This is a genomic window from Serratia sp. Ser99, from assembly GCF_024519545.1.
Lineage (GTDB): Bacteria > Pseudomonadota > Gammaproteobacteria > Enterobacterales > Enterobacteriaceae > Serratia > Serratia liquefaciens.
Genome location: NZ_JALJRT010000002.1, coordinates 57,672 through 115,342, shown reverse-complemented (window position 1 = coordinate 115,342; position 57,671 = coordinate 57,672). Strand labels below are relative to the sequence as shown.

53 protein-coding genes (2 of these 53 cut by a window edge) are annotated in these 57,671 nt (G+C 55.6%); 24 read left to right on the top strand and 29 right to left on the bottom strand.

Annotated elements, in window-relative coordinates; all coding sequences use genetic code 11:
- Both NR114_RS04680 and NR114_RS04675 read right to left on the bottom strand, forming a co-directional pair.
- Positions 1–1,267, bottom strand: the 5' portion of a protein-coding gene (locus tag NR114_RS04680; protein ID WP_256813675.1) for an ABC transporter substrate-binding protein. The gene continues 368 nt to the left of window position 1, outside the view; only the first 1,267 of its 1,635 coding nucleotides appear in the window; its start codon is at positions 1,265–1,267; the stop codon falls past the left edge of the window.
- 158 nt (positions 1,268–1,425) lie between these two features.
- A complete protein-coding gene (locus tag NR114_RS04675; protein ID WP_020827090.1) occupies positions 1,426–1,776 on the bottom strand; it encodes a hypothetical protein in 351 nt (116 codons plus the stop codon).
- 207 nt (positions 1,777–1,983) lie between these two features.
- Between NR114_RS04675 and mpaA the strand changes: the two genes are divergently transcribed.
- The gene (mpaA, locus tag NR114_RS04670; RefSeq protein WP_020827091.1) at positions 1,984–2,691 is read left to right on the top strand and encodes a murein tripeptide amidase MpaA; all 708 of its coding nucleotides are present in this window, start codon (positions 1,984–1,986) and stop codon (positions 2,689–2,691) included.
- Between the two features lie 5 nt (positions 2,692–2,696).
- Here mpaA and ycjG read toward each other — a convergent pair whose 3' ends face one another.
- The gene (ycjG, locus tag NR114_RS04665; protein ID WP_149573180.1) at positions 2,697–3,668 is read right to left on the bottom strand and encodes an L-Ala-D/L-Glu epimerase; all 972 of its coding nucleotides are present in this window, start codon (positions 3,666–3,668) and stop codon (positions 2,697–2,699) included.
- 224 nt (positions 3,669–3,892) lie between these two features.
- Here ycjG and tpx point away from each other — a divergent pair, with 224 nt between their 5' ends.
- Complete coding sequence (tpx, locus tag NR114_RS04660; protein WP_020827093.1) at positions 3,893–4,396, top strand: thiol peroxidase; 504 nt, start codon at positions 3,893–3,895, stop codon at positions 4,394–4,396.
- Between the two features lie 72 nt (positions 4,397–4,468).
- On the opposite strand, the gene tyrR is transcribed toward tpx, so the two are convergent.
- The 7 genes from tyrR to pspA all read right to left on the bottom strand — a co-directional run bounded on the left by tyrR (position 4,469) and on the right by pspA (position 10,579).
- Positions 4,469–6,040: a transcriptional regulator TyrR gene (tyrR, locus tag NR114_RS04655; RefSeq protein WP_020827094.1), complete on the bottom strand. Its 1,572-nt coding sequence runs from the start codon at positions 6,038–6,040 to the stop codon at positions 4,469–4,471.
- 328 nt (positions 6,041–6,368) lie between these two features.
- Positions 6,369–7,430 carry a YcjF family protein gene (locus NR114_RS04650; RefSeq protein WP_115058718.1) on the bottom strand — a complete coding sequence of 354 codons (1,062 nt, stop codon included), beginning with the start codon at positions 7,428–7,430 and terminating at the stop codon, positions 6,369–6,371.
- Positions 7,427–8,824, bottom strand: a complete 1,398-nt coding sequence (locus tag NR114_RS04645) for a YcjX family protein (protein ID WP_020827096.1) — start codon at positions 8,822–8,824, stop codon at positions 7,427–7,429. The genes NR114_RS04650 and NR114_RS04645 overlap by 4 nt, the downstream gene beginning before the upstream one ends.
- On the bottom strand, positions 8,805–9,071 hold the full coding sequence (gene pspD, locus NR114_RS04640; protein ID WP_071844552.1) for a phage shock protein PspD: 267 nt from the start codon (positions 9,069–9,071) through the stop codon (positions 8,805–8,807). Before pspD ends, NR114_RS04645 begins: the two co-directional genes overlap by 20 nt.
- 96 nt (positions 9,072–9,167) lie before the next feature.
- Positions 9,168–9,527 (bottom strand): envelope stress response membrane protein PspC, encoded by a 360-nt coding sequence (gene pspC / locus NR114_RS04635; RefSeq protein ID WP_020827098.1) that lies wholly within the window; start codon positions 9,525–9,527, stop codon positions 9,168–9,170.
- On the bottom strand, positions 9,527–9,754 hold the full coding sequence (gene pspB / locus NR114_RS04630; protein ID WP_012145351.1) for an envelope stress response membrane protein PspB: 228 nt from the start codon (positions 9,752–9,754) through the stop codon (positions 9,527–9,529). Before pspB ends, pspC begins: the two co-directional genes overlap by 1 nt.
- Before the next feature lie 159 nt (positions 9,755–9,913).
- Positions 9,914–10,579, bottom strand: coding sequence for a phage shock protein PspA (gene pspA / locus NR114_RS04625; protein WP_256813663.1), 666 nt, complete (start codon positions 10,577–10,579; stop codon positions 9,914–9,916).
- A gap of 184 nt (positions 10,580–10,763) precedes the next feature.
- Between pspA and pspF the strand changes: the two genes are divergently transcribed.
- The gene (pspF, locus tag NR114_RS04620) at positions 10,764–11,771 is read left to right on the top strand and encodes a phage shock protein operon transcriptional activator (protein WP_256813662.1); all 1,008 of its coding nucleotides are present in this window, start codon (positions 10,764–10,766) and stop codon (positions 11,769–11,771) included.
- A gap of 193 nt (positions 11,772–11,964) precedes the next feature.
- On the opposite strand, the gene zigA is transcribed toward pspF, so the two are convergent.
- From zigA to folE2, 3 genes are read right to left on the bottom strand one after another with little or no spacing between them, the layout of a single operon-like run.
- Positions 11,965–13,152 (bottom strand): zinc metallochaperone GTPase ZigA, encoded by a 1,188-nt coding sequence (gene zigA, locus NR114_RS04615; protein WP_046373411.1) that lies wholly within the window; start codon positions 13,150–13,152, stop codon positions 11,965–11,967.
- A 12-nt stretch (positions 13,153–13,164) separates the two neighbouring features.
- Positions 13,165–13,725, bottom strand: a complete 561-nt coding sequence (locus NR114_RS04610; RefSeq protein WP_046373410.1) for a carbonate dehydratase — start codon at positions 13,723–13,725, stop codon at positions 13,165–13,167.
- On the bottom strand, positions 13,715–14,644 hold the full coding sequence (folE2, locus tag NR114_RS04605; protein ID WP_256813660.1) for a GTP cyclohydrolase FolE2: 930 nt from the start codon (positions 14,642–14,644) through the stop codon (positions 13,715–13,717). Before folE2 ends, NR114_RS04610 begins: the two co-directional genes overlap by 11 nt.
- Positions 14,645–14,849: 205 nt before the next feature.
- On the opposite strand from folE2, the gene sapA reads away from it, so the two are divergent.
- The 6 genes from sapA to NR114_RS04575 all read left to right on the top strand — a co-directional run bounded on the left by sapA (position 14,850) and on the right by NR114_RS04575 (position 21,920).
- Positions 14,850–16,502 carry an ABC transporter substrate-binding protein SapA gene (sapA, locus tag NR114_RS04600; RefSeq protein ID WP_020827104.1) on the top strand — a complete coding sequence of 551 codons (1,653 nt, stop codon included), beginning with the start codon at positions 14,850–14,852 and terminating at the stop codon, positions 16,500–16,502.
- On the top strand, positions 16,499–17,464 hold the full coding sequence (sapB, locus tag NR114_RS04595; RefSeq protein WP_020827105.1) for a putrescine export ABC transporter permease SapB: 966 nt from the start codon (positions 16,499–16,501) through the stop codon (positions 17,462–17,464). The genes sapA and sapB overlap by 4 nt, the downstream gene beginning before the upstream one ends.
- Positions 17,451–18,341 carry a putrescine export ABC transporter permease SapC gene (gene sapC, locus NR114_RS04590; RefSeq protein ID WP_020827106.1) on the top strand — a complete coding sequence of 297 codons (891 nt, stop codon included), beginning with the start codon at positions 17,451–17,453 and terminating at the stop codon, positions 18,339–18,341. The genes sapB and sapC overlap by 14 nt, the downstream gene beginning before the upstream one ends.
- On the top strand, positions 18,341–19,333 hold the full coding sequence (gene sapD, locus NR114_RS04585) for a putrescine export ABC transporter ATP-binding protein SapD (RefSeq protein ID WP_020827107.1): 993 nt from the start codon (positions 18,341–18,343) through the stop codon (positions 19,331–19,333). Before sapC ends, sapD begins: the two co-directional genes overlap by 1 nt.
- 1 nt (position 19,334) lies before the next feature.
- Positions 19,335–20,147, top strand: a complete 813-nt coding sequence (sapF, locus tag NR114_RS04580) for a putrescine export ABC transporter ATP-binding protein SapF (protein WP_020827108.1) — start codon at positions 19,335–19,337, stop codon at positions 20,145–20,147.
- 585 nt (positions 20,148–20,732) lie between these two features.
- On the top strand, positions 20,733–21,920 hold the full coding sequence (locus NR114_RS04575) for a peroxidase-related enzyme (RefSeq protein WP_046373406.1): 1,188 nt from the start codon (positions 20,733–20,735) through the stop codon (positions 21,918–21,920).
- A 3-nt stretch (positions 21,921–21,923) separates the two neighbouring features.
- On the opposite strand, the gene NR114_RS04570 is transcribed toward NR114_RS04575, so the two are convergent.
- Positions 21,924–22,820, bottom strand: coding sequence for a LysR family transcriptional regulator (locus tag NR114_RS04570; RefSeq protein WP_234529178.1), 897 nt, complete (start codon positions 22,818–22,820; stop codon positions 21,924–21,926).
- A gap of 81 nt (positions 22,821–22,901) precedes the next feature.
- Positions 22,902–24,071, bottom strand: coding sequence for a serine-type D-Ala-D-Ala carboxypeptidase DacD (dacD, locus tag NR114_RS04565; protein WP_197821012.1), 1,170 nt, complete (start codon positions 24,069–24,071; stop codon positions 22,902–22,904).
- 280 nt (positions 24,072–24,351) lie between these two features.
- Here dacD and NR114_RS04560 point away from each other — a divergent pair, with 280 nt between their 5' ends.
- Positions 24,352–26,658 (top strand): FdhF/YdeP family oxidoreductase, encoded by a 2,307-nt coding sequence (locus NR114_RS04560; protein ID WP_234529177.1) that lies wholly within the window; start codon positions 24,352–24,354, stop codon positions 26,656–26,658.
- A gap of 15 nt (positions 26,659–26,673) precedes the next feature.
- On the opposite strand, the gene NR114_RS04555 is transcribed toward NR114_RS04560, so the two are convergent.
- Entirely contained in the window at positions 26,674–27,528 is an 855-nt protein-coding gene (locus NR114_RS04555) for a LysR family transcriptional regulator (protein ID WP_234529176.1), read from the bottom strand.
- A 99-nt stretch (positions 27,529–27,627) separates the two neighbouring features.
- Here NR114_RS04555 and gloA point away from each other — a divergent pair, with 99 nt between their 5' ends.
- The 3 genes from gloA to NR114_RS04540 all read left to right on the top strand — a co-directional run bounded on the left by gloA (position 27,628) and on the right by NR114_RS04540 (position 32,560).
- Positions 27,628–28,155 carry a lactoylglutathione lyase gene (gene gloA / locus NR114_RS04550; protein ID WP_234529175.1) on the top strand — a complete coding sequence of 176 codons (528 nt, stop codon included), beginning with the start codon at positions 27,628–27,630 and terminating at the stop codon, positions 28,153–28,155.
- A gap of 184 nt (positions 28,156–28,339) precedes the next feature.
- The gene (locus NR114_RS04545) at positions 28,340–30,274 is read left to right on the top strand and encodes an exoribonuclease II (RefSeq protein WP_129940686.1); all 1,935 of its coding nucleotides are present in this window, start codon (positions 28,340–28,342) and stop codon (positions 30,272–30,274) included.
- 228 nt (positions 30,275–30,502) lie between these two features.
- Positions 30,503–32,560 carry a carbon starvation CstA family protein gene (locus NR114_RS04540; RefSeq protein WP_046373400.1) on the top strand — a complete coding sequence of 686 codons (2,058 nt, stop codon included), beginning with the start codon at positions 30,503–30,505 and terminating at the stop codon, positions 32,558–32,560.
- Between the two features lie 200 nt (positions 32,561–32,760).
- Here the strand turns inward: NR114_RS04540 and fsa are convergent, their stop codons facing one another.
- Positions 32,761–33,426: a fructose-6-phosphate aldolase gene (gene fsa / locus NR114_RS04535; RefSeq protein WP_234530045.1), complete on the bottom strand. Its 666-nt coding sequence runs from the start codon at positions 33,424–33,426 to the stop codon at positions 32,761–32,763.
- A gap of 147 nt (positions 33,427–33,573) precedes the next feature.
- On the opposite strand from fsa, the gene NR114_RS04530 reads away from it, so the two are divergent.
- Genes NR114_RS04530 through NR114_RS04520 form a run of 3 tightly spaced genes read left to right on the top strand, consistent with a single transcriptional unit; the run spans position 33,574 to position 37,705 of the window.
- Positions 33,574–34,473: a glycyl-radical enzyme activating protein gene (locus NR114_RS04530; RefSeq protein WP_197821015.1), complete on the top strand. Its 900-nt coding sequence runs from the start codon at positions 33,574–33,576 to the stop codon at positions 34,471–34,473.
- 4 nt (positions 34,474–34,477) lie between these two features.
- Entirely contained in the window at positions 34,478–36,910 is a 2,433-nt protein-coding gene (locus NR114_RS04525) for a formate C-acetyltransferase/glycerol dehydratase family glycyl radical enzyme (protein ID WP_234530047.1), read from the top strand.
- A gap of 48 nt (positions 36,911–36,958) precedes the next feature.
- Positions 36,959–37,705, top strand: coding sequence for a DNA-binding transcriptional regulator YciT (locus tag NR114_RS04520; protein ID WP_048758675.1), 747 nt, complete (start codon positions 36,959–36,961; stop codon positions 37,703–37,705).
- Between the two features lie 50 nt (positions 37,706–37,755).
- On the opposite strand, the gene araD is transcribed toward NR114_RS04520, so the two are convergent.
- Positions 37,756–38,451, bottom strand: a complete 696-nt coding sequence (araD, locus tag NR114_RS04515; RefSeq protein ID WP_048758672.1) for an L-ribulose-5-phosphate 4-epimerase — start codon at positions 38,449–38,451, stop codon at positions 37,756–37,758.
- A 352-nt stretch (positions 38,452–38,803) separates the two neighbouring features.
- On the opposite strand from araD, the gene osmB reads away from it, so the two are divergent.
- Positions 38,804–39,022, top strand: coding sequence for an osmotically-inducible lipoprotein OsmB (gene osmB, locus NR114_RS04510; protein ID WP_004945176.1), 219 nt, complete (start codon positions 38,804–38,806; stop codon positions 39,020–39,022).
- 207 nt (positions 39,023–39,229) lie between these two features.
- Here osmB and yciH read toward each other — a convergent pair whose 3' ends face one another.
- A complete protein-coding gene (gene yciH, locus NR114_RS04505) occupies positions 39,230–39,556 on the bottom strand; it encodes a stress response translation initiation inhibitor YciH (protein ID WP_256813651.1) in 327 nt (108 codons plus the stop codon).
- A 10-nt stretch (positions 39,557–39,566) separates the two neighbouring features.
- Positions 39,567–40,295, bottom strand: coding sequence for an orotidine-5'-phosphate decarboxylase (gene pyrF / locus NR114_RS04500; protein ID WP_174574318.1), 729 nt, complete (start codon positions 40,293–40,295; stop codon positions 39,567–39,569).
- A gap of 328 nt (positions 40,296–40,623) precedes the next feature.
- On the opposite strand from pyrF, the gene NR114_RS04495 reads away from it, so the two are divergent.
- Positions 40,624–40,884, top strand: coding sequence for a YdgH/BhsA/McbA-like domain containing protein (locus tag NR114_RS04495; protein ID WP_048758666.1), 261 nt, complete (start codon positions 40,624–40,626; stop codon positions 40,882–40,884).
- 170 nt (positions 40,885–41,054) lie between these two features.
- Entirely contained in the window at positions 41,055–41,351 is a 297-nt protein-coding gene (locus NR114_RS04490) for an Arc family DNA-binding protein (RefSeq protein WP_115058706.1), read from the top strand.
- 57 nt (positions 41,352–41,408) lie between these two features.
- Here the strand turns inward: NR114_RS04490 and lapB are convergent, their stop codons facing one another.
- From lapB to pgpB, 3 genes are all read right to left on the bottom strand, one after another.
- On the bottom strand, positions 41,409–42,578 hold the full coding sequence (gene lapB / locus NR114_RS04485) for a lipopolysaccharide assembly protein LapB (protein ID WP_020827126.1): 1,170 nt from the start codon (positions 42,576–42,578) through the stop codon (positions 41,409–41,411).
- A gap of 6 nt (positions 42,579–42,584) precedes the next feature.
- Positions 42,585–42,887: a LapA family protein gene (locus NR114_RS04480; RefSeq protein WP_020827127.1), complete on the bottom strand. Its 303-nt coding sequence runs from the start codon at positions 42,885–42,887 to the stop codon at positions 42,585–42,587.
- 285 nt (positions 42,888–43,172) lie between these two features.
- On the bottom strand, positions 43,173–43,943 hold the full coding sequence (pgpB, locus tag NR114_RS04475) for a phosphatidylglycerophosphatase B (RefSeq protein WP_020827128.1): 771 nt from the start codon (positions 43,941–43,943) through the stop codon (positions 43,173–43,175).
- A 278-nt stretch (positions 43,944–44,221) separates the two neighbouring features.
- On the opposite strand from pgpB, the gene ribA reads away from it, so the two are divergent.
- Complete coding sequence (gene ribA, locus NR114_RS04470) at positions 44,222–44,815, top strand: GTP cyclohydrolase II (protein ID WP_041415420.1); 594 nt, start codon at positions 44,222–44,224, stop codon at positions 44,813–44,815.
- Positions 44,816–44,863: 48 nt separating this feature from the next.
- Here the strand turns inward: ribA and acnA are convergent, their stop codons facing one another.
- Complete coding sequence (gene acnA, locus NR114_RS04465; protein ID WP_256813649.1) at positions 44,864–47,536, bottom strand: aconitate hydratase AcnA; 2,673 nt, start codon at positions 47,534–47,536, stop codon at positions 44,864–44,866.
- A gap of 346 nt (positions 47,537–47,882) precedes the next feature.
- On the opposite strand from acnA, the gene NR114_RS04460 reads away from it, so the two are divergent.
- On the top strand, positions 47,883–48,485 hold the full coding sequence (locus NR114_RS04460; protein ID WP_256813648.1) for a hypothetical protein: 603 nt from the start codon (positions 47,883–47,885) through the stop codon (positions 48,483–48,485).
- A 106-nt stretch (positions 48,486–48,591) separates the two neighbouring features.
- Here the strand turns inward: NR114_RS04460 and cysB are convergent, their stop codons facing one another.
- Both cysB and topA read right to left on the bottom strand, forming a co-directional pair.
- Positions 48,592–49,566 carry an HTH-type transcriptional regulator CysB gene (gene cysB, locus NR114_RS04455; RefSeq protein WP_020827132.1) on the bottom strand — a complete coding sequence of 325 codons (975 nt, stop codon included), beginning with the start codon at positions 49,564–49,566 and terminating at the stop codon, positions 48,592–48,594.
- A gap of 360 nt (positions 49,567–49,926) precedes the next feature.
- A complete protein-coding gene (topA, locus tag NR114_RS04450; RefSeq protein ID WP_020827133.1) occupies positions 49,927–52,524 on the bottom strand; it encodes a type I DNA topoisomerase in 2,598 nt (865 codons plus the stop codon).
- 426 nt (positions 52,525–52,950) lie between these two features.
- On the opposite strand from topA, the gene NR114_RS04445 reads away from it, so the two are divergent.
- Entirely contained in the window at positions 52,951–53,202 is a 252-nt protein-coding gene (locus tag NR114_RS04445) for a YciN family protein (protein WP_129982764.1), read from the top strand.
- 48 nt (positions 53,203–53,250) lie between these two features.
- Here the strand turns inward: NR114_RS04445 and sohB are convergent, their stop codons facing one another.
- The gene (sohB, locus tag NR114_RS04440) at positions 53,251–54,297 is read right to left on the bottom strand and encodes a protease SohB (RefSeq protein ID WP_020827135.1); all 1,047 of its coding nucleotides are present in this window, start codon (positions 54,295–54,297) and stop codon (positions 53,251–53,253) included.
- 357 nt (positions 54,298–54,654) lie between these two features.
- Here sohB and NR114_RS04435 point away from each other — a divergent pair, with 357 nt between their 5' ends.
- Positions 54,655–55,416, top strand: coding sequence for a YciK family oxidoreductase (locus NR114_RS04435; protein WP_256813646.1), 762 nt, complete (start codon positions 54,655–54,657; stop codon positions 55,414–55,416).
- 13 nt (positions 55,417–55,429) lie between these two features.
- On the top strand, positions 55,430–56,020 hold the full coding sequence (gene cobO, locus NR114_RS04430) for a cob(I)yrinic acid a,c-diamide adenosyltransferase (RefSeq protein WP_128864672.1): 591 nt from the start codon (positions 55,430–55,432) through the stop codon (positions 56,018–56,020).
- A gap of 44 nt (positions 56,021–56,064) precedes the next feature.
- On the opposite strand, the gene rluB is transcribed toward cobO, so the two are convergent.
- Positions 56,065–56,961, bottom strand: a complete 897-nt coding sequence (rluB, locus tag NR114_RS04425) for a 23S rRNA pseudouridine(2605) synthase RluB (RefSeq protein ID WP_020827138.1) — start codon at positions 56,959–56,961, stop codon at positions 56,065–56,067.
- Positions 56,962–57,190: 229 nt separating this feature from the next.
- Positions 57,191–57,671 carry the 3' portion of an alpha/beta fold hydrolase gene (locus NR114_RS04420; protein WP_256813645.1) on the bottom strand. It continues 317 nt past the right edge of the window, so only the last 481 of its 798 coding nucleotides appear in the window; its start codon lies beyond the right edge, outside the window — the gene reads right to left on this strand; it ends in the stop codon at positions 57,191–57,193.

Sequence of the window (57,671 nt, the reverse complement as noted above, 5' to 3'; positions counted from 1 at the left end):
CCTGATTCTGCAACTTAACGTCGATCCCAAGGGTTTTCTTCCACATTGAGGCCACGGCGATGGCTATTTTCTGGTGGCTTTCTGAAGTGTTATACAACAGCGTCAGCTTCAAAGGGTTATTAGGGCCATAACCGGCCGCCTGCATCAGCGCCTTGGCCTGGGCATCCAGTTCGGCCTGCGGCTGCTGTTGCAACAGACTCACTTCCGGTTTAAACCCTGCGGTCACATCCGGCGTAAAGTGATAAGCCGGTTTCTCACCGGTGCCTAACACTTTTTCGGCGATAATTTTGCGATCGATCGCGTAAGACAGCGCCTTGCGCACCCGCACATCGTTGGTCGGCGCCCGTTGGGTGTTGAAAGCATAATAATAGGTGCCGAGTTGGTCCGGGGTATACACCTGATCCGGGATGTCTTTCAGCAGTTTTTGGTACATGTTTTTAGGGAAGGATTCGGTGATATCGATATCGCCGGCCAGGTAGCGTTTAGTGGCGTTAGACTCCTGGTTGATTGGCACAAAGGTCACTTTGGTCAAAACGGTATGCGCATGATCCCAATAGTGTTCGTTGGGCGTCAGCACCAGTTTCTCGTTGACCACCCGCTCCTGTAGCTTATACGCACCGTTGCCCACCAGATTGCCGACTTTGGTCCAGTCATTGCCAAATTTCTCCACCACCGCCTTGTTCGCCGGGAACAGGCTGAAGTTGGCCGTCAGGCTGACAAAATAGGGTACCGGCTTATTCAACTGTACTTTTAAGGTGTAATCATCCAGCGCCGTTACGCCCAGCTTGTCCGCTGGCAATTTACCGGTAATGATCTCATCGGCATTCTGGATACCTGCCAGTTGAGCAAACCAGGCAAAGGGAGACAGACTTTTTGGTTCGACCAGGCGTTGCCAGCTATAGACAAAGTCTTTTGCCGTGACAGGGTCACCGTTAGACCAGCGTGCGTCCTTACGCAGTGTGAAAATATAGGTTTGGTTATCCGTGGTTTGCCAACGGGTGGCAACGCCAGGGATCACTTTGCCGTTGGCATCATGATTCACCAAACCTTCAAACAGATCGCGCGCCAATTGTGCTTCCGGCAGCCCGACCGCTTTGATCGGATCGAGGGAAGCAGGCTCATCTTTGATATGGCGAACAATTTCCTGCTTTTCCGCCAGAGTGGTACCCGGGGGAACCTGCGCCGCCATTGCGCTGCTCAATCCTGCGCCGATCGCTACCGCACACAGCGCCAAACGAAAACCCTGTTGAATTATTTTTCTCGTCATTCTGATTCATCCCCGTTAACCATCTGAATTTTTTATCTTATAGCACAAGATTAGTCTCACCTAGAGTTCCAGGCGGACAAGATGTAAAAACTGGGGGCCAGGCAATAAAAAATGCCCGTACGACGAAGTCGACACGGGCATTTTGATCTCGACGAGGATTATTCGTAAAGATGGATGCTGTTGATACGGTAGCTGAATTCTTCGCCCTCTTCTTCATCGAAGATAGTGAAGAAGCCTTTCTCCACCAGCGGCTTGGCATGGATATCGGTCTTTTGCATCTGACGTGACTCGGCATCATCATAGCCATAGTCCAGATAGAAGCTGTTTTTTTGATAGTCGACGTGCAGGGTAAACGGATAGTTGGACTCATCGCCGCGCCCGTCGTCGTTTTTCACCACGCCGAACCATTCACCCTGGCGGATTTGGTTTTCCTCGTCCACGCCGCACAGCAGCGTGATGGTATCTTTTTCATTTTCGCTATAGCTGGCAATAATTCTGGCTACTGGCATGTTAAATCCCCTGTTTGGTTATTGGGTTAGCTTTGCCGATAGTATAACAACAGCGAATTGACCGGCGGGGTTTTATTGTTACCTACGCTAACGCACAGTTCACATAACGCGCGATAGCTGAACAATAGCTCTGGGAAAGTGCAGCTAAAGCGTAATACACTGAATAAAATGATAATCACTCTCGACCTTTAAATCAGGGAACGCATCATGATCCAGCATCGACCGCGCAGTGAACGTGGCCAATTGGCCGTTGCAGGAGAGAATTACGGCAGTTCGCTGCTGGGCGCACCGCTGCTCTATTTCCCGGCGGCCATCAGTAGCCCAGATACCGGGCTGATCATCGCCGGTACGCACGGCGACGAAGGTGCCGCTATTGTCACGCTGTCCTGTGCGCTGCGCAGCATCGCCCCCAATCAGTTGCGTCACCATGTGGTGCTGGCCGTCAACCCAGACGGCTGCCAACTGGGGCTGCGCGCCAATGCCAACGGGGTCGACCTGAACCGCAATTTCCCGGCGGCCAACTGGCGCTCTGGCGACACGGTTTATCGCTGGAACAGCGCGGCGGAGGCGCGAGACGTTAAGCTTTCGACCGGTGGCCGTCCGGGTTCCGAGCCGGAGACCCAGGCGCTGTGCCACCTGATCCATCGGCTGAAACCTCGCTGGGTAGTCTCCTTCCATGAACCCTTGGCCTGTATTGAAGACCCTGCCAGCTCTCAGCTTGGCGTCTGGCTTTCGCACAAATTTGCCCTGCCGCTGGTCACCAGCGTCGGTTACGAGACGCCGGGATCGTTCGGCAGTTGGTGCGCCGATCTGTCGCTGCCCTGCATTACCGCAGAGTTCCCACCAATCTCTGCCGATGCCGCCAGCGAAAGCTACCTCGATGCCATGGTGGAATTACTGACCTACCCGGACTGAGTCGGTTACGGGGCGAGGTTGATCGCCCCACATTCGAAATCCAGACCCGGTTCAACGTCCTTCGCCAGCCAGGTTGGCCCGTCCAAATCGACAAATCGCGCCCCCGGAGCCAAGGGTAACGCCGCGCCTATCGCTCTAGAAGTGCAGAGCATGCAGCCCAGCATGATGGCGAACCCTTGCTCTCGCGCCAATGCCGCCAACGCCAACCCTTCCGTCAGACCGCCGGTCTTGTCCAGCTTGATATTGACCATCTGATAGCGTCCGGCCAACCGCGGTAGATCGCTACGCGTGTGGCAGCTCTCATCGGCGCAAATCGGTAACGGGTGGATAAAGTTTTCCAGCGCGCTGTCGTCCTTCGCCGGCAGAGGTTGCTCCAGCATCGCCACGTCCAGATCCGCCAACAGCTGACAACGTGCCGCCAACCCCTCCGCCTGCCAGGACTCATTGGCGTCGACGATCAAGGTGGCCGTCGGCACTGCCGCACGGATCGCCACCAGCCGTTCACTGATCAGGTGGTTATCCAGCTTGATTTTCAACAGACTGGCCCCTTGTTGCTCAAGCTCACGCGCGGCGAACGCCATCGCCTCCGGCGAGCCGATGCTGACGGTTTGCGCCATCACAATGCGTTCCGGCTCTACGACTGCGCTGCGTTGCCACAGGCTCTGGCCGTTCAGGCGACATTCCAGATCCCACAGTGCAGAATCCACCGCATTACGCGCTGCACCTGCCGGCATTAGCCGCTGCAGTTGCTCCCGCGTCACGCCCTGTTCCACAGCCGTTGCCACTTCAGCCAGCTGCGCCATCACCGAGGCTTCACTTTCGCCGTAACGCGCATATGGCGTACATTCGCCGCTGGCACGCACGCCCTGCTGTTCAATTTCGACCACCACGACTTTGGCTTCGGTACGGCTACCGCGAGCTATCACAAAGGCAGTATGCAGCGGCCAGGCTTCTGGGTAAAAACGCATGCTTCTCATAACGGCTCCTGAGGCGAAAATTGCGCATAAACAAGGGCGACCAGAAGGATAAATTCTGGACACAACCTAATATATACAACTATTTAGCAAACTTTATATATCCAACCCGCAATTGTTGACATAAACTGATGCCAGGGTGTGAACCTAATGTTAAGCGCGGCGTAAAGTCCCTTTTCATTAGGCTCATGCCCTTTGTATAAACACCTGTAAAAGGAATCAAGCTAATGACTCAGACAGTACATTTTCAAGGCAACCCGGTTAGCGTTGCAGGCCATCTGCCACAGTCCGGCGAACAAGCCAAAGCCTTCTCTCTGGTTGCCAAAGACCTGTCAGATGTGGCGCTGAGCAGCTTCGCGGGTCAACGCAAAGTTCTGAACATTTTCCCAAGCATCGATACCGGCGTTTGTGCGACTTCAGTGCGTAAATTCAACCAGTTGGCCAGCGGCCTGGATAACACCGTCGTGTTGTGCATTTCATCCGACCTGCCGTTCGCACAGTCACGTTTCTGTGGCGCGGAAGGCCTGAGCAACGTGGTGACCCTGTCCACTCTGCGCGGTGCAGAATTCAAACAAGCCTACGGCGTTGAAATCGCCGAGGGCCCACTGGCCGGTCTGACTGCTCGTGCGGTCGTGGTGCTGGATGGCCAGGATAACGTGTTGTACAGCGAGCTGGTGAATGAAATCACCAACGAACCAGACTATGACGCGGCGCTGGCTGCCTTGAAGTAATGTCATAAGGCCCGCGAATGCCGGGCTCTGATAGCCAAGTATTAAAATGGGCGCCTAAGGCGCCCATTCTTTTTACTCTTCGCTTTCCCCAGCCGGCTTGCGGCTGCTAAGACCATACTCGCGCAGCTTGTTGGCGATCGCGGTATGTGAAACCCCCAGGCGTTTCGCCAGCTTTCGCGTGCTTGGATAGGTGCGGTACAACCGCGTCAACACCGAGCGTTCAAAACGCTTGCTGATGTCGTCAAGCGAGCCGTCCAACACTTCATCCCCCAATGACATTTCAACTTCAAATTCCGGCAGAACGATATCTTGTGGACGAAGTTCGAAACCTTCCGTTTGCGTCAGCGCGCGATAGATGGCGTTCTTCAACTGCCGCACGTTGCCCGGCCAGCCGTATTTGCTGAGGAAGCTGCCCAGATCGTTGGACAATTTCGGCCGCGCAACGCCCTGCTCATCGGCAAAGCGCGCCACGAACAGTTCGGTCAGCGGCATGATGTCCTGCGGACGCTCACGCAGCGGCGGAAGGGTAATGGTCAGTACGTTAAGGCGATAATACAAGTCCTCACGGAACTCACCGCGTTGCACCAGTTCGGTCAGGTTTTTCTGCGTCGCGCAGATCACGCGTACATCGACATGCACTTCATGTTCTTCGCCAACCCGGCGGAAAGTGCCGTCGTTAATAAAGCGCAGCAGTTTGGTCTGCATGCGCGGCGACATTTCACCGATTTCATCGAGCAATACCGAACCGCCGTGTGCCTGCTCGAAGAAGCCCTTCTTGCCTTCCAGCGCATTGGGGTAAGCGCCCGGCGCATGGCCGAACAGCTCGCTTTCCGCTACGTCGTCCGGCAAAGCGGCACAGTTTAGCGCCAGGAACGGCTGCTTGCCGCGCGGACTGCGCAGGTGACAGGCCCGGGCTAGGATATCTTTACCGGTACCGGTATCCCCGACAATCAACAGTGGCGCATCCAACATCGCCAGCTTGCGCGCCTGATCCAGCACCTGGCGCATTTTCGGACTGGCGGCGACGATGTGATCAAATTCGGTATCGTCGTTCACCGACAAGTTCTGTAGCTGACGACCCATGCGCGCCGTGGACTTCAGCATCACAACCGCGCCGACGGTGTCTTTCTGCTGGTTTTCGTCTTCCAGATAGATGGGGGTGATATCCATCAGGAAATCCTGACTGCGGATCACCACCCGCTCAGATTGCGGAGTCGCCTGTTCGCTCTCCAGCCAGCGGCTGAAGTTATAACCGCCAATCAACGCAGTGGCGGTCTGATTGCGGATTTTGTCTTCGCTGAAACCGAACAGCGCCTGAGCCGCCGGGTTAGCCAGCTCGACCTTGCCCTTCATATCTATCGAGAAGACCGGTTCCGGCATCGACTCCAGCAACGCCCGCAGGGCGCGGTGCTCACGCTCGGACGGCATGAAATTCACGGTGCGTACGTCGGTCACGCCGGCGATGCGGCGGATCTCTGCCATCAAGGCACGGAAGGTGTCAAAATCCAGCTGGGAAAAATTGAGGTAAATGCGGCCGATGGGATCGATTTCGATGCCACGTAAATCTATGCTGCGCAATACCAAAAGATCGAGTAACTCTCGAGTCAGACCGATTCGGTCTTCGCAAAAAACTTCCAAACGCATCAGTATTGGCCTTATCTCTGCAGGTGCGGGGATGACTGGCAATGATGATACTCTCTCACCCCGAACGGTAGAAGCAATCTGTCAGCAAAAGTTGACAGAACTCTGATTTATCGCTGTTGTTGATGTTTTTAAACGCAAGTGAATAACACCATCGGCGTCATTTTAGCTGATCGGCAGAGAGTTATCACAACCGTCAATAAATTTGCAGATAAATATAATGTATTTGCAGGGGGATCGTCTTTCGTCAAGTGAAGGTTACGTATTGGCTTTGCACGGCGTGACAGAGGCAGAAAGGAAGCACGGCGCCCAAATGGACGCCGTGAGGAGATTATTTGGCTTTGCTGTCGCCTTTCTTCATGGTTTCTTTCAGTTGGCCGACCAATTGGCTGCGGAAATCACCCAGTTTGGGTTTCTCACCTTCCAGCCAAGGCAGTGGACGGCACAGCTCCATCGCCTTGATGCCTAGCCGCGCGGTCAGCAAACCGGCACCGATCCCCTGTGCTGCACGGGCAGACAAACGAGCCGCCAGATCTTGCGACATCCAGTCCATCCCCACTTCGCGCACCAGTTCGGACGCACCGGCAAAGGCAATGTTCAACAGCACCAGGCGGAATAGCCGCAGACGACTAAAGTAGCCCAGTTCGATGCCATACAGCGCCGCGATGCGGTTGATAAGGCGAATATTGCGCCAGGCGATAAACGCCATATCCACCAGCGCCAGCGGACTGACGGCAATCATTAACGTGGATTCCGCGGCCGAACGGCTGATTTCACGCCGAGCCTGGTTGTCCAGCACCGGCTGCACCAGTTTGGCGTACAGCGCCACCACTTCACGGTCGTTTTGGGTTTCATGCAGCGAGGCCTGCCAGCGCTGCAACGCCGGATGCCCTTGATCCAGACCGGCCTGACGCGCCAACTTCTCGCAGAACTCCCGCCCTTTGCCCAAACCGTGGCTGTGCAGTAGTTCTCGAGCCACATCTCGCTCTTCGGCACGCTGACGCAGACGGTATAACCGGCGCCATTCGGTCACCACCGACCCCACCCCGGCAAAAACGATCAAGCCACCCGCTACGCCACCGCCCATGGCAATCCAATCCTGCTGCACCCAGGCGGTATGTACCCACTGTACGCCCTGCGCCACTACGCTGACGCCAAACAGCGCCAGCCCGGCAGTGACCATTTTGCGCCACAGGCTGCGTTTGGGTTTCAGGGCCGCATTGACGATGCCTTCGGCGCGCCCCTCTTCGTCTTCCTGCTGCAGCTCCGGCGCCGCCGGGAAAAAGCTTTCCGCCTGCTGTTCGTCGAAAGCGACGTTAGCACGCAGCACGGGCTCCTGCGGCGGTTGCAGCGGTTGTTCAAAATCGATACGCGGTTTTATCGGCTCGCTCATCGCAATTTATCTCCCAGTAGAAACTCCATCACCGCGTCCAGGCGAATATGTGGCAACGGGCTGTCCACGCTCATGGCGCGTGGACGAAACTCATCGAAATGGAAGCCCTGGTTTTGCCAAAAAGCCGGTCCAGGCAGGCGCGCCGGCACTTCGCCGGGGAAAACCGTCAGCGGCGCTCCGTCGTTTAGACGATTGCCTTTTAACGCCGGGATGCGCTGCCCCTGATGATCAACGATACCGCTCTCGGTAGCCTGTACCGAGGCCAGCCCAACGCAGTCCATGCTGATGCCTTCAAACGCAGCGTTCTGCCACGCTTCCTGCACCAACTGCTGCAGCAGCGACACCAGATTGGCGTGCTGATCGGCGGTAATATGGTCGGCTTTGGTGGCGGCGAACATCAGCTTGTCGATGGTCGGCGAAAACAACCGGCGAAACAGCGTGCGCTTGCCATAGTGGAAACTCTGCATCAACTGGGTCAGCGCCAGGCGCATGTCGTTAAACGCCTGCGGGCCGCTATTGAGCGGCTGCAAGCAGTCCACCAACACTATTTGGCGGTCGAAACGGACAAAATGCTCTTTATAAAAGTTTTTGACGATCGACTGGCAGTAATAATTGAAACGCGCACGCAGCATGCCGATATTGCTGTGTTTATCCGCCTGCGCCAGCTTCGACTCACCCTGAGCATCCACATTCGGCCACGGGAAAAACTGCAACGCCGGCGCACCGGCCAGATCCCCCGGCAGGACAAAGCGCCCCGGCTGAATAAAGTGCAGCCCTTCACTTTTGCAACGCAGGAGATAGTCGGTGTAGGCCTGGGCGATAGCCGCCAGTTTGTTTTCATCTGCCGGAGCCAGCGGATCGCAGCTTTTGCACAGCGCCAGCCAAGGCTTGGCCCACTCGGCGCGATCGCCCTGCAGCAGGCCGGCCATTTGCCGCGACCAGGCCAGATAGTCCTGTTCCAGCATCGGCAGGTCCAGCAACCACTCGCCGGGATAATCGACGATTTCCAGGTACAGGGTCGACGTGTCTTTGAAATGACGCAGCAGTGAATCGTTGGAGCGGTAACGCAGCGCCAGGCGAATTTCGCTGACGCCACGCGTCGGGGTCGGCCAGCTCGGCGGTGTGCCATACAGCTGCGCCAACCCTTCATCATAGGTAAAACGTTGAATGCCGAGATCGCGCTGCGGAATGCGCTTCACGCCCAGCAGGCGCTCTTCACGCACCGGCGAGAACAGCGGCATGCGCGCACCGCTGTGAACGTGCAGCAATTGGTTGACGAAAGCGGTGATAAAGGCGGTTTTGCCGCTACGGCTCAGACCGGTCACCGCCAGGCGCAGATGGCGATCCATTCCGCGGTTGACCAGCGACGTTAACTCATTTTGCAGTCGTTTCATTGTTCTCCTTGGCATAACGCCCAAATACCTTGTTCAGGCCTTTGCGGAACAAAGGTTCCAGCACCAGCGCCAATACAAAGCGAATCGGTTTGCGACCCACGGTCCGCAGCAGCCAGCCGGCCGCCCCTGCCGGGCCGTAATTTAGTAACGCTATGATGATGACTTTAGACACTGTCTTCAACATTGCACCTGCTCCTCGTTTAAATCCACCGGTTTTAGCGGCGCTTGCGGCATAGGTTTTGTTCATTATCAATGCCCTCCGGCACAGTTCGGGTCAATAAAGGATGATGACGGGTGCAAAGCCTGACCTGCGCACGGCGCAGGCCATAGCATGCGGGGCGGGTTACAGCTTGCGGAAACGGCTCTGTACGCCGAAAGTGTCCGACGTGACGTAACGCTCAACCTGTCGCAGCTGTTGCTCGCCGCTGCCCAGTTGATATTCAAGTTGGTCGAGCAACTGACGCGGCGTTTTTTGCTGTTCGCCGTCAAAACGGCTGGCCGGCGCTTCATCCAACACGAACACCAGCGCGAAATAAGCAATCAGGGTGAAGAAAAACAGCCCGAAGAACATCGATAACACCACGATCACCCGGATCAGGCGTACCGGCACGTCGAAATAATGGGCCAGACCGGCGCAGACGCCCTTCACCATCCCTTCTTCAGGTACGCGATAAAGCTTTTTACTGCCCAGAGTGTTGTTCATCAAGACTGTCTCCAGTTCGGGTGTTCTGCATCGAGGATCTCTTCCAGCGCCTGAATGCGTTCACGCATACGCTTGGCATCTTCCGCCAGCTGTGCCAGACGTTGCATTTCCTGATGGCTCAGTTGAATGCCGTTTTGTTGCCGATTGCTGTAATGCAGCCAAAGCCAAATCGGTGCGACAAACAACACAAAGATTGTCAACGGAATGGCAAGTAATAGAGCACTCATTTCTTTTCCTTCTTAATGCGTCTTTGGTGGGCGGCCACCCTACCGTGGCCGCCCAGGTTATTGACAAAGGGGGATAAAAGCGTGGTTTTTCCCCCTTTGTGTTATCAGCCGAAAATCAATAAATTGATTTTCCTGATTTATTTTCAAAACCTTATTACCTTACTCGGAACGATTCATTTTCGCTTTCAGCGCCGCCAACTGCTCGCTGATGGCGTCGTCGGCTTTCAGCTCGGCAAACTCTTGATCCAGAGACTTCTTTTTACCGATGCTGACGCTTTCCGCTTCGGCTTCCATGTGGTCAATGCGACGTTCGAACTGCTCGAAACGCGCCATTGCCTCATCGAGTTTGCCGCTGTCGAGCTGACGACGCACTTCACGGGAAGACGACGCCGCCTGATGACGCAATGTCAGTGCTTGTTGGCGTGCGCGTGTTTCGGTCAGTTTGTTTTCCAACTCGCCGATTTCGCTTTTCATGCGGGCCAGGGTTTCTTCTAAGGTCGAGACTTCATGAGTCAGCGTAGAGATCAGGTCGGCCACTTTTTGTTTTTCGATCAGCGCCGCACGGGCCAGATCTTCTTTATCTTTACGCAGCGCCAGTTCGGCTTTGTCCTGCCAGTCGCTCAGTTGGTTTTCACCCTGCTCGATACGGCGTAACAGCTGCTTTTTCTCCGCCAGCGCACGCGCTGAGGTAGAACGGACTTCGACCAGCGTGTCTTCCATCTCTTGGATCATCAACCGCACCAGTTTTTGCGGATCTTCTGCCTTATCCAGCAGCGTATTGATGTTGGCGTTCACGATGTCGGCAAAACGAGAAAAAATACCCATAATTCACTTCCTCTTGGTTCTGATGGCGTCTGAAGCGCCGCGTTAAATCATACAGATTGCCCAAAGACTTAATCAAAACCCGTGCCAACTTTTATTTCGTTGAATAATAAAGACTATTTATTTTTGACTCTCTGAACGCATCCTGTAGAGTGATTATTTTCACCAAACATTGGCGAATTTCATCATGAGCGAACAGTTAGAAAACCTGCTGGGCGAAGCAAACGCCTTTGTCGAAGTATTAGAGCAAGTCTCGCAACTGGCAAAGTTGAACAAGCCGGTGTTGGTTATTGGTGAGCGCGGAACCGGTAAGGAGTTGATCGCCCACCGTTTACATTACCTCTCCAACCGTTGGCAAGGGCCATTTATCTCGCTTAACTGCGCGGCGCTGAATGAGAACCTGCTGGATTCGGAACTGTTCGGCCACGAGACCGGCGCTTTTACCGGTGCGCAGAAGCGCCACCTGGGTCGCTTTGAACGTGCCGACGGCGGCACTTTGTTTCTCGATGAACTGGCGACCGCGCCGATGCTGGTACAGGAAAAATTGCTGCGGGTGATTGAATACGGCCATCTGGAACGCGTCGGCGGTAGCCAACCGCTGCAGGTCGATATCCGGCTGGTGTGTGCCACCAACGACGACTTGCCCGCGCTGGCGGCGGCAGGAAAATTCCGCGCCGACCTGCTGGACCGCCTGGCGTTCGACGTGGTGCAGTTGCCGCCGCTGCGCCGGCGCCAGCAAGACATCATGTTGCTGGCCGAACACTTTGCGATCCAGATGTGTCGTGAGCTGTCGTTGCCGCTGTTTCCTGGCTTTACCGAGCGCGCCAGAGATGCCCTGCTCGGCTATCACTGGCCAGGTAACGTACGCGAATTGAAAAACGTGGTGGAGCGTTCGGTCTACCGCCACGGCACCAGTGCGGAAGCGCTGGATAACATCGTCATCAACCCGTTCGCCCAGCGGGAAAGTGTGCCATTGCCTGTAGAGGCCGAAGCGCATGATGGCCTGCCGGTACTGCCGCTGGATTTAAAAGCCTGGCAATTGGCGCAGGAGAAGTCTCTGATCGAAGCGGCACTGCAACAGGGAAGGTTTAACCAACGTAAAGCGGCGGAGTTGCTGGGGCTGACCTATCACCAGCTACGCGGCATGCTGAAAAAACATACGTTACTGCAAAATGGCGAGGCGGACGACGAATAGCGGGCAAAAAAAAAGCCAGCACCCGAGCTGGCTTAAAAAACACTGGAAGCAATGTGAGCAATGTCGTGCCTTCCACATCAGAACCACAGGGAGTGGCCTTCCGTGAACTGCCAAGCGATGATAATAGTTATCAGTATCATCTGTAAAGCACTTTGTTGAGAATTTTTCTCATTACCACACTGTCATTGTGCAATTACCACTCAGGGAAGGGGTCGGCCATCTCGTGCCAGTAATCCACCCCGGCGGCCATTTCCTCATCGTTTAGCAGGCAAGCGTCCAGCAAACGCGTTATTTTGGCCTGCTGCAAATGCTGGCCGATGAACACCAACTCCTGGCGCATGTCACCGAAGGGCTCCACCCATTTCTCCATAATCTGCGCCCTCGTCTCTTCATCTTCCGGCCATCTATCTTGCGCTATGGCGCGCCAGAAGGTGCCTGCCAACCCATAATGAGCAATCCCTCCCGCCTGGCTCCACTGCCCGGCCTGACGCGGGCGCGTCGCCAGCCAAAAGAACCCTTTGGAACGCAGTAGCTTGCCACCACCCCAGTCACCGTTGATCACCCGGTAGAATTTGTCCGGCGCAAAGGGACGGCGCGCCTGATAAACAAAGCTGCTGATCCCGTAGTTTTCAGTTTCGGGCAGGTGCTCGCCGCGTAGCTCCTTCAACCAGCCCGGCGCCTGCTGCGCTTTGTCGAAGCTGAAACTGTTGGTGTTCAATACCGCCTCCAGCGGCAATTTGCCTGGCGATATGGGCAGAATACGGGCATCCGGATTCAAACTGGCCAGCAGCGCCATCACTTCTCCCTGCTGTTCTGGCGTCAGCAGGTCGGTTTTGCTTACCAGCATCACGTCACAGAACTCAATCTGTTCGATCAACAGATCCGCAACGCTGCGCAGATCGTCCTCGCCCAAGCTTTGACCGGCCTCCTGCAGCGTCTGCGCCTGCTGGTACTGCTGGATAAAATTAACCCCGTCCACCACGGTGACCAAGGTATCCAGCCGCGCAAATTGCGATAGGCTTTCCCCCTGTTCGTCCTCAAAGGTAAAGGTTTCCGCCACCGGCAAAGGTTCGGAAATGCCGCTGGATTCGATCAGCAGGTAATCGAAGCGCCCGGCCTGCGCCAGTTCGCGTACCGAAATCAGCAGGTCTTCGCGCAGCGTGCAGCAGATGCAGCCATTGCTCATCTCCACCAATTTTTCCTGCTGGCGATCGAGCTGGACTTCGTTCTCGACCAGCGCAGCGTCGATGTTGACTTCGCTCATGTCGTTGACGATAACCGCCACGCGCATGCCCCGACGATTGTTCAAAATATGGTTCAATACCGTCGTTTTACCGGCGCCGAGAAAGCCGGAAAGCACGGTTACGGGTAATGGATTCATGGGATTCCTCACTCAAAACTCATTGCGTAATGCCTGGTAACCGCGCACCAGTTCAACGTTGGTGGCGGCGACTTCTTCAGAAAATTGCAGTGCGCCGCGATCGACCTGCCGGTAAAGCGACAGATCGCTGTCGGCGCCGACGCGCTCGGTTGACGGGATATACAGGTTCTGCGGCAACGTCACGCCATCCACCACCGCGTTGTAGCGCACCACGCAGCCGGAACCGATGTGACAGTTGAACAACACGCTGTTGAAACCGATAAACACCCGGTCTTCGATGCAGCACGGCCCATGGACAATGGCGCGATGGGCGATGGAGCTGAAGCGGCCGATGGTAACCGCCGCGCCGCTTTTCGAGTGGATCACCACGCCATCCTGAATATTGGAATGAGAGCCGATCACGATCGGTTCCATATCTCCGGCCGCATTGAGTTCGTCGGCACGGATCACCGCGTACGGCCCAACGTAGACAAAATCCTCGATAATCACCCGGCCGCAGATTATCGCGGTAGGATCGATATAGGCCTGCGGTGAGACCTGCGGCAGGTGTCCACTGGGGTTTTTACGCAGCATCCTGCTCCTCCCGCCAGCTCAACTCCGCCACGGCATTGTGGGCATGCAGGCTTTCCTGATGTTCGACCCGCAGTGAAAAGGCGCGGTGGCTGCACTGGCTGCGCAGCATTCGGTACAGGCGGCGAGCGGCATCTTCGCAGAACATCAGGTTCTGGCCGTTAGCCAGGGCAAACGCCTGCTCGTCACTGCGTTTCACCAGCGTCTGCAACGGCGTGCCCAGCGCGTGTTCGATGCGATCTATCAGGTTGACCACCGGCAATGCCGTTTCGCGCTCATTGAGCGTCACCGTCACCCAGGCCCAGCTACGCTGACTGTGAGGCGTCCCCGGCATGCCGTGATCGCCCAGCCAGTCGATGACCTGCTGCTGGTCGACCTTTTGCGCCGAATGTTCGAAATCAAACTGAAACTGCTGCTGCGCCAGTTGACGACTGAGCGCCGCCGAACTCGGACAAGTGGACGAATAGGGCACGCCCACCGTCAGCGTCAGGGTGAGTGTGCTTGCCAGCGAGGCACTAATTTCCAGCGGGTAGGCTTTCCAGCCCCGGTGTGGCGAAAGCAGCGCCGGACGCGACAACAGCAGCTCACCGCTGATGTGCAGGCTGGCGCGGTCGCTGTTTTCCGGCTGCGATGCCAAAAAAGCGTGCAGTTGATCGGCAATGCGTTGCGGCGTCAGTTCGCCCTGGGTTAACTCATCCAGCGCCAGATACAGCCGCGACATGTGTATACCCCGCGCACCTTGGCTGCCGGCGCGCAAATTGATCCCGGCGTTGACCCTTGCCATCAACGGCTTTCCAGCCAACTCCAGCGGCAACGCTATCCCTTGCATCCCGACCCAATCGAGCCCGACATCACTCATTGCGCCCTGCCAGGCCTGCGCGTCCGGCAGCGGCTGGCGTGGTGGAAGTGCAACCTTGTTCATACATCCCCTTGCTGTTATCAGTACATTGCCAGGGAACGGTAACATGATTTTGTTATGTTATAACATATCAATTGTAACTTTTTTGTCTGAAGTGCCGAATTGTTCAATCAAGTAGCAGAAAACTCAGCCATTTTGCTCAATGGATTGGGCTGTTCGCCAGAGTGCGATACACTAATGCTATTGCTTATTAACCCATGAAGCCTCTATGCGTGGTTTACCCCTTTGGATATTGTCACTGAGCTGCCTTGCCGGCAGCGCTCTGGCCTCCACACCCCCTGCGCCCACCGCGGCATCGCCATTGCCGGACATCCGCCAAAGCGGCTTTGTCTATTGCGTCAGCGGCATACTGAACACCTTCAACCCGCAGATGGCCAGCAGCGGCCTGACGGTCGATACCCTGGCCGCACAGCTTTATGACCGCTTGCTGGACGTCGATCCGTACACCTACCGGCTGATCCCCGAATTGGCGCAAAGCTGGGAAGTGCTGGATAACGGGGCCACTTACCGGTTTCACCTGCGCAAAGACGTGCCGTTCCAGACTACCGACTGGTTCAAACCAACCCGCAAGTTGAATGCCGACGACGTGGTCTTCAGCTTCGAGCGCGTGTTTAACCAGAAGCACCCCTACCATGACGTCAACGGCGGCGAGTACCCGTATTTCGACAGTTTGCAATTTGGCGACTCGGTGCAAAGCGTGAAGAAGCTGGATGAGTACACGGTGGAAATCCGCCTGCAAGCGCCGGACGCCTCATTCTTGTGGCACATCGCCACCCACTATGCGCCGGTATTGTCGGCAGAATACGCAGACGATCTGACGCGTGAAGGCCGTCAGGAGATGATTGACCGCGAACCGGTCGGTACCGGGCCGTTCATGCTCAATGAATATCGCTCAGGACAATATATCCGCCTGGCGCGCAACGATGTTTACTGGAAAGGTAAACCGCGTATGCCGCAGGTGGTGATCGATCTGGGCGCCGGCGGTACCGGACGGCTATCGAAATTGCTGACCGGTGAGTGTGACGTGCTGGCCTATCCTGCCGCCAGCCAGCTTTCAATTCTGCGCGATGACCCGCGCCTGCGGCTGACGCTGCGCCCAGGCATGAACATCGCCTATCTGGCGTTTAACACCCGCAAACCGCCGCTGAACGATTTGAACGTCCGTCAGGCGATTTCGCTGGCGATCAACAACCAGCGTCTGATGCAGTCGATTTACTATGGCACCGCGGAAACCGCCGCCTCCATCTTGCCGCGCGCCTCCTGGGCCTACGACAATGAAGCGCACGTTACCGAATTCAATCCGGCCAAATCGCGCGAAATGCTCAAGCAAGCGGGTATTGAGTCGCTGAACCTGCGCCTGTGGGTACCGACCGCCTCGCAATCCTACAACCCAAGTCCGTTAAAAACCGCCGAGCTGATCCAGGCCGACTTGGCTCAGGTCGGCATTAACGTGACCATAGTGCCGGTCGAAGGCCGTTTCCAGGAGGCGCGGCTGATGGAGATGAATCACGATCTGACCCTCACCGGCTGGGCCACCGACAGTAACGACCCGGACAGCTTCTTCCGGCCGCTGCTGAGCTGCGCGGCAATCCGTTCGCAAACCAACTATGCTCACTGGTGTGACCCGGCGTTTGACGAAGTGCTGCAAAATGCCCTGCTGTCACAACAGCTGGCGCAGCGCATCGAAAACTATCAGAAGGCACAGAAAATTCTTGAACAGCAGTTGCCGGTGTTGCCGCTGGCGTCTTCATTGCGCCTGCAGGCCTATCGTTACGACATCAAAGGACTGGTACTGAGCCCATTCGGCAATGCGTCCTTTGCCGGGGTGTACCGTGAGTCTGCGGAGGGGCCGAAAAAGTGATTATCTTTACCTTACGCCGTTTCTTGCTGCTGCTGATCACCTTGTTCTTCCTGACATTGGTCAGCTTTAGCCTCAGCTATTTCACACCGCGGGCGCCGCTGAACGGCGCTGCCCTGCTGGATGCCTACCAGTTTTACTTTGTCAGCCTGCTGCACTGGGATTTTGGCGTCTCCAGCATTAATGGCCAGGCAATCAGCGAACAGCTGCGCGAAGTGTTTCCTGCCACTATGGAGCTGTGCCTGCTCGCCTTCACTCTGGCGCTGTTTATCGGCATTCCTCTGGGCATTATTGCCGGCGTGATGCGAGGCAAATGGCAGGACACCGCCATCAGCACCTTTGCGCTGTTGGGCTTTTCGATGCCGGTTTTCTGGCTGGCACTGCTGCTGATGCTGTTTTTCTCGCTGCACCTTGGCTGGCTGCCGGTCTCCGGACGTTTCGATCTGCTGTATCAGGTCAAGCCCATCACCGGCTTTGCCCTGATTGACGCCTGGCTGTCCGATTCACCCTACCGCACGGAAATGATCGGCAGCGCGCTGCGCCATATGATTTTGCCGATTACCGCACTGGCGGTAGCGCCCACCACCGAGGTGGTGCGTTTGATGCGTATCAGCACCGACGACGTGCTCAATCAGAACTACATCAAAGCCGCCGCAACCCGCGGCTTATCCCGTTTCACCATTATCCGCCGCCACGTGCTGCACAATGCGTTGCCGCCTATCGTGCCCAAGCTGGGGTTGCAGTTTTCCACCATGCTGACGCTGGCGATGATCACCGAAATGGTGTTCAGTTGGCCGGGCCTCGGGCGTTGGATGATCAATGCCATTCGCCAGCAGGATTATGCGGCGATCTCCGCGGGCGTTATGGTGGTCGGCACGCTGGTGATCACCATTAACGTCCTGGCCGATATTTTAGGCGCTGCCACCAACCCACTGAAACATAAGGAATGGTATGCCCTTAGATAACGTATACCGCGAAAAGAAAATGCCGAGCCCGCTGCTGTATACCTGGCGGATTTTTTACGGCGATGCGCTGGCGATGATCGGCTTCTACGGCGTGATAGCGCTGCTGCTGCTTTCCGTGTTCGGCAGCCTGCTGGCCCCTTATGCGCTCGATCAACAGTTCCTGGGTTATCAACTGTTGCCGCCTTCCTGGTCACGTTACGGCAACGTTTCCTTCTTCCTGGGCACCGACGATCTTGGCCGCGACATTCTCAGCCGCCTGCTGACCGGCACCGCCGCCACCTTCGGTTCCGCATTGCTGGTTACCGTTGCCGCCGCCTTTGTCGGGGTGATCCTCGGGGTGTTTGCCGGGGTAACCCGCGGCCTGCGCTCGGCGGTGCTCAATCATATTCTCGACACCCTGCTCTCCATCCCTTCGCTGCTGCTGGCGATCGTGGTGGTGGCGTTCCTTGGGCCAAAACTCGAGCACGCTATGCTGGCCGTCTGGCTGGCGCTGTTGCCTCGCATGGTGCGCACTATCTACAGCGCAGTGCATGACGAGTTGGAAAAAGAATATGTGGTGGCGGTGCGTCTCGATGGCGCGTCAACCTTGCAAATACTGTGGTACGCCGTGATGCCCAACATTGTGGCGGTGCTGGTGACGGAGTTCACCCGAGCGCTGTCGATGGCGATCCTGGACATTGCCGCCCTCGGCTTCCTCGATCTTGGCGCACAGCTGCCGTCTCCTGAATGGGGCGCCATGCTCGGCGATTCGCTGGAGCTGGTGTATGTCGCCCCCTGGACGGTGATGCTGCCCGGCGCGGCAATCCTGGTCAGCGTGTTGCTGGTTAACCTGTTGGGCGACGGTATGCGCCGCGCAATCAATACGGGGGTGGAATAATGCCATTACTTGATATCCGCAACCTGACGATTGAATTTATGACCGCCGAAGGCCCGGTAAAGGCAGTCGATCGCGTCAGCATGACCCTGAGTGAGGGGGAAGTCCGCGGCCTGGTGGGCGAGTCCGGTTCCGGCAAAAGCCTGATCGCCAAAGCGATCTGTGGCGTCACCAAAGACAACTGGCGCGTCACCGCCGACCGTTTCCGTTTCGATGATATCGACCTGTTGCAGCTAACACCGCGTGAACGACGCAAGCTGGTCGGGCATAACGTGTCGATGATTTTCCAGGAGCCACAATCCTGTCTGGATCCTTCCGAAAGCATCGGCCGTCAACTGGTGCAGGCCATTCCGGGTTGGACCTACAAAGGCCGCTGGTGGCAGCGCTTTAACTGGCGCAAACGCCGCGCCATAGAGCTGCTGCACCGCGTGGGCATCAAGGATCACAAAGACATCATGGGCAGCTTTCCTTATGAGCTGACCGACGGTGAGTGCCAGAAAGTGATGATCGCCATCGCCCTGGCCAATCAGCCGCGCCTGCTGATCGCCGATGAACCGACCAACGCCATGGAACCGACCACTCAGGCGCAGATTTTCCGTCTGCTGGCGCGTTTGAACCAAAACAACAACACCACCATTTTGCTGATCAGCCACGATCTGCAAATGATGAGCAAATGGGCCGATCGGGTCAACGTGTTGTACTGCGGGCAGACGGTAGAAAGCGCTCAGTGCGAAGACCTGCTGGCCGCACCGCACCACCCTTACACTCAGGCGCTGATCCGCGCAATGCCGGACTTTGGCCGCGCATTGCCGCATAAAAGCCGCCTCAATACCCTGCCGGGAGCCATTCCGTCGCTGGAGCATTTGCCGATAGGTTGTCGGCTGGGGCCGCGCTGCCCCTATGCGCAGAAGAAATGCATTGAGACACCTCGCCTGCGTCCGGTGAAAAACCACCTGTTCGCCTGTCACTTCCCGCTGAACATGGAGGAGCAATAACATGGAAACGCTGTTGGAAGTGCGCAATCTGAGCAAAACCTACCGCTACCGCACCGGGCTGTTTCGCCGCCAGCATGTGGAAGCGGTCAAATCGGTCAGCTTTACCCTGCGTGAACGGCAAACGCTGGCGATCATCGGTGAAAACGGCTCTGGCAAGTCCACCCTGGCCAAGATGCTGTCCGGCATGGTCGAGCCCTCAGCCGGAGAACTGCTGATTGACGACCATCGGCTTAACTATGGCGATTATCGTTACCGCAGCCAGCGTATCCGCATGATATTTCAGGATCCGAGCACTTCGCTCAATCCTCGTCAGCGTATCGGCCAGCTGTTGGACGCCCCGCTGCGGCTCAATACCGAAATGGCCGCCCCTGAACGTGAGCAACAAATCAACCGAACCCTGCGTCAGGTGGGGATGCTGCCGGATCACGCCAATTATTACCCGCATATGCTGGCGTCCGGCCAGAAACAGCGGGTGGCTTTGGCCCGCGCCTTGATCCTGCAACCGAAGGTGATCGTAGCCGATGAGGCGCTGGCCTCGCTGGATATGTCGATGCGTTCGCAAATCATCAATCTGATGCTGGAACTGCAGGAGAAACACGGCATTTCCTACATTTATGTGACTCAACACCTGGGCATGATGAAACACATCAGCGATCAGGTGATGGTGATGCATGAAGGGGAAATCGTCGAACGCGGCAGTACGGCCGAGGTATTGGCTTCACCGCTGCATGAGCTGACCAAACGCCTGATTGCCAGCCACTTTGGCGAGGCGCTTACCGCAGACGCCTGGCGACGTGACGGCGGCAGATTCTGATCGTCAAATCATACAGAGAACCCGCCTTAAAGCGGGTTCAGACTGCAGATATCCGTGAAAGGCTAAACCTGTAGGGGTCGAACATGTTCGACCCGATTTAACTCATTGATTATGCCATTGGGCGCAGCTTGCAGCGCCCCTACAGAAAAACAACAGAGCACTTCGTCAACGGTCTCAACCCGCTTTAAAGCGGGTTTTTTATCGCCCGGATTCAGTGAGCGCTTAGCCAAAAACCGCAAATACAAATTACAATCTTGCTATATATCATTATATTTTATTCCATTCAGTTATTGATTAGTCCTTAACATTATTTTATCTCGCCAATCGAATCGGTGAGGATATCCCCTACGTTGAGCTTATTAAACGACAGGATATCGCACTGATGAACAGCCATCGCAATCGCCGACTCTCGCAGTTTCTACTCGCTTTAGCCGCAGGTTTCTCTGTTTATGGTCACGCGCTGTGTTGTGATGACCAAGGCTGATCCTGTCATTCCGTGTCCCTCTGCGGGCATGTTGCCATTTTGTCTTGCCGCCGTTGCCTGCTGCACCGGGGGCTGTTGCTCATGATTAAGGATCATCCCCTATGGAACTACTACGTCGACAACATAATGCCCAGTGGTATCACGAAACCCAAAGCAGCGTGCGCGGTGAGCAGCCGTTGGAGCCGCAGGCGGCCGGCATCCGCGATCGATTTTTGCTGGGGCTGGGCGCTTTTGCCGACGAAGCGCTGAACACCGCGCTGACTGCACGCGCCGGGGTATTTAACGCCTCCCTGGCCGGATATCACGTGCTGTTTCCCGATCGGGTCGAATTGTCACGCACAGTGACATTGTCACCTTATGATCGCCTCAGCACCGCATTAACCGTGGCACAGGTGACCGGCGTTCAGTCTCTTTGTAGCCACTACGCCGCCCGCCTCGCCCCCTTGTACAGCCCCGACGCCTCACGTGAAAGTAATATCCGCCTGGCCCAAATCACCCAGTATGCCCGCCAGCTCGCCAGTCAACCGACGTTGATTTGCAGCAAGGCGTTGCAGCAGCTGAGCGACGTCGGGTTAAGCCCGTCGGATATCGTGACCTTTTCGCAGATTATCGGTTTTGTTAGCTACCAGGCACGCGTGGTCGCCGGCGTGGCTGCCTTGGCCGGGCGGCCAACGGGAGTGGTGCCCGGTTTCCCGAACATCGCTGACGCCGAAGGCATTGTGTTCACCGAGGAAGAACTGGCATGGCAAGCGCGTCTTCCCGTGGTGGTGCCGGAAGAGGCCCGTGCCGAACAGCTCGACGTGCTGGATCAAAGCCATCCCGACGCTCGCAGCGAATCCTATTATCTGTTGCTGGCCCACGATGCGCCCGCGCTGCGTGAACGCAATGGCGTGTTCAACAGTATCAATGCCGACGGTTATGGCCTGTCGGCGCGGCTCAAAGCGCTGGCGACGCTGGCAGTTTCCCGCATTAACGGCAGCCGCTACTGCGCAGCGACCGTCGCACAGGATATTCAACAGGAAGAACTGGTCGGCGCCCTGTTCAATAGCATTGAACAGGGGCTGGAGAGTACCAATGACCCGGTTAACCAGGCTGTGATCCGCGTAGCAACCGACCTGACCCGCACGCCTGAAAAGTTCACGCCGCGCAGCGTGCAGCCGCTGTTTATCAGTGGGTTGAATCAGGCTCAGGCGCTGGACGTGATCCTCACCGGCGCGCTGTATGCCTGGGAGAACCGCCTGCGTCAAACGCTCGGCGACACCCAACTTCTCAGTGAAAACCTGGCGTAATCGCTAGCGCAGCAACCAACCTCGCGCGGCATCAAAGAAATGCTGCGCCAACGGCGATGCGCGTCCCGGCTCGGCGACCACGACCGCAGCATGACGTGACATCGCCGCAATCGCTATCGGTCGGTGTTGCAACTCCGGCATCATTGCCGGTAACAGGTTGCCATGCGGGAAAAGCCCACAGCCCAGACCGACGAAAATGCCCTGCAACAGTTGGAATATTGAGGTGGTTTCCATTCGAACGTGCAGCGTCAGTCCGGCGTCACGGAAGTTTTGATCAAGATAACGGCGGAAGTAACGCGTAGGCTCAGCCAGGCACAGCGGCAGCGTGGCTACATCCTCCAGCGTCAGGGGGGTATCTCCTACCAAATCAGGAAAATGCTGCGGGTGGAAAACCAGCTCGACCCCGGCGTCCGCCAATGGCTGGGACTGAAAGTGCAGCTCTTGCAGCGTGGAAAGCTCGAAGAAACCAATCCCGACATCTACGGTATGTGCCGTCAACGCCTCCAGCAACTGATCGGCACTCAGCACCGCTACCCGATAATCCAACTGAGGGTAACGCTCACTGACGTCCTTTAACATTTGCGCCAGCGAGATGCTGCATTGCGGTACCACACCGATGCGCAACGTGCCGTTAAGCCCGTGTTTAAGCGACTCGACCTCCAGCTTCAGCCCCTGATAAACCGACACGATCTCACGCGCCCACGACAGCACCCGCTCGCCTTCGGCAGTAAAACCTTCGAAGTTGTTACCGCGGTTGATTAAGGATACGCCCAGCTCTTTTTCCAAATTTTTCAGCCGCATAGACAATGTCGGCTGACTGACAAAGCTGGCCTCTGCCGCACGGCCGAAGTGGCGCTCGCGTTCGAGATTACACAGGTAGATCAGTTGCTTAATATCCATAAAACGGCTCAATAAGTCATGACTGACCTGAGTATACCATCGCTGTAGGGTTTCGGGCGCAGCTGGCTACGCCCGGAGGGGTCAAATCTTCAGTTTTACGTAGTCCATCAATCGTGAGAACGCGCCGCCTTGCTGGACCGGTTGCAATGCCACCAGCGGCAAGGTTTTGAGCAGCTTGCCGTTATCGCTGATACGGATTTCGCCAATCGTCTGCCCTTGGGTCAACGGGGCATCCAGGCGCGGAACGCTGACCACATACTGCGCCTTCAGTTTGTCGGCTTCACTTTTCGGCAGGCTGAGATATTCCTCTTTTGCACTGCCCACCGCGACCTCATGACGGTCGCCATACCACACTTTTTCCTGCCCCAGATTTTGCCCGGCGCTGAACAGATGCACGGTGGTGAAATCACGCAGGCCCCAGGTCAGCAATTTGCGCGCCTGCTCTTCACGCCCTTTCGAACTTTTACCGCCCATCACCACCGCAATCAGCCGCCGGTCTCCTTCGGTAGCAGAGGCAATAATGTTAAAGCCGGCCGAGGCGGTATGGCCGGTTTTCAACCCGTCGACGTGCAGGTTTTTATCCCACAGCAGCCCATTGCGATTTTGCTGGGTGATGCCGTTCCAGGTCAGCGATTTCTCGCTGTACATGTGATACTCCGCCGGTTCGCTCATGATGATAGCGCGTGAAATCACTGCCAAATCGCCCGCCGTAGTGAATTGCCCCGGCGCATCCAGCCCATGCACGGTTTCGAAATGGGTATTCTGCAGGCCAAGCTGGGCACTCTTTTCATTCATCAACTTAACGAATGCCGCCTGGCTACCTGCCACATAATCCGCCATCGCGACACAGGCATCGTTGCCCGAATCAATGATGATACCGCGGCTGAGATCGCGAACCGTGACCCTGTCACCTGGCTTTAAGAACATCAATGATGATCCCTTAAACACCGGGTTGCCCTGCGCCCAGGCGTCATTGCCCACCGTCACCACGTCATCCAGGCCAATTTTGTGCTGATCGAGCGCGTGATCAATCACCAATCCGGTCATCAGCTTCGTCAGGCTGGCTGGGTTGCGGCGCTGATCTGCGTTCGCCTGCGCCAAAACCTGTCCGGTGGTGTAATCCATCAATACGTAAGAGGCGGCGTCTATCGCCGGCGGTGTGTTTTGCGGAATACTGGAGGGAACATCTGCTGCCTGTACCGCCAGCGGCACTAACATGCCGGCGATCATCACCCATACTGAACGCTTCAATCACTGTTCCTCAGGCCCTGCGGGCTAAATAAAATGCCAATATAATCCGTGATATAGACTGCATTAATTATCGGGAAAGCGGAATCGTTACTCTTTTTCAGCAGGTGTCATAATGCAACGATTTGTTTGCCCGGTACCGCTACGCGATAAATCTGCTCTATGCCGCCATTGTCCCATTCGATTAGACGCTCACACCGCCCCAACCTAAACTTGTGACATAAACACTGAAAGCGCTTAAAAAAGCGTTCACTTATTAGCTACATCACCTGCGAAGAACAATATGAAATTTAAACCGTCAATAAAGCCATATACCGGCGCGGCGGGCGGCTGGGGTTCACTCGAAGCCACTACCCGCTATGTGCTCGACAGTAAACAGACGCTGCAAAACCTACGTAACCTGATGCGCGTGAACAAGGCTCGCGGCTTCGACTGTCCAGGTTGTGCCTGGGGCGACGACAACCACAGCACCTTCAGTTTCTGCGAAAACGGCGCCAAAGCTGTCAGTTGGGAAGCCACGCGCAACGCGGTCGAGCCGGAGTTTTTCGCGGCTCACAGCGTCAGCACCCTGCTGCAGCAAAGTGATTATTTCCTGGAATACCAGGGCCGTCTCACCCACCCCATGCGCTATAACGCCGAAACAGACCACTACCAGCCGATCAGTTGGCCGGACGCGCTGGCGTTAATCGCCCAGCATATTAACCAGATGGATAACCCGAACCAGATCGAGTTGTATACTTCGGGCCGCGCCAGCAATGAAGCTTCTTATCTGTATCAATTGTTTGGTCGTATGCTCGGCACCAGCAATTTCCCTGACTGCTCCAATATGTGCCACGAAGCCAGCGGCGTGGGCCTGAAACAAAGTATCGGCGTAGGGAAAGGCACCATTCGCATGGACGACTTTGAAAAAGCCGATGCCATCTTCGTGTTTGGCCAGAATCCTGGCACCAACCACCCGCGCATGCTGCATAGCCTGAAAAATGCCGCCAACCGCGGTGCGCGCATCGTCAGTTTTAACACCCTGCGCGAACGTGGCCTCGAGCGTTTTGCCGATCCGCAAAGCCCGATTCAAATGCTGACGCCCAAGTCGTCGCCGATCAGTTCATCCTATTACCAACCCAACCTCGGCGGGGATATGGCGGCCGTGCGCGGCATGGTGAAAGCGCTGCTGGAAAGTCATCGTGAGCGCCTGGCGGCCGGTGAACCCGGCCTGTTCGATCAGGCATTCATCAGTCAACACAGCGTCGGCGTCGAGGCGTATCTGGCGCAGGTCGATGCTACGACCTGGCAACAGATTACCCAGCAGTCCGGCCTCAGCGAGGAACAATTGCGTCAGGCGGCGGCGATTTATCAGGGTGCCGAACGCGTGATCTGCACCTGGGCGATGGGCGTCACCCAGCATAAGCATTCTGTGCCAACGGTACGTGAGATCACCAACCTGCAGCTGCTATTCGGTCAGTTGGGTAAACCGGGCGCCGGCCTGTGTCCGGTACGCGGCCACAGCAACGTGCAAGGTAACCGCACTATGGGCATTGATGAGAAGTCTCCCAAGGCACTGCTCGACAGCCTGGAGCAGCACTTTAACTTCTCGCCGCGACGCGAGCCGGGCCATAACACCGTAGAGGCCATTGAGGCGATGCTGCGCGGTGAGGTTAAGGTCTTGCTGGCGTTGGGCGGCAATCTGGCCGCGGCTGCGCCGGACACCGAACGCACTGCCCGTGCCCTGCGCTGTTGTGATCTGACTGTGCATATCAGCACCAAGCTCAACCGCAGTCATCTGGTCACCGGCAAAGACGCGCTGATCCTGCCGACCCTGGGCCGTACCGAACAGGATATGCAGGCCAGCGGCCCACAGTACATTACGGTTGAAGACTCTTTCAGTATGGTGCACGCGTCGGAAGGCGTCGGTAAACCACTGGCGGAGACCCAGCGTTCAGAAACCGCCATCGTATGCGGCATCGCCGATGCGGTGTTGGGCAACCAGCAGCTCGACTGGCTGGAGCTGGCAGACGATTATTCGTTGATCCGCGACCATATCGCCGCCACCATTCCCGGTTTCGAAGATTTCAACCGGCGCTGCGACCAGCCCGGTGGTTTCTACCTGGGTAACGCCGCCGCAGAATTGCGTTTTGACACCCCAAGCGGCAAGGCCGAGTTTAGCGCAGCGCTTCTGCCAACCAGCCTGTTCCCGCAGTTGGATGGCCGACAGGCGCCCTTCACGCTGCAAACACTGCGTTCGCACGATCAGTACAACACCACTATCTACGGACTGGATGACCGTTACCGCGGCGTCTACGGCCAACGAGAAGTGCTGTTTATACACCCTGAAGATCTGGCGGCGTTGGATATGCAAGACGGTGAGCTGGTAGAGATTGAAACGCTGTGGAATGACGGTATTACACGTAAGGTCAGTGGCTTCAAACTGGTAAGCTACGATATCCCACGCGGTAATCTGGCGGCCTACTACCCAGAGACTAACCCGTTGGTTCCGCTGGCCAGCTTTGGTGACGGCACCGGCACGCCAACGTCGAAGTCGATACCGGTGAAGATCCGCCGTTGTGTGGCGCAACCGACGCTGCGTATTGCCTGAATGGATGCACCCGGTTCACGCCGGGTGCATTAACAGATCGAGCGCCGTCTGCAACTCGTCAGAGAGCTGATGGCTGCGCCACACGAAGTACAAATTGCTAACCCCTTCCGCCCCCATTTCTACCACTTTTAACGCCTGCTCAGGCAAGATCATCGGCAGCAAAGACCCCGGAACACAGGCGACGCCACAACCCGCTTTTACGCAGGCTGCCATCGCCGTGTACGACTCCATCTCCAGCGTCATCCGCGGCTTCAGCTGGCGTGAGGCCAACCAGCGATCGATTTTCAGGCGGAAAGAACACTCGCGGCTGAAAGTATAAAACTCTAACTGTGCCAGGGTTGCGGCGTCCAGCTGCGGCACCGAGGCCGGCATCAACAGCACCAGGCGCTCATCAAACGCCGCGCGACTGGCCAGCAGCGGGTGCTCTATCGGCCCGTCGGTCAACGCCAGATCGATCTCGCTGTCAATCAGCATTCGCTCCAGCACCAGCGAGTCTCGGCTCAGCACGTTGACCTGCATGTGGGGCTGGCTGCGGCGCAAGTGAGCGATGCGTGACGGCAGGTGACTGATCAGAGAAAAATCCAGCGCCCCCAGATTCAGCAGGCCCTGCGGTTGCCGACCGGCGAACAATTGTTGGCTGCGGTCTGCCAGCGTCAGGATGTCGACGGCCTGTTGATAGAACTGTCGGCCTTTCGGCGTGACATAGAGCCGGTTTTTATCGCGAAAAAACAACTCGCCGCCAAGTGAGTCTTCTAACTCTTTGATGCGCAACGTGACGTTGGAGGGGACACAGTGCAATTCCCGCGCGGCGGCGGCAATGGTTTTATACTCCACCACGGCGCAGAAAAATCTAAGCTGACTCAGCTTCATGGTTCATTCACTTTTAGTTAGTGTTTTAGTTAAAAACAATCACTTTAGATTAGCATTTATTTGCCCTAGAGTCGTATCGACAACCTAAGAGGGATCCCTATGCCACTGAATGATTTATTGAACCTGCCGGGCGTAACCGCGCAGCCGGAAACCATCACCGACGCCTACGTGTTCAATCACACCATGATCCGCGTGAAGGACTTAACCCAAGCGCTGGACTTTTATACCCGCGTGCTGGGCTTTACCCCGGTGTATCTGGAAACCTTCAATGAAGCCGCGTTTACCATTTGCTACCTGACCCGCAGCCCGCGCGACCAGATCCCACAGGATGACGATGCCCGTAAACGCTGGGTCCTGAGTCAACCGGGTATTTTGGAGCTCACCCATAACCATGGCACCGAGCAGCAGGCTGATTTTCATTACCACAACGGCAACAGTGAGCCGCGTGGCTTTGGCCACCTCTGTGTGACGGTGCCTGACGTGCACGCTGCCTGCGAGCGTTTTGAGCGCCTTGGCGTGAACTTCCAGAAACGTCTGCATGAAGGTCGCATGAATTACGTGGCCTTTATCAAGGATCCTGACGACTACTGGATTGAAATCCTGCAGCCTACGCCGCTACAGAACTGATTTACCCCCGTTTCCCCCCGGCGTTTCGAGCCGGGGTTTTCTTCCCGCCTTTTGAACGCCCAATATTCCATAAAATCGCGCCCCAACGCGGGAAAACCGTGACGTTTGGCTTGCCCGCAGCGGGTGATTCGCGTAAAACTGTCAGCCGCAAATCTTGCCACTCACAACCCATTCACTGGACGATATGTTTCAAGATAACCCGCTGCTGGCGCAGCTTAAACAGCAACTTCACTCTCAGACCCCGCGCGTTGAAGGCGTAGTAAAAGGGACTGAGAAAGGCTTTGGCTTTCTTGAGGTCGACGGTCAAAAAAGCTATTTCATTCCGCCACCGTACATGAAGAAAGTCATGCACGGGGACCGAGTGACCGCAACCCTGCATACCGAGAAAGAACGTGAAATCGCCGAGCCGGAAACCCTGATCGAGCCCTTCCTGTCGCGCTTTGTCGGCCGTGTGCAAAAGCGTGATGACCGTCTGTCCATCGTACCCGATCATCCGTTGCTGAAAGACGCGATCCCTTGCCGTCCGGTGCGTGAACTGAAACATAACTTCCAGGCCGGTGACTGGGCGGTAGCGGAAATGTGCCGCCACCCGCTGAAAGGCGATCGTGGCTTCAATGCCGACCTGACCCAATTTATTACCGACGGCGAAGATCACCTGGCGCCGTGGTGGGTCACGCTGGCCCGTCACAGCCTGGAAAAAGAAGCACCGGAGATGATCGCGATCGATGAGCCGGATGCTTCCGTGCCGCGTGAAGATCTGACCGCTCTGAATTTTGTCACCATCGACAGCGCCAGCACCGAAGATATGGACGATGCGCTGTTTGTGCAGGACAACGGCGACGGCTCGCTGCAATTGACCATCGCCATTGCCGATCCGACCGCTTACGTCGCGCAAGGCAGCCCGCTGGATGAAATCGCCCGCAAGCGCGCCTTTACCAACTACCTGCCAGGTTTCAACATCCCTATGTTGCCGCGCGATCTGTCAGACAACCTGTGTTCACTGCGCCCGAACCAACGCCGTCCGGTGCTGGCTTGCCGCGTGACCATTGGTGCAGACGGCGCATTGGGGGACGATATTCGCTTCTTCGGCGCCGAGATCGAATCAAAAGCCAAACTGGTTTATGACGAAGTCTCCGACTGGCTGGAAGGCATTGCCGGCTGGCAGCCGCCGAGCGATGAAATCGCACAGCAAATCACCCTGCTCAAGCGCGTGTGCGATGCACGTAACGCCTGGCGCCACCAGCATGCTCTGGTATTCAAAGATCGCCCAGACTACCGCTTTGTGCTGGGTGAAAAAGGCGAAGTGCTGGAGATCATCACCGAGCAGCGCCGCACCGCCAACCGCATCGTCGAAGAGTGCATGATTGCTTCCAACGTCTGCGCCGCCATTGTGCTGCGCGACCGTCTGGGCTTTGGCATTTACAACGTGCACACCGGTTTCGATCCGCTGCTGGTTGAGCAAGCCGTAACCGTACTGCAAGCCAACGGCGTTGAAGCCGAAGCCGAGAAGCTGCTGACGCTGGAAGGTTTCTGCGAACTGCGTCGTCACCTGGATTCGCAACCGACCCAGTTCCTCGACAGCCGTATTCGCCGTTCTCAGACGTATGCCGAAATCAGCACTACGCCGGGGCCGCACTTCGGTCTGGGCCTGGAGGCTTACGCCACCTGGACCTCTCCGATCCGTAAATACGGTGATATGGTCAACCACCGCTTGCTGAAAGCCGTTATCACCGGGCAGTCCGCAGAGAAACCGCTGGACGAAGTGACAATCCAACTGGCCGAACGTCGTCGTCTGAACCGGATGGCGGAACGTGACGTCGGCGATTGGCTCTACGCGCGTTACCTCAAGGATAAAGCAGGCACCGATGAACGCTTCAACGCGGAAATCATCGACGTAACCCGCGGCGGCCTGCGCGTTCGTCTGCTGGACAATGGCGCAGTGGCCTTTATCCCGGCGCCCTTCATTCACGCGGTACGTGATGAAATGGTATGCAGCCAGGATACCGGCACGGTGCAGATCAAAGGCGAAGTCGTTTATCGCCAGGGGGATACCCTGCAGGTCACCATCGCCGAAGTGCGTATGGAAACCCGCAGCGTGATCGCCAGACCGGCGGCTTAACCCGCAACATAAACGTTATGCCAGACAAACACCGGACGGGTCTCCCTCCGGTGTTTTTTTATTCCCAGCAACATCCTCATCACCTTGTTTTTACGCTATTACTCAACCGGCTTCACATTTCTCATCCGACCTGCTTCTCTTCGCCTGCAAAACTCCTACTTTTAATTTGTAGCCATTCTCCCTAAGAACACTTCTTTCTTTTTTCTGCACACCAAGGAGTTGTTGAACATGAAAAACGTCAAGTCCGGGATCATCTGGCTGGTGGTGGCGTTGGTCGGTGCATTCGCCTTCGCCATGCTGGCGCTAAGCCGCGGTGAACACGTCAATGCGGTTTGGCTGGTGGTGGCGGCGGTCGCCTGTTACAGCATCGCTTATCGCTTCTACAGTCTGTTTATCGCCAAAAAAGTCTTTGAGCTCGACGACCGCCGCATGACCCCGGCCGAACGTCGCAACGACGGATTGGACTATGTCCCCACCAACAAGTGGGTGTTGTTTGGCCATCACTTTGCCGCCATCGCCGGGGCCGGGCCGCTGGTTGGCCCTATTCTGGCAGCGCAAATGGGCTTTCTGCCCGGCACTATCTGGATCCTGGTCGGGGTAATGCTGGCCGGCGCCGTGCAGGACTTCCTGATCCTGTTCATCTCTACCCGTCGTGACGGTCGTTCGCTGGGTGAAATGGCCAAGCAGGAACTGGGTGCCTTCGCCGGTGTGATCACCATGCTGGGCGCGCTGGGGGTGATGATTATCATTCTGTCCGCGCTGGCGCTGGTGGTGGTTAAAGCCCTGGCCGACAGCCCCTGGGGCTTGTTCACCATCGCTGCAACCATCCCAATCGCCCTGTTTATGGGCGTGTATATGCGTTTTATCCGGCCGGGTAAAATCGCTGAAATCTCGGTGATCGGTTTTGCGCTGATGCTGCTGGCGATCATCTACGGCGGCAACGTGGCGCAAGACCCCTATTGGGGCCCGTTCTTTACGCTGCACGGCACCACGCTGACCTGGGTGTTGGTAATTTACGGCTTTGTTGCTTCGGTGTTGCCGGTGTGGCTGCTGTTGGCACCGCGTGACTATTTGTCCACCTTTATGAAGATTGGCGTCATTATCGGATTGGCTGTAGGTATCGTCTTCGCCATGCCGGAAATGAAAATGCCGGCGGTATCGCGCTTTATCGACGGCAGCGGCCCGGTGTTCGCCGGCTCGCTGTTCCCGTTCCTGTTTATCACCATCGCCTGTGGTTCGATTTCCGGTTTCCATGCGCTGGTTTCCAGCGGTACCACGCCGAAACTGGTGGAGCGCGAGAGCCATATTCGCTTTATCGGTTATGGCGCCATGCTGATGGAGTCCTTCGTGGCTATCATGGCGTTGATTTGCGCGTCGGTGATCGACCCAGGCGTTTACTTCGCCATGAACTCGCCGGCGGCGCTGATCGGCACCACGGTGGAAAATGCCTCTCAGGTGATTAACAGCTGGGGCTTTATGATCACCCCGGAAACCCTGACGATGATTGCCAAGGACGTCGGGGAGCACTCCATCCTGTCGCGCGCCGGCGGCGCCCCGACCTTCGCCGTGGGCATGGCACATATCATTACCGAGGTGTTTAACAGCCGCGCAATGATGGCCTTCTGGTACCACTTCGCCATTCTGTTCGAGGCGCTGTTTATTCTGACCGCCGTCGATGCCGGGACCCGTGCCTGTCGCTTTATGGTGCAGGATCTGGTCGGTGTAGCGATCCCAAGGTTAGCTAACAACCGTTCTTGGTTCGGTAATCTGGCGGGAACCACCGTGGCCGTCGCCGGCTGGGGCTTCTTTGTCTATCAGGGGGTGGTCGATCCGCTCGGCGGCATCAATACGCTGTGGCCGCTGTTCGGTATCGGCAACCAGATGCTGGCCTCGATGGCCTTGATCCTCGGTACCGTGGTGCTGTTCAAAATGAAAAAACAGCGCTATGCCTGGGTGACCATTTTGCCGACCGTCTGGTTGTTTATTACCTCAATGACCGCCGGCTGGCAGAAAATATTCCACGAGAAACCGAGCATCGGCTTCCTGGCGCAGGCGAAGAAATTCTCTGCCGGTATTGAACAAGGCACGCTGATCGCGCCGGCCAAGACGCTGAAGGATATGGAGACCATCGTTTTCAGTAACCAGATTAACGCCGCACTGTGCGCTTTCTTTATGCTGGTGGCGGTAACCATGCTGGTCTCCGCCTTCTTTGTGATCCGTCGCGCGCTGAATGCTAGCCAGCCTACGGCGCAGGAGTCGCCGATCGTCCTGCGTGAAAATGTTTAAATTCAGTTGGTTATAATCAGGGCGCTGCGGCGCCCTCAGACTGCTGACAAACCTGCGAAAAGGCTAAACCGGTAGGGGTCGAACATGTTCGACCCGATTTAACCCATCGATTGTGCTATTGGGCGCAGCATGCAGCGCCCCTACCATTAAACAACAGAGCACTTTGTCAACGGCCTCCCTTTTCTTTGCTTATGCGGCTCTCAGTTCAGCAGATTAGTGCCGAACGCCCCCTGCCAATCTTGCTCGAATTTCTCTACCGCGGCCTGAACCGCCGGTGCCGCAAGGAACTGCTCAGCCACGTCGACCGGCAGAGTGATGGCCTGACAACCCGCCAGCAAGCATTCCAGCGCCTGACGCGGCGTTTTGAAACTGGCCGCCAGCACCCGGGCTACCGGCGCGTGCAGCGTCAGCAATTGCTGCAGCTCGTGAACCATCTCAATGCCGTCACCGCCCTGCGCGTCCAGGCGATTCACGTAAGGGGCCACATACTCAGCCCCCGCCAGCGCCGCCAGCAGTCCCTGACCCGCACCATAAACCGCCGTCCCCAGCGTAGGAATCGACATCGACTTCAGTTTTTTAATCGCTGCCAAGCCTTCTGCGGTCGCCGGTACCTTAACCACCAGCCCAGGCACTCGCTGATGAAGCAACGCCGCTTCCGCCACCATGCGCTCGGCGTCGTTAGCCATCACCTGAGCAAAGAGTTTGCCGGTGCCCCCCAGCGCATCGCGCAGCGCCGGTAACACTTCCCAAATCGGTTTTCCCTCTTTGGCAACGATGCTCGGATTGGTGGTCACACCGTGCAGAGGCAGGATGCGCGCCAGTCGTTTTACTGCGTTCACATCGGCGGTATCGAGATAAAGCTCCATTACGGACTCCTGAATCTTTTGTGGACGAATTCAAACTCTCATCATAGTAGGAACATGCAACGCATTTATATTTGATCGAAATCAAATCAACTTTCATTCGAAACAACTTTAATGACAAAAGAAAAGCAACCGAATGACAGGTGACTCGTGATCTTCAATCTGCAGCGCTATTCCACCCATGATGGTCCAGGCATCCGCAGCGTAGTGTTCCTGAAGGGCTGCTCGTTGGGCTGTCTCTGGTGCCAGAATCCGGAAAGCCGCTCGCGAAAAGCGGATTTGCTGTTCGATCCGCGTTTATGCCTCAGCGGCTGTACCCTGTGCGCCGAAGGCCATCCTCAGGCGATTCAACGAATAGACGACAACCTGCTGATCCAGCGCGAGTTACTCAGCCACGAAGAGTATGCCGCATTAGCCGCCCGTTGCCCAACCGACGCACTCAGCCTGTGCGGCAGCGCAGTAAATATCGACGATATCATGACCGAGGTGCTGCGCGATCGGCCTTTTTATCTGCGCACCGGTGGCGGCCTGACCCTCTCCGGCGGTGAACCCTTCATGCAGCCTGCCGTGGCGGCAGAACTGCTGAAACGAGGCCGTGAGGCCGGCATTCATACCGCGGTGGAATCTTGCATGCATACGCCCTGGTCGCACATAGCACCTTCGCTGCCTTGGCTCGATCTGATGCTGGCGGATTTGAAACACGTCGATGAAAAACGTTTCAAGCAGTGGACCGGCGGCTCCGCCAAACGGGTAATGGAAAACTTCCGCCGCCTGGCAGCCCACGGTACACAAATGACCGTGCGCGTCCCGCTGATCCCCGACTTTAACGCCGATCGCAGTTCAATTCGCGCGATTGTCGATTTCGCCGCCGATGAGGCCGGCGTTACAGAGATTCATTTCTTGCCGTACCACACGTTGGGTATCAACAAATATAACCTGCTCGGCGAGCCATATCACGCGGCCCGCACCCCACTAGATGCCCCTGAACTGCTGGCCTATGCCGAACAGTACGCCGAGGCCAAAGGGCTGACTGCCATTTTGCGAGGATAACACCATGACTAAGCTGGATCTGACCACCCTGTCCGAACGCACCCAGGCTCACAAGAACGCGCTGATCCATATCGTCAAACCGCCGGTTTGCACCGAACGCGCCCAGCACTACACCGAAGCCTATCAGCAGCATCAGGACAAACCCTTGCCGGTTCGTCGGGCACTGGCATTGGCTAACCATTTGGCTAAGCGAACTTTGCGAATCGATAACGACGAGTTGATTATCGGCAACCAGGCCAGCGAATTACGCGCTGCGCCGATTTTCCCCGAATATACCGTCAGTTGGATCGAAGACGAGATTGACCAACTGGCCGACCGTCCGGGCGCCGGTTTCTCAGTCAGCGAAGAGAACAAGGCCATTTTGCATCGGCTATGCCCGTGGTGGCGCGGCCAGACGGTGCAAGATCGCTGCTACGGCATGTTTACCGACGAACAAAAGGCCCTGCTAGCCACCGGTATCATCAAGGCTGAAGGCAATATGACCTCAGGGGATGCCCATCTCGCGGTGAATTTCCCATTACTGTTGGAAAAAGGCCTCGACGGGCTGCGCGAGAAAGTCGATGAACGTCGCAGTCGTATCCGGCTTACCGACTGGGAAGAGTTGCATCAGGAGCAATTCCTGAAGGCAATCGATCTGACCCTGGAAGCGCTGAGCGCGCATATCTTGCGCTTTGCCCAGTTGGCGCGCGACATGGCGCAGACGGAAAACCGTTTGTGGCGGCGTGAAGAGCTGCTGGCCATCGCGGAAAACTGTGAGCTGATTGCCCATCGGCCACCACAAACCTTCTGGCAGGCCCTGCAACTGTGCTACTTCATTCAACTGACGCTACAGATTGAATCCAACGGCCATTCGGTGTCCTTTGGCCGCCTCGACCAATATCTCTACCCCTGGTACCGTCGTGACGTAGAGTTGGAACAGACGTTGCCACGCGAGCGTGCGATTGAAATGCTGCACAGTTGTTGGTTGAAGCTGTTGGAGATCAACAAGATCCGTTCCGGTTCTCACTCCAAAGCCTCGGCAGGCAGTCCTCTGTATCAGAACGTCACTATTGGCGGACAGCAACTGATCAACGGCAAACCCTGCGATGCGGTTAACCCCTTGTCCTATGCCATTCTGGAGTCCTGCGGGCGCTTACGCTCCACCCAGCCTAATCTCAGCGTGCGTTACCATGCAGGAATGAGTAACGACTTCCTCGACGCCTGCGTGCAGGTGATCCGCTGTGGGTTTGGCATGCCAGCCTTTAACAACGATGAAATCGTTATCCCTGAGTTTATCAAACTGGGCGTGGAGCCGCAGGATGCCTATGACTACGCGGCGATCGGCTGTATCGAAACCGCCGTGGGCGGGAAATGGGGTTACCGCTGCACCGGCATGAGCTTTATCAACTTCGCTCGCGTCATGCTGGCGGCACTGGAACAAGGGCGCGATGCGACCTCCGGCAAAATTTTCCTGCCACAAGCAGAGGCGCTCTCGAAGGAAAACTTCGCCGACTTTGAGCAGGTGCTGGGCGCTTGGGACAGCCAGATCCGCTATTACACGCGCAAGTCGATTGAAATTGAATGCGTGGTCGATACCGTATTAGAAGAAAACGCTCACGATATCCTCTGCTCAGCGCTGGTGGATGACTGCATCGAACGCGGCAAAAGTATCAAGCAAGGTGGCGCAAAATACGATTGGGTTTCTGGTCTGCAGGTCGGCATAGCCAACCTGGGCAACAGCCTGGCGGCGGTGCGCAAGCTGGTCTTCGAACAAGGGGTTATTGGCCAACGGCAATTGGCGGCAGCGCTGGAAAATGACTTCGACGGATTGAGCGGCGAACAGTTACGCCAGCGTCTGCTCAACGCCGCTCCAAAATACGGTAACGACGAGGATGAGGTCGATCAACTGCTGGTGCGTGCTTATCAGACTTATATCGACGAACTGAAGCAGTACCACAACACCCGCTTTGGTCGTGGCCCGATAGGCGGCACCTACTACGCCGGAACCTCGTCGATTTCAGCTAACGTGCCCTTTGGCGCGGCTACCCTGGCCACGCCAGACGGCCGTAAAGCGCATACGCCGTTGGCGGAAGGTGCCAGCCCGGCCTCCGGTACCGATCATCTGGGACCGACCGCCGTGTTCAATTCGCTGTCCAAACTGCCCACCGCGTCGATCCTCGGCGGCGTGTTGCTGAATCAGAAACTGAACCCGGCGACGTTGGAGGATCCGCGGGACCGAGAAAAACTGATGTTGATGCTGCGCACCTTCTTTGAGGACTACCAGGGTTGGCACGTGCAATACAACATCGTGTCGCGGGAAACGCTGCTGAAAGCGAAGCAACATCCTGACCAATATCGTGATTTAGTGGTCCGCGTTGCTGGATATTCCGCTTTCTTTACCGCATTATCCCCTGACGCGCAGGATGATATTATTGCGCGAACAGAACATACTATTTAAACAATAAATATTAGCGGCCGCACATTGGTGGCCGCACATCAGGTTGATATGAATTCAAGACAACAGACAATACTTCAATTGGTAAACGATCGCCGGCGTATCAGCGTCAGCGATTTGGCCGCGGCCACCGGCGTTTCAGAAGTGACGATCCGCCAGGATTTGAACCTGCTGGAGAAACGCAGCTACCTGAAACGGGTGCACGGTTCCGCGCTGGCATTAGAAAGCGACGACGTCGATGCGCGCATGATGTCCAACTTCACCCTCAAGCAAAAGCTGGCGCAGTATGCCGCCTCGCTGGTTAACGACGATGAGACCATTTTTATCGAAAGCGGCAGCGCCAACGCGCTGCTGGCGCGTTATATCGCCGAGCGCAAACGCATCACGCTGATCACCGTCAGCCACTATATCGCCAATCTGCTAAAAGAGACGGATTGCGAAGTGATCGTGCTGGGCGGCATGTACCAGAAAAAGAGCGAGACCGTGGTCGGGCCATTAACCCGCCAATGCATTCAGCAAGTGCATTTCAGCAAGGCGTTTATTGGCATCGATGGCTATCATGCGGATACTGGCTTCACCGGCCGCGATATGATGCGCGCCGATGTGGTCAACGCCGTGCTGGCGAAGGGCGTAGAAAATATTGTCCTGACCGACTCGTCAAAATTCGGTCAAATTCAGCCTAATCCGCTGGCCCAGCAGGGCAAGGTTCAGAGGGTAATCACCGATTCGCGGCTGTCGTTGGAGTATCAACACCTGTTGAAGCGCCAGGGAATACAGTTGGATATGGTGAACGACTAGCCTTCAGACGAAACAACGGGAGAGCCGCCGACAGGCGGACCTCCTGATGCTCACTGGCCGTAGTAGGCGTTTTTACCGTGCTTGCGCAGGTAATGTTTGTCCAGCAGGGTTTGCTGCATATTCGCCAGGCCCGGCGACAATTGGCGCGAAAAAATCCCCATATAGGCAATTTCTTCCAACACTACCGCATTATGAACCGCGGTTTCTGCGTTTTCCCCCCAGGTAAAGGGGCCATGAGAATGCACCAGCACGCCCGGCACCGCCGCCGGATTTAACCGGCGCTGGCCAAAGGTTTCGACAATCACTCTGCCGGTCTCCCATTCATAGCGGCCATTAATTTCCTCATCCTGCATCCGTCGGGTACAGGGAATGTCGCCGTAGAAATAGTCGGCGTGCGTTGTGCCCCAGGCCGGAATATCCAACCCGGCCTGCGCCCAAATGGTGGCATGCCGCGAATGGGTGTGCACTATGCCCCCGGCATCGCCAAATTCCAGGTACAGCACGCGGTGGGTATCGCTGTCTGAAGAGGGCTTTTTGTCCCCCTCCACCACCTTGCCGCTTTCCAGTTCCAGCACCACCATATCGTCACGGGTCATCACCCCGTATTCCACCCCCGAGGGTTTGATCACCATCAATCCCTCACGCCGATCGACAGCGCTGACATTCCCCCAGGTGAAGGTCACCAGATGATGGCGTGGCAGCGCCAGATTGGCCTCCAATACCTGCTGCTTGAGATCGTTAAGCATGTTTCTTTCCCGGTTAACCCTGTTGGGAATATTGTCGGCAGGCAGGCTTGGGGGCGGTATGGCGTAAATCGCTAAAGACCGCGTAGTCTTCTGCTGGAAACGGCAATTTGCGCGTTGGGGATTAAATAGCGCGCAATGGACTTTAAGACTATTTACCTGTTTATCGTTCAGCAGAAGCTTATAGTGAATATTGGCGGAGGGAGCGCTCTGGGTGTTTCAATTATTCTGCCTTTAACAAAAAATGCCATTTTTTATAGCGATACTTACTGGGAGCCACTAGCAGGCCGAAATTCGGGTTCATGCCTATACTTAATAGGCACTCCCAGATAGCCAATGCTAAGGAGAAGTCATTATGATGATTATCAATAAACGTTTTGCCACCGCCGCTCTGGCGCTTACTCTGGCGTTTTCACTCAGCGCTTGTTCAAACATGTCCAAACGTGACCGTAACACCGCCATTGGTGCCGGTGCGGGGGCCGTAGGCGGCGCGGTGCTGACCGATGGTAGCGCACTGGGTACGCTCGGCGGGGCTGCGGTGGGGGGCATCATTGGTCATCAGGTAGGTAAATAACCTGTTCGGCCAGTATTCAGATACCTCTGCCGACAGGCTGGCAAAAGCGATATCGCTTTGACGTATTACGCATAATAAAGATTATTTCAGGTCTGTTTTACCTTTCATCGATGGCGGGTTGCCATCAACGGGTTAACGCCCGGCAGCAGTATCCCAGCCATGCCGCAGTATTGCACCGCGGCATGGCCATTCGCTCAGGCGATTCGATTAGCCACCCGCCAGCTTGACCTTCATCCCTTTGGCTTCCAACAGCTGTTTAAGCAGATCCCGCTTATCGCCCTGGATCTCGATCACGCCCTCTTTCACCGAACCGCCGCAGCCGCATTTTTTCTTGAGCTCTGCCGCCAGCTTGTCCAATGCGGCATCATCCAGCTCAACGCCGGTGATCAGGCAAACGCCCTTTCCCTTGCGCCCGCTGGTCTGGCGCTGAATACGCACGATACCGTCGCCCTTTTCACGCGGCGGTTTGACGTCTTCCTGCTTGATACGCCCGCTATCGGTGGAATACACCAGCCGGCTGTTATCGTTGTTCATTGTCGTCTCCTTAAGCCAGAGAAGCGCGGATCGCACTTAGCGTAGCAGCGGGATCGGCGGATTGGGTGATCGGGCGCCCAATCACCATATAATCAACGCCAGCCGCTTGCGCCTGTACCGGCGTCATGATGCGTCGCTGATCGCCGGCGTCGCTGCCTTCAGGACGGATACCCGGCGTCACCAATTGGAATTGTTGACCACAGGCAGTTTTGAGACGCTCGGCTTCGTGCGCTGAACAAACTACGCCATCCAACCCACAATCGCGGGTCAGACGTGCCAAGCGCTCTGCATGCTCGGCCGGAGAAAGCTCGATACCGATGCCACGCAGATCTTCTGCTTCCATGCTGGTCAGCACGGTGACGGCGATCAGCAACGGGGCCTGAGCGCCATAGGGTAGCAATGCTTCTTTCGCTGCGGTCATCATGCGTGCACCACCGCTGGCATGCACGTTCACCATCCATACACCCAACTCGGCCGCCGCAGCAACGGCACGGGCGGTGGTGTTGGGAATGTCATGGAATTTCAAATCCAGGAACACGTCGAAACCACGCGAGTGTAAATCGCGCACCAGTTGCGGCCCAAACAGGGTGAACATTTCCTTGCCCACTTTTAACCGGCAGTCCTGCGGATCAATACGATCGGCAAATGCCAGTGCCGCGCCAATATCTGCGTAATCCAGCGCAACGATGATCGGAGATGATTTTAAGTCATTGTTATTGATGTTATTTTCAGACTTCATTTCTTCTACCTTCTGTAAAATGGACATAAATAGGTAATAACCCGCCAAACTGACCGCCGCATTCTACATGCCGGCCGACAGAAATCCCAGCCGCAGCGCGCTCTGCGCTTAAGTAATGTTATCCCCTCGTACGTCATCAAGCGTCAATAACCCCTGACCGCCCTTAACCCAGCCTGCGTAAACCGCCGTAAAGATGCGTAAATTATAAATCAAATAATTTGAACAACATACTCAGCATTATCAGATTTTAAATCCCTACGGATGCTTTATTATTCAACACATCGGAAGCATACGCCTTCCAACCTAAACAAACAGACTGGAGTCTCTCATGAAAAGCATCAAATATTTTGCAGCAGCAGCCGTTATCGCCATGACCTCTTTCGCTACCTTCGCCGCTGAACCGGTGGATCAGCAACAGGCCAGCAGCCTGACCGCTTCAGGCGTCGTTTCCGCCGGTCATGCCACTACCCTGAGTGGCCTGGAAGCCAAACTGGCCGCTAAAGCCGACGCCCAAGGCGCCAGCAGCTACCGCATCATTTCTGCCGGTGGTAACAACATGCTGAGTGGTACCGCAGTTATCTACAAATAAGCTATTAGGTATAGGGCCCGGCACGCCGGGCTTTACTTTATTTCCCCCGCCAGATCGTTCGCTATTCCCGCACTGCAATGTTACAAAAATATTAAATTTTTATTACACACTAGACTCTCTCCCCATAGTGGCTTAGCTTGAAGGCAATCCTCCCGCAGAAAGGCTTCAAAATGAGCGAGATATCTACATTAACCATTAAAATTCCTCTGGAACTCAAAGAAAAAATTCGTGCCATTGCTGCCGATAATCAACTCTCTCTGAGTGCCGAGGTTTGCCAGCGTCTAGAAAGCAGCTTCGATCTTCCGACCAAAGCGGAAAAACCGGCTAAAAAAGCAGCCGAGTTGCATCATGGCGAAATCGATAATCAGGGGATTGAAGAAGAAGTTGAGCAACCGCTGAATCAGAAAGAGTTGAAGAAGCTGCGTCAGCTGTTGAAAGGTAGCGCGAAGACCGGCAAGAAAAAATAAGTCGGTTTAGTGATCATAAGAAAACGGGGCCTGATTAGGCCCCGTTTTTTATTGTCGCTATTGTCCGTCCAACCCGCGGATCGGCTTAACCGATGACCAGGCCCGACATGACGGGCAATGCCAATACAGCGAGTGAGCGGTAAAACCGCATTTATGACAGCGGTAGCGCGGTTTGGTACGAATTTGCTCGCCGACCATATCGCGCAGCAGTAACAGACTCTCTTTGGCACGACCATCTTCCGCATCCGCCAGGTGATAATCCATCAGGCGGTAAAATACTCGCATGGTCGGGTGGCGCTGTAGCTGCCGGTTGATATACACCTGCACCACGTCACGCCCTTCATGCTGCTCAATTATTTCCGCCAGCATCAGTTCTGCAGTAGCGCCGGTATTCTCTTCCACGCAGCGCTTGAGAAAGTCCGCCCAACCCTGCTGCTGTTCCAGATGCTGGTAACACTCTTGCAGCATCGGGAGGGTTTCGCTCACCAGTTCTTTATCCTGATTCAGCACGCGCTGTAGCGACTCAACCGCCTTGGCGTACTCACCCTGGGCCATATAAATACGTCCCACCATGATAGATACACGCGCACACTGATTGTCGGCGGAAGCCGCGCGTTTCAACAATCCCATCGCTTTATCGAGATCGTCGCTGCCCATCGCCTGCAAGGCCAGTTCGCAATAGAAATGTGCGATCTCGACGCGCTGTTTGTCTTTGCCTAATTTGACCAGTTTTTCCGCCACGTCGATGGCTTTCAACCAGTCGCTGGTGGCCTGATGGATAGCCAACAGCTGCTGTAGCGCAGAAAGACGGAAATCCTCTTCGCCAACCAGTTGGCCAAACATGTCTTCGGCACGATCGTACATGCCAGCGGCCATGTAGTCGCGGCCCAGCTGTTGCACGGCCAGCAAACGTTGTTCGAAGGTCAGGGAAGCGCTTTCCATCAGCGCCTGGTGGATGCGTATAGCGCGGTCGACTTCACCACGCGAACGGAACAGGTTACCCAGCGTCAGGTGGGCTTCAACGGTGTTGCTGTCCTCTTTCAACATATCAAGGAACAGATCGACCGCTTTATCCTGCTGGTTGGAGAGCAGGAAGTTAACCCCGGCCACGTACTCGCGCGACAGACGGTTGGCTTCCTGTTGTTTATCCTGTTGAGCACTTCTGCGCCCCATGTACCATCCGTACGCGGCAGCCACGGGCAGCAACAGAAACAGCAGCTCTAACATAGAAGATTATTCCTTGCTGACAACGGACTGAGCTGCCGGCTCAGCAGGTTGTTCAAGCTGCAGTTCCAGCCTTTTGATTTTGCGTTCGGCACGCCCCAGCGCAATGCGGGTACGCAGATAAAACAGGCCGCAAATGACCCAACCGAGAACAAAACCGGCGCCAAACAACGCCGCCAACAGAGTCGATACGCGATAGTCGCCCTGCGCAACCAGATAGTTAAAACTCACCACCTGATCGTTATGCGCGCCCAACGTGACAGAAATCACGAAGATCACCAGAACCAACAAAAAAATCAGCAAATATTTCACATTCTTTCCCGCGATGCCGAGTTAATCGGATGAACTATGCCAATACGTGGCGTCCCTAACTAATAAGTTAGCATTTCCCGTCGTAGCAGGGAAACCCTGCGGCACGATAAAACCATATATGCTGGCATATTCGACAGTAAACGGCACTCCCGAACAAATTAATGAGAAAGCTTCTCAAAATAATGGATTAATAAAGATATGGGGGCGTTAATGCGAATTGCAATGAAGTGCTATGTAAGTGGTTAATACGGCGCCATCCTGACGCCGCAAAAGTGACATGGTCACCTAGTTTTTGTCAGACAGAGTTCTTTCTGCGATTTCCTGTTGCTCTTGCGGTGGTGGCGTCAACGGCCCGAACCAGCGTTGCACCAGCCAACAGGCCAGGGTGACCAGCAACCAGCTAATCAAGGTCGCCACCGCCAGATCACGTGGCCAATGCATCCCCAGCAACAAACGGCTCCCCATCACCCCTACTGCCCAAACCATCAGTATCGCCACGGTCTTGTAGTGCCTACGCGGCCACAGCAACCCCACGCCCAGCAGCGCCCAACTGGCGGCAAACATGGTATGGCCCGAAGGAAACGCAAAACCGGTCTCAAACTGCCAATGTTCGCGCAACCATACAGGCACCAGCGGTTGGTCCTGCAGTTGCTCTTTGACCAACGCCCCCCGCTCTTTGCGCTTGAGTGAGTAAAAGTACTTTTCATCAATCTGATGGGCTGATTCCAGCCACAGCACGAAAGGCCGTGGCTCTTGTACCCGGTCCTTGATAAAGGACTTCACGCCCTGGCCAATCATTATCGACGCGCTGAGCAGCACCAGCAGGCCAATGGCCGGCTTGATGCGAAAACGCAGGCACCACAGGAACCAGGCGCAAAGAATGATATTGGTGATAATGCCCCAGGGGGAAGTGACCGTTTCGGTCAGCCAGTACAGACCTTTCAGAAGGCGTCCGTCGCCCCCCGGTTGCCATTGCCAGCCGGAAAGCCACACCGCCAAAGGCATCAGCAGCAGAACTATGGCACCTGCCGCCGTGCGTTTTGCTATCTCAAACATTCCTATCGTCCTTTGCTTAAGCCAATTTGCAGTGTAACAATCTTGTAATATCGATAACACTCTAAAAATTAAACAGATAAAAAACCTATCGCAATAATAGTTGGCTGAAAACGCCGGATGCTGGTTTGCTGAGCACCGCAGGGCAAGAAGTTATGGCAAAATAGCCGATAATTAACGAAATGCCGATCGTCGTTGCGCATTTTAATACTGGTCAGTTCACCGTACCGGAAGTAGGATGCGCAACCATGATTGAATCGGATGTATTTGTGGAGAGCAACATGCAGCTTAAACGGGTGGCAGAGGCCAAATTGCCAACACCTTGGGGCGATTTCCTGATGGTAGGATTCGAAGAACTGGCTACCGGACACGACCATTTGGCGCTGGTGTTCGGTGATATTTCTGGCGCGACGCCGGTACTCTCACGCGTACATTCTGAGTGTCTGACCGGTGATGCATTATTCAGCCTGCGCTGCGACTGCGGTTTTCAGTTGGAAGCTGCGCTGGAGCATATCGCAGAGGAAGGTCGCGGTATCCTGCTCTACCATCGTCAGGAAGGTCGCAATATCGGTTTGCTGAATAAAATCCGCGCTTATGCATTGCAGGACAAAGGCGCGGATACGGTAGAGGCCAATCATCAGTTGGGCTTTGCCGCCGATGAGCGCGACTTCACCCTGTGCGCCGACATGTTCAAGCTGTTGGGCGTGGATGCGGTACGCTTGCTGACCAACAACCCGAAAAAGGTTGAGATCCTGACGGAAGCCGGCATCAACATCACCGAGCGCGTGCCGCTGATCGTTGGCCGCAACCCGAAAAACGAGCGTTACCTGGCCACCAAGGCAGCCAAAATGGGCCATTTGCTGGACCAGAAGTAATTTCCCTGCGGGAAAAAATCAGGGCGCCGAATAAGGCGCCCTTTTTTATTACAGCATTTTCCTGATCACATAGTGCAGGATACCGTCGTTTTCATAGTAAGTGAGCTCGTTGCCAGTATCGATACGACAACGGGTATTCACCACTTCCTTGCGCCCGTCGGCATAGATGATATGTACCGGCACCGTCTGCCCCGGCTGCAGCGTTTGCAGCCCACTGACGCTGATCTGCTCGTCACCGCTCAACCCCAGCGTTTTGCGCGTCACGCCTGCCGGGAATTCCAGCGGCAGAATGCCCATCCCAATCAGGTTAGAACGGTGAATACGCTCAAAGGACTCGGCAATCACCACCCGAACACCCAGCAACCGCGGCCCCTTCGCCGCCCAGTCACGGCTGGAGCCTGAACCGTATTCTTTACCGGCAATCACCGCCAACGGCACGCCTTCTTGTTGATACTGCATGGCGGCGTCATAGATCGACAGCTGATTCTGCGACGGAATATGGCGCGTGTAGCCCCCCTCAACACCCGGCACCATTTCGTTACGAATACGGATATTGGCAAAGGTGCCGCGCATCATCACTTCATGGTTACCACGGCGAGAGCCGTAGGAGTTAAAGTCCTGCGCCGCAACACCATGATCGCTCAGATAACGTCCCGCTGGACTGTCACGCTTGATATTCCCCGCTGGAGAGATATGGTCGGTGGTCACCGAGTCGGCCAGGATCGCCAGAATACGCGCATCTTTGATGTCCCGTACCGGGTCCGGCTTCACCTTCATGGTGCTGAAGAATGGCGGATGACGGATATAGGTGGAATCCGCCTGCCATTGATAAGTGGCCGAGCCGGTAACCTGAATCGACTGCCAGTTGGCGTCACCGTCAAATACCGCGCCGTATTCCTTATGGAACATCTCAGTGCGAACTTCTTCCACCGCCTGGGCAATATCTTTGCTGCTCGGCCAGATATCCTTCAGATAGACCGGCTGCCCGTCGTGACCTTCGCCCAGAGGCTCTTTGGTCAGATCAATCTTCATGCTGCCGGCCAGCGCATAAGCGACCACCAGCGGCGGTGAAGCCAACCAGTTGGTTTTGACCAGCGGATGGATACGGCCTTCAAAGTTACGGTTGCCGGATAGCACCGCCCCTACGGTCAAATCACCCTCTTTAATCGCCTGCTCAATCGGATCAGGCAATGGCCCGGAGTTACCGATACAGGTGGTACAGCCGTAACCGACCAGATTAAAACCGAGTTCCTCCAGGTAGGCGGTCAGTTTGGCGCTGTCAAAATAGTCAGTCACCACTTTGGACCCCGGTGCCAACGAGGTTTTCACCCAAGGCTTGGTTCGCAAACCTTTGTTAACCGCGTTCTTCGCCAATAGGCCGGCTGCCATCATTACGCTGGGGTTCGAGGTATTGGTGCAAGAAGTAATGGCCGCGATAACCACCGCGCCGTTATGCAGCTCATGCTGCTGTTGGTTCAAAGTGAAGGTTTTGAATTCGGACTTGCGATGCTGATTGCCGATCTCGAGCTCGGTCGCGGCGTTGAACGCCTTAGGCACGTCCGGCAGCGCGACGCGATCCTGAGGGCGCTTCGGCCCTGCCAGGCTGGCGACCACCGTCGACATATCCAACGCCAGCGTGCTGGTAAAGACCGGTTCATCGCCCGGGTTACGCCACATGCCTTGCGCTTTGGCATAGGCTTCTACCAGTGCGATTTGCTCGTCGCTACGGCCACTGAGCTTCATGTAACCCAGCGTCACTTCGTCCACCGGGAAGAAGCCGCAGGTCGCGCCAAACTCTGGCGACATGTTGGCAATGGTTGCCCGGTCGGCCAACGGTAGGTCTGCCAGGCCGTCACCATAAAACTCGACAAATTTCCCCACCACGCCGTGTTTGCGCAGCATTTGGGTCACGGTCAACACCAGATCGGTGGCGGTAATGCCTTCGCTCAGCTTACCGGTCAGTTTAAAGCCCACCACGTCAGGGATCAGCATAGACACCGGTTGACCCAACATCGCCGCTTCGGCTTCAATACCGCCCACACCCCAGCCCAGAATGCCCAGACCGTTGATCATGGTGGTGTGAGAATCGGTACCGACCAGGGTATCCGGGTAAGCGATACGCTGCCCGCTCTCGTCCGTATGCCATACGGTTTGGCCGAGATACTCCAGGTTGACCTGGTGGCAGATACCGGTGCCCGGCGGCACAACGCGGAAGCGGTTAAAAGCTTTTTGCCCCCAACGCAGGAAGGTGTAACGCTCGTGGTTGCGCTCCATTTCAATGCGCACGTTTTCTTCAAAAGCGTCGTCATCGCCGAACTCATCAACGGTGACCGAGTGGTCAATCACCAAATCGACCGGTGACAGCGGGTTGACCTGGTCAACGTTCCCGCCTAACCGCTGCACCGCTTCACGCATCGCAGCCAAATCTACGACCGCTGGCACACCGGTAAAATCCTGCATCAGCACGCGGGCCGGACGGTAGGCAATCTCACGATCGGCATGGCCCGTTTGCAACCAGCCAACAATAGCTTTCAGATCGTCAACCTGCACGGTGTCGCCATCCACATGGCGCAGCAAGTTTTCCAACAGTACTTTCATTGATTTTGGCAGTCGGTCGATGTTGCCCAACTGTTTTGCCGCCAATGGCAGGCTGTAATAGCCGTACTCAGTATTGAGTGCCACCAGCTTATCCATACTCGTTTCACGAAGATCGGACGACATAGCTCCTCCATTTCTTATTATGTCTAAAACAGGGTAATCACTGAGGTCTTATTTAAAGATAACACAAAGATGACGTAACGTTTTGATAACAACACGTTTTGATCATAACGATAGGCAATAACAATCAATGAAGGTAAGTGCTTGTTAGGTCTGCGGATTAGTCTAAGAATGGCAGCTAACTGGTCGGACATGCGTCGATGGCAGTGCAAAAGCAAAGGTTTCATCATCACACTAGTGGGAACATAGCGCGCAATGCCAGTATAGTATCGTTCGACAATGCCCCCGCGTCCCGACCTCCGTTGGCGCGGCGACGGATGGCTAACAACTTGAGCTTAAGGAGCGCGCAGTGGCATTTTTGGGGTTCGTCAGTGAACGGCAGTGTCGTGGCTGGCAAGATGCTTCGGCTTATCTTCCCGCGTTCAGTTTTTACGAAAGACATCAGTCAGAGGCTATTGATGCTGCACCCGAAGCCATTATTCAAGCGGTGTTATCACTGGATATGGCGGAAGACCCGATCATCCGCAGGCTGCTGATGCTACGCCAACTGCCGGGCACGGTGCGCCAACGGCTCTTCAAAACCGAGCTTACTACGCCGCCAGCGGCCTTTGGCTTCGACACCTTTACCCTGCTCCATCAGGACAGCCATGAAGTCTCGCTGGGGCTGGCCGGGCGTTTTTGGCGGCCTATGTTGGGCGTCAATAAACTGGCAACTGCAGAGGATTTTCACCAATTTAACGACCAGAAAGCCGCAAAACTGGTGCTGCGTTTTAAGGTTATCCCGGAGGCTTCCGGGCTCGCTATGCTGCGTACCGAAACCTTTATCTGGTGCCCGACATCGCAGGTTAAAGCGCGGCTTGCCGGCTATTGGGCGATGATCCGTCCCGCCAGCGGGTGGATTCGACGGCGCACCCTGCTTTCAGTACAGCGTAAACTGGCAAAAGGCGGTTAACAGAGGAACTAAAGCCTGAATGAAGGAAGTCAGTAAGAGGTGAAAGCAGGAGAGAACGTGCCTCTCCTGCTGAATAAATCTTTTTACTAGTCGTTAGATTACCGGCTTATTTTTCCGGCAGCTTGATGTCCTTGAACATCGCTTCGATTTCTTCGTTGGAACGCAGTGCAACCGCGTTGTCGACCACGTCACGCGTCAGGTGTGGCGCAAAACGCTGGATAAAATCGTACATATAGCTGCGCAGGAAGGTACTGCGACGGAAGCCGATTTTGGTGGTGCTGTAGGTGAAGATATCACGAGCATCCACCGTCACCAGATCCGGATCTTGTATCGGGTCCACCGCCATGCTGGCGATCACACCCACCCCAAGGCCCAGACGCACGTATGTTTTAATCACGTCGGCATCGGTAGCCGTAAATACGATGCGCGGTGTCAGTCCGGCACGGTTGAATGCCGTATCCAACTCAGAGCGGCCGGTGAAGCCGAAGGTATAGGTCACGATAGGATAAGCCGCCAGTTCTTCGATGGTAATGTGGCTTTTACCGGCTAAAGGATGATCGGGCTTCACCACTACCGCGCGGTTCCAGTGATAGCACGGCAGCATGATTAAATCGTCGTAGAGGTGCAGCGCTTCAGTGGCAATGGCGAAATCTGCCGTGCCTTTAGAGACGGCTTCCGCAATTTGCGTCGGCGATCCCTGATGCATGTGCAGAGAGACTCGCGGATAGCGCTCAATAAAGCCTTTAATGACGTTAGGCAGCGCGTAGCGCGCCTGGGTGTGGGTGGTCGCTACGTACAACGAGCCTTTGTCCGGGTAGGTATGCTCGCCGGCGACGGCTTTGATAGCATCCACTTTGGACAAAACTTCACGCGCAATACGGATGATTTCCAATCCTGCCGGCGTGACCTGAGTCAGGTGCTTGCCACTGCGGGCGAAAATCTGGATACCCAGCTCATCTTCCAGCATCCGTACCTGCTTACTGATGCCGGGCTGCGAGGTGTAAAGCCCTTCTGCCGTCGAGGAGACATTCAGGTTGTGGTTAACCACTTCCACGATGTAACGAAGCTGCTGCAATTTCATATCTTATACCATCCTAGGTTAAACACTGCGTTGAGCCGCAGCCAGGTATATCGGTGTCGCCCCGGTATGCTGAAAACGAATAAGCCATGAACACAGTGTTTCACTCAGAGGCTGAAGAAACCGCCGTTGCTAATAAGCTTTAATCATAAAAAAACTTTTTATATAACCACTATATCACGCTACAGCTTCAAGTATAGATCCGCGTCACACTATGGTAACGATTATTTTGCATTGCGATCAACGTGAAACCCGGGGGCCAGGATGGAAAAAGGAGCAAAGAATAGATCTGTTCGCCAGCTTTAGCCAATAAAAAACCAGCCACGGGGGCTGGTTTTTTTATGTTGCATTCAGGCTGCAAATTTACTTTTTGCCTTCAACCCATTTGCCATCGATGTAGAAAGCGGACCAGCCGGTGGCTTTGCCGTCTTTCTCCGAAGAGACATACTGCTGTTTGGTTTTACGGCTGAAACGCACCATGGTTTTGTTGCCTTCCGCATCCGTTACCGGCGCATCTGCCAGATAACGCAGCTTTTCAGGCAGGCGATCCTTGAAGCGAGCCAGTTCTTCCACCAATGGCGCACGGGTTTCGCGCGATTTAGGGAAGGTATTGGCCGCCAGGAACACCCCGGCTGCGCCGTCACGCAGAACAAAGTAAGCATCCGACTTTTCGCACGGCAGTTCCGGCAATGGAACCGGATCTTCCTTCGGCGGTGCAACATCACCGTTACGCAGGATCTTGCGGGTGTTTTTACAGTTCTCGTTGGTGCATCCCATGTACTTGCCGAAGCGCCCCATTTTCAGGTGCATTTCGGAACCACATTTATCGCACTCAACCACCGGGCCGTCATAGCCTTTCAGGCGGAATTCGCCCTCTTCGATCTCGTAGCCGTCACACGCTGGGTTATTACCGCACACGTGCAGCTTGCGCTGGTTATCGATCAGGTAGCTGTCCATCGCCGTGCCGCATTTCTGGCAACGACGGCGTGCACGCAATGCGTTGGTTTCCGCATCATCCCCTTCGAGAACGTTCAGCACTTCCGTTTCCGGCACCAGGTTAATGGTGGTTTTGCAGCGTTCTTTCGGCGTCAGCGCATAGCCGGAACAGCCAAGGAAGACGCCGGTGCTGGCGGTACGAATGCCCATCTTGCGACCGCAGGTCGGGCAGTCAATGCTGGTCATCACCATCTGATTCGGGCGCATACCGCCTTCTTCAGGATCTTTTTCCGCCGTTTCCAGCTGTTCGCTGAATTCGGCAAAGAATTCATCCAGCACCGCTTTCCACTCGGCGTGGTTGTTCGCTACCTGGTCCAGACCATCTTCCATGCGGGCGGTGAAGTCATAGTTCATCAGCTCGCGGAAGTTTTCTTCCAGACGGTCAGTAACGATCTCGCCCATTTTTTCGGCGTAGAAACGGCGGCTTTCGACCCGCACATAGCCACGATCCTGAATGGTTGAGATAATCGAAGCGTAGGTAGATGGGCGGCCGATACCGCGTTTTTCCAGCTCTTTGACCAACGAGGCTTCACTGTAACGTGCAGGCGGTTTGGTAAAGTGCTGGCTTGGGATCAGCTTTTGCAGTTCCAGCTCGCTGCCCACTTCTACATACGGCAAGGTGCGGTCTTCATCGCCCTTGCGCAGCGCAGGCATCACTTTGGTCCAGCCATCGAAACGCAGCGTACGGCCTTTGGCGCGCAACAGGTAATCAGCGGCTTTAACCGACAGCGTGGTGGAGTCGTACTGCGCCGGCGTCATCTGGCAGGCGACGAACTGGCGCCAAATCAGCTGATACAGTTTCTGCGCATCCGCTTCCATGTCTTTCAACTGTTCGGCCAGCACGTTCACATCCGAAGGTCGGATAGCTTCATGCGCTTCCTGCGAGTTTTCTTTGCTGCTGTACTGGTTCGGCGCTTTCGGCAGGTACTTATCACCGAAGTTTTCGCCGATGTAACCACGCACCATGTTGAGCGCATCCTGGCTCAGGTTGGTGGAGTCGGTACGCATATAGGTAATGTGACCGGCTTCATACAGGCGCTGGGCCATCATCATGGTTTTCTTCACGCCAAAGCTCAGACGGGTACTGGCTGCCTGCTGCAACGTAGAAGTAATGTAAGGCGCACCCGGCTTGCTACTGGTCGGTTTGTCTTCGCGATCCAGTACCGTATAGCGGGCTTTTTCCAGCAGTTTAAGCGCGGCGTGAGTCTGCTCGCGGTTAACCGGCTTGAAAGGTTTGTCGTGGGCATGCGTAACTTCCATTTGCAGCGCGGTATCGCCCTTCGCTAACAAATCGGCGTGCAATTCCCAATATTCTTCCGGCACGAAGGCTTTGATATCGCGTTCACGCTCTACCACCAGCCGTACCGCAACGGATTGCACACGCCCAGCCGACAGGCCACGGGCAATTTTCTTCCACAGCAGTGGCGAAACCATGTAACCCACAACGCGGTCCATAAAACGACGCGCCTGCTGTGCGTTAACACGATCGATATTCAGCTCACCCGGCTGTTTGAACGCATTTTGGATCGCGTTCTTGGTAATTTCGTTAAACACCACGCGGCTAAAGCGTTTGTCGTCACCCCCAATCACTTCCCGCAGGTGCCAGGCAATGGCTTCCCCTTCGCGGTCAAGGTCGGTTGCGAGATAAATGTGGTCAGCGTTTTCCGCTAACGACTTTAACTCGGCGACAACTTTTTCTTTACCCGGCAGAATTTCATATTGCGCTTCCCAGCCATGGTAAGGATCGACGCCCATCCGATTTACCAGCGCCGTCTTCTCATCTTTTTTAACTTTCTTCTTGGCTTTGTTTTCGGTTGAGTCAGCGCTCTTTTTGCTGGCTGAGCCACTGGTCGGCAAATCACGGATATGACCGACGCTGGACTTCACCACGTAGTCATTACCTAAGTATTTATTAATAGTTTTGGCTTTTGCCGGGGACTCAACTATTACGAGAGCTTTACCCATATTTACCTTTACCTAATTTTATTTCTTCTAAAAAGAAGTCTTTTATCTCGCCGTGCCGCAGCGATTCATATCTCTTTTTTATATTGCGGCAGTCTGGCAAGAGATCAACATGTTTTTTTCTGTTGGCTGCTTAACTGCTCAACCTGAACGCAAGTTGTTGATCCTGCCTGCTATTCACCCATGCCCCAGAAGTATGGCTGTGTGAGACTCATTTATGGCGTAAACAAAACCTTCCACCCGACGCCGCAAAATCCCACACTGTACCTGATAAAAAGCGTCACGCAACCTAATTAGCACGGAAAGGCAGATTTCGCCAATCGGCAGATACCGCTAGCCATCCAGACGGCAAATAAACCTTAGTCTGTTTGCGGATAAATGCGAACTGACGTTAGAATATGAGCAGAATTTATGTTTGGAGTGTAATAAATGCGCGCTAATACCTTACCCATTGATCGTGAAACCTTACTGCAAGAAGCAAATAACCTGATTCGCCAGCACGATGATTATCTGCATGGCATGGTTGCTACCGATGTTGAACAAAAAGGCAGCGTTTTAGTTTTTCGCGGAGAATTCTTTTTAGATCCTGATGGATTGCCAACGGCAAAAACTACCGCAGTATTTAATATGTTTAAACACCTGGCTCACGTGTTTTCTGAGAAATACCATTTGGTCGATTAAGCATAAAAAAAAGGGGGGTTCAGCCCCCCTGCTATTTAATCGCTACGCTTAAAGCAGCGGTTTTTCCCCGCGCTGCCACCAACGTAACAGCAGACGATCGACACTTTCGGCCGCGCTGCCGGTAAAACGATCCATCAGGCGTTTACGACGTGCATAGCGCACCCCCACCACCTCGTGATTTTCCATTTCAGCAATCAGCAGATCGTCACTGGTGCCAATTGCATCAACCAACCCTTTTTCTTTCGCCTGGGTCCCGAACCAGTGTTCACCGGTCGCCACGCTGTCGATATCCAGCGATGGGCGCTGCTGATGCACAAACTCTTTAAACAGTTCGTGGGTTTCATTCAGATCTTCACGGAACTTCTCACGCCCCTGCTCGGTGTTTTCACCAAACAGCGTCAATGTGCGTTTGAACTCGCCGGCGGTGTGCAACTCCACATCAATATCATTCTTTTTCAGCAAGCGGTGGAAGTTCGGGATTTGCGCCACGACGCCGATCGAACCAATGATGGCAAAGGGCGCGGCCACAATGCGATCCGCCACGCAGGCCATCATGTAACCGCCGCTGGCGGCGACTTTGTCTACCGCGACCGTCAGGCGAATGCCGCCGGCACGCAAACGGGCCAACTGCGATGAAGCCAGCCCGTAGCCATGAACCACCCCGCCCGGGCTTTCCAACCGCAGCAGAACTTCATCTTGCGGCGTCGCCACGGCCAGCACCGCGGAAACTTCCTCGCGCAGTGAAGTCACTTCATGGGCATCCATGCTGCCTTTGAAATCCAGCACGTAAAGACAAGGTTTGGTGGCTTCCACCGCCCCGGCTTTGGCACGCTGCTTCTTCAGTTTATCGTCGGCTTTGGTCTGCTTTTTAAACTGCTTGCTCCAGGCCTTTTGTTCCGCCTCGCCCATCCGCGCCAAACGCATATCGCGCTGCATGTCCCGGTATTGTTCTCCGAGGTCGGTAAGCTGCAGTTCCCCTTTGTGTCGGGCTTTGCGTTGCCCAAGGCTGACCGCCAGCAACGCCAGCGCGGCGATGGCAATCACAACCGTCGCGACTTTGGCCAGAAACAGGCCGTAAACAGATATAAACTCCACAGATTCCGCCTTTATTAACAGGTTGTTAGTACTATCTCATTCATTCTAGCCAACCGAAGCGGTGGCTGTCGCGACTAAATAAAAATTCCTTGTGCGGCCTCTTTACTATGTGGGCGGGTTTTGGCTTAACCAAGCCAGCCCCCTGCCATTTTTGTTACAAAAGAATGCCGTTTCTGCCGCCTAATCATTGAAAATACGATCCATTTAAGGCATATAACACGGATTATTCATCAAGATGATGATCCAAATTCGCTGCGGGCCCGCATGCGGTCGAGCCTTTGCTCCTGTCATGGCCCCTCAATCCACCCCCTCCCCGATGCAAGCGGGAGACCAGCCACCAAGGCGCGAGGAATTATTGTGCATTACCAACCCAAGCAGGATCTGTTGCAACAACGTATTATTCTGGTCACCGGCGCCGGTGACGGCATCGGCCGCGAAGCCGCCCTCACTTATGCCAAATTTGGCGCGCAATTGGTGTTGCTGGGCCGTACCGAAAGCAAACTAAAGGCGGTACAGGCCGAAATCGCCAAACTCAGTGACACCCCCACTTACACCATCACGCTGGACCTGCTGCATACTACGCAAGAGCAGTGCCAACAGGTGGCGAATGAGCTGGCAACCCGCGTCCCGCGTCTCGACGGCGTGTTGCACAATGCCGGCCTGCTGGGTGACATCGCCCCGATGGCCGAGCTGTCAATGACGATGTGGAACGAGGTGATGCAAGTGAACGTCAATGCGACCTTTATGCTCACCCAGGCGCTGCTGCCTCTGCTGTTGAAATCCCCCGCCGGATCGCTGGTGTTTACCAGTTCCAGCGTTGGCCGCACCGGGCGTGCCAACTGGGGCGCCTACGCCGTGTCAAAATTCGCCACCGAAGGCATGATGCAGGTGCTGGCCGATGAATACAAAAATCGCAATCTGCGGGTAAATTGCATCAATCCGGGCGGAACTCGCACCCAAATGCGCGCATCTGCGTTTCCTGACGAAGACAAAAGCAAGCTGAAAACCCCGGCTGACATCATGCCGCTTTACCTCTATTTGATGGGGGATGACAGCCGCCGTAAAACCGGTATGAGTTTCGACGCTCAACCTAACCGTAAACCCGGCGCGGCCGAATAAAAGGGGCTTTATCATGGCTGAAGATCGCCACCAACAACGTCAACAACGCCTTAAAGAGCAGGTGGATGCGCGCATTGCTGCTGCTCAGGAAGCGCGGGGGCTGCTGCTGGTATTCACCGGCAACGGTAAAGGTAAAACCACTGCGGCGTTTGGCACCGTGACCCGGGCCGTTGGCCACGGGATGAAAGCTGGCGTCATTCAGTTCATCAAGGGTGAATGGCCGAACGGTGAGAAAAATCTGCTGCAACAGCACGGCGTCGAGTTTCAGGTGATGGCGACCGGCTTTACCTGGGAAACACAGGATAAGGCCAGCGATACCGCCGCCTGTCAGGCCGTATGGCAACACGGCAAACGTATGCTGGCAGACAGCAGCCTGGATCTGGTGCTGCTGGACGAACTGACCTATATGGTCAGCTACGGCTACCTTGAACTGGATGAGCTACTGGAAGCGCTACGACAACGTCCTGCGCACCAGACGGTGATCATCACCGGGCGTGGCTGCCATCGTGATTTGTTGGAGCTGGCGGATACGGTGACCGAGATGCGGCCGGTGAAGCACGCGTTTGACGCGGGTATCAAGGCACAACAGGGGATTGACTGGTAACGAAAAGAAAAACGCCGCAGCCCGAATGGGCTACGGCGTGATAATCAGCTGCGTTTGCTTGGTTTGCCCGGCTTGCTGCCCGCAGCACTGCGGCGACCGCTTCCAGCCACCTGGGTGTGACGCTTAACGGCACGACGGATCTGGTTAGCCTTCACACGGCGACGCTCGCGCTCAACAGGCATCTTGCTGACGGTTTCAGGCTTGAGGTCAACCAGTTCGCGCAGGTAGTTGATCGCCGGCAATTCCAGTTCGGTCCAACCGCCACGAGGAATGCCTTTTGGCAGGTCGATATCGCCGTAACGCACACGGATCAGGCGGCTAACCTGAACGCCAACGGCTTCCCACAGACGACGAACCTCGCGGTTACGCCCTTCGGTCAGGGTTACGTTGTACCACTGGTTTATGCCTTCGCCACCCTGGAAAGTGATGGTGCGGAAAGCCGCCGGGCCATCTTCCAGTTGAACGCCTTTGCTCAGTTGCTTCACTTTTTCGTCGTCAATCTGGCCAAATACGCGCACGGCATATTCACGCTCAACTTCACGACTTGGGTGCATCAGGCGGTTAGCCAGTTCACCGTCGGTGGTGAACAACAGCAGGCCTGAGGTATTGACGTCCAAGCGCCCTACCGCTACCCAGCGCGAACCACGCAGCTTGGGCAAGCGATCGAAGACCGTCGGGCGACCTTCTGGGTCGCTGCGAGTACACAATTCGCCTTCCGGCTTGTAATAAGCCAGCACGCGGCAAACCGCTTCTTCAGATTCTTTAACCGAAACGACGTGACCATCCAGACGGATTTTCATTGAAGGGGTTACTTCAACGCGATCACCCAGTTTGGCAATTTTACCGTCGACGCTGACGCGCCCGGCTTCAATAATGGTTTCGATTTCACGACGCGAGCCATGACCGGCGCGCGCTAAAACTTTCTGTAACTTTTCGCTCATTGAGCAACCTCTAGTGTCGCCTTCACAGGCGTCGGGGGGATGACCACCGCGGCGCCAGGCGCCACAACGGTAACAATACGTTTACTTGGATCGAACCGCGCATTATACAGGCTTTCAATAGGGTTGAAACCCACTTTGTTGTCTGGTCGATTATCGAAAGCTATCGATTGCGTGAGAACTCGCTGAAAAGCGGGTCTGCCCCCGCTTTATAACCTACTCGGAAAAGGGATTAATCATCGAGGAAATCGGCTACCGCCCGATACACTGCCGCTGGCTGCTCAAGAATACCAAGGTGAGTACGGGCATTCTCCAGCCGCACGACCGAGAAAAATGGATGGTTGGCAGCAAAGCTCTGCTGTTGCCGCAAATAGTCTTCGCCACGATCCAGTGAGTAAATATGCCGGCAAGCAGGCGGTGAGGTTAATTCCCCCAGCCGGTTTAGTGGCGAACCGTATTGCCAGTAGGCTTGCTCAATCGCCACGCCGGCGGCCTGCCAAACGCGATAATCCTCCTGCGCCATTTCAACGGTCAAATGCTGTTTTACCTGTGGGTGTTCAATACCGCCCTGCCAGAATGTGAATAAATCATCCCGCGCCGCCAGCCAGTGTTCAGGCCGCTGCATTTGCTGAACGGAATCGAAAAATGCAGGCTCAGGCTGGGTCATGATCCAATCGAGAAACACCATTCCCTGCATCTGCTGCGGCATGTTC

What these genes read in the sequence shown, in the direction of transcription:
- pspC (WP_020827098.1), bottom strand. Translation starts at nt 9,527, where the DNA reads ATGAACAACACTCTGGGCAGTAAAAAGCTTTATCGCGTACCTGAAGAA.
- NR114_RS04575 (WP_046373406.1), top strand. Translation starts at nt 20,733, where the DNA reads ATGGAACTACTACGTCGACAACATAATGCCCAGTGGTATCACGAAACC.
- tyrR (WP_020827094.1), bottom strand. Translation starts at nt 6,040, where the DNA reads ATGCGTTTGGAAGTTTTTTGCGAAGACCGAATCGGTCTGACTCGAGAG.
- sapC (WP_020827106.1), top strand. Translation starts at nt 17,451, where the DNA reads ATGCCCTTAGATAACGTATACCGCGAAAAGAAAATGCCGAGCCCGCTG.
- NR114_RS04525 (WP_234530047.1), top strand. Translation starts at nt 34,478, where the DNA reads ATGACTAAGCTGGATCTGACCACCCTGTCCGAACGCACCCAGGCTCAC.
- pspD (WP_071844552.1), bottom strand. Translation starts at nt 9,071, where the DNA reads ATGAACAAAACCTATGCCGCAAGCGCCGCTAAAACCGGTGGATTTAAA.
- pspB (WP_012145351.1), bottom strand. Translation starts at nt 9,754, where the DNA reads ATGAGTGCTCTATTACTTGCCATTCCGTTGACAATCTTTGTGTTGTTT.
- NR114_RS04555 (WP_234529176.1), bottom strand. Translation starts at nt 27,528, where the DNA reads ATGAAGCTGAGTCAGCTTAGATTTTTCTGCGCCGTGGTGGAGTATAAA.
- NR114_RS04675 (WP_020827090.1), bottom strand. Translation starts at nt 1,776, where the DNA reads ATGCCAGTAGCCAGAATTATTGCCAGCTATAGCGAAAATGAAAAAGAT.
- acnA (WP_256813649.1), bottom strand. Translation starts at nt 47,536, where the DNA reads ATGTCGTCCGATCTTCGTGAAACGAGTATGGATAAGCTGGTGGCACTC.
- NR114_RS04610 (WP_046373410.1), bottom strand. Translation starts at nt 13,725, where the DNA reads ATGCTGCGTAAAAACCCCAGTGGACACCTGCCGCAGGTCTCACCGCAG.
- pyrF (WP_174574318.1), bottom strand. Translation starts at nt 40,295, where the DNA reads ATGAAGTCTGAAAATAACATCAATAACAATGACTTAAAATCATCTCCG.
- rluB (WP_020827138.1), bottom strand. Translation starts at nt 56,961, where the DNA reads ATGAGCGAAAAGTTACAGAAAGTTTTAGCGCGCGCCGGTCATGGCTCG.
- ribA (WP_041415420.1), top strand. Translation starts at nt 44,222, where the DNA reads ATGCAGCTTAAACGGGTGGCAGAGGCCAAATTGCCAACACCTTGGGGC.
- sapF (WP_020827108.1), top strand. Translation starts at nt 19,335, where the DNA reads ATGGAAACGCTGTTGGAAGTGCGCAATCTGAGCAAAACCTACCGCTAC.
- cobO (WP_128864672.1), top strand. Translation starts at nt 55,430, where the DNA reads ATGGCTGAAGATCGCCACCAACAACGTCAACAACGCCTTAAAGAGCAG.
- pgpB (WP_020827128.1), bottom strand. Translation starts at nt 43,943, where the DNA reads ATGTTTGAGATAGCAAAACGCACGGCGGCAGGTGCCATAGTTCTGCTG.
- NR114_RS04645 (WP_020827096.1), bottom strand. Translation starts at nt 8,824, where the DNA reads ATGAAACGACTGCAAAATGAGTTAACGTCGCTGGTCAACCGCGGAATG.
- folE2 (WP_256813660.1), bottom strand. Translation starts at nt 14,644, where the DNA reads ATGAACAAGGTTGCACTTCCACCACGCCAGCCGCTGCCGGACGCGCAG.
- lapB (WP_020827126.1), bottom strand. Translation starts at nt 42,578, where the DNA reads ATGTTAGAGCTGCTGTTTCTGTTGCTGCCCGTGGCTGCCGCGTACGGA.
- tpx (WP_020827093.1), top strand. Translation starts at nt 3,893, where the DNA reads ATGACTCAGACAGTACATTTTCAAGGCAACCCGGTTAGCGTTGCAGGC.
- cysB (WP_020827132.1), bottom strand. Translation starts at nt 49,566, where the DNA reads ATGAAATTGCAGCAGCTTCGTTACATCGTGGAAGTGGTTAACCACAAC.
- osmB (WP_004945176.1), top strand. Translation starts at nt 38,804, where the DNA reads ATGATGATTATCAATAAACGTTTTGCCACCGCCGCTCTGGCGCTTACT.
- NR114_RS04520 (WP_048758675.1), top strand. Translation starts at nt 36,959, where the DNA reads ATGAATTCAAGACAACAGACAATACTTCAATTGGTAAACGATCGCCGG.
- NR114_RS04495 (WP_048758666.1), top strand. Translation starts at nt 40,624, where the DNA reads ATGAAAAGCATCAAATATTTTGCAGCAGCAGCCGTTATCGCCATGACC.
- NR114_RS04570 (WP_234529178.1), bottom strand. Translation starts at nt 22,820, where the DNA reads ATGGATATTAAGCAACTGATCTACCTGTGTAATCTCGAACGCGAGCGC.
- NR114_RS04560 (WP_234529177.1), top strand. Translation starts at nt 24,352, where the DNA reads ATGAAATTTAAACCGTCAATAAAGCCATATACCGGCGCGGCGGGCGGC.
- pspA (WP_256813663.1), bottom strand. Translation starts at nt 10,579, where the DNA reads ATGGGTATTTTTTCTCGTTTTGCCGACATCGTGAACGCCAACATCAAT.
- NR114_RS04445 (WP_129982764.1), top strand. Translation starts at nt 52,951, where the DNA reads ATGCGCGCTAATACCTTACCCATTGATCGTGAAACCTTACTGCAAGAA.
- araD (WP_048758672.1), bottom strand. Translation starts at nt 38,451, where the DNA reads ATGCTTAACGATCTCAAGCAGCAGGTATTGGAGGCCAATCTGGCGCTG.
- NR114_RS04545 (WP_129940686.1), top strand. Translation starts at nt 28,340, where the DNA reads ATGTTTCAAGATAACCCGCTGCTGGCGCAGCTTAAACAGCAACTTCAC.
- gloA (WP_234529175.1), top strand. Translation starts at nt 27,628, where the DNA reads ATGCCACTGAATGATTTATTGAACCTGCCGGGCGTAACCGCGCAGCCG.
- zigA (WP_046373411.1), bottom strand. Translation starts at nt 13,152, where the DNA reads ATGAATCCATTACCCGTAACCGTGCTTTCCGGCTTTCTCGGCGCCGGT.
- sapA (WP_020827104.1), top strand. Translation starts at nt 14,850, where the DNA reads ATGCGTGGTTTACCCCTTTGGATATTGTCACTGAGCTGCCTTGCCGGC.
- fsa (WP_234530045.1), bottom strand. Translation starts at nt 33,426, where the DNA reads ATGGAGCTTTATCTCGATACCGCCGATGTGAACGCAGTAAAACGACTG.
- yciH (WP_256813651.1), bottom strand. Translation starts at nt 39,556, where the DNA reads ATGAACAACGATAACAGCCGGCTGGTGTATTCCACCGATAGCGGGCGT.
- sapD (WP_020827107.1), top strand. Translation starts at nt 18,341, where the DNA reads ATGCCATTACTTGATATCCGCAACCTGACGATTGAATTTATGACCGCC.
- NR114_RS04490 (WP_115058706.1), top strand. Translation starts at nt 41,055, where the DNA reads ATGAGCGAGATATCTACATTAACCATTAAAATTCCTCTGGAACTCAAA.
- mpaA (WP_020827091.1), top strand. Translation starts at nt 1,984, where the DNA reads ATGATCCAGCATCGACCGCGCAGTGAACGTGGCCAATTGGCCGTTGCA.
- ycjG (WP_149573180.1), bottom strand. Translation starts at nt 3,668, where the DNA reads ATGAGAAGCATGCGTTTTTACCCAGAAGCCTGGCCGCTGCATACTGCC.
- NR114_RS04540 (WP_046373400.1), top strand. Translation starts at nt 30,503, where the DNA reads ATGAAAAACGTCAAGTCCGGGATCATCTGGCTGGTGGTGGCGTTGGTC.
- NR114_RS04650 (WP_115058718.1), bottom strand. Translation starts at nt 7,430, where the DNA reads ATGAGCGAGCCGATAAAACCGCGTATCGATTTTGAACAACCGCTGCAA.
- topA (WP_020827133.1), bottom strand. Translation starts at nt 52,524, where the DNA reads ATGGGTAAAGCTCTCGTAATAGTTGAGTCCCCGGCAAAAGCCAAAACT.
- pspF (WP_256813662.1), top strand. Translation starts at nt 10,764, where the DNA reads ATGAGCGAACAGTTAGAAAACCTGCTGGGCGAAGCAAACGCCTTTGTC.